The organism is Massilia sp. CF038 (assembly GCF_900129765.1).
Classification (GTDB): Bacteria; Pseudomonadota; Gammaproteobacteria; order Burkholderiales; family Burkholderiaceae_D; genus Telluria_A.
Window position 1 is genome coordinate 1,193,434 of record NZ_FQWU01000001.1, and the last position, 55,981, is coordinate 1,249,414.

At 62.0% G+C, this 55,981-nt stretch carries 55 protein-coding genes (2 of these 55 running past the window's edge); 18 read left to right on the top strand and 37 right to left on the bottom strand.

Features of this window, described 5'->3' with window-relative positions:
- The 3 genes in view from BUC24_RS05560 to ompR are tightly spaced (at most 20 nt apart) and all read right to left on the bottom strand, a layout consistent with a single transcriptional unit that may run on beyond the window.
- On the bottom strand, nucleotides 1–557 hold the 5' portion of the coding sequence (locus BUC24_RS05560) for a threo-3-hydroxy-L-aspartate ammonia-lyase (RefSeq protein WP_073213101.1). Its footprint begins 394 nt before the window's first position; only the first 557 of its 951 coding nucleotides appear in the window; it begins with the start codon at nucleotides 555–557; its stop codon lies beyond the left edge, outside the window.
- A 20-nt stretch (nucleotides 558–577) separates the two neighbouring features.
- Nucleotides 578–1,936 (bottom strand): sensor histidine kinase, encoded by a 1,359-nt coding sequence (locus tag BUC24_RS05565; protein ID WP_073214826.1) that lies wholly within the window; start codon nucleotides 1,934–1,936, stop codon nucleotides 578–580.
- A 17-nt stretch (nucleotides 1,937–1,953) separates the two neighbouring features.
- Nucleotides 1,954–2,655 (bottom strand): osmolarity response regulator transcription factor OmpR, encoded by a 702-nt coding sequence (ompR, locus tag BUC24_RS05570; RefSeq protein WP_229423363.1) that lies wholly within the window; start codon nucleotides 2,653–2,655, stop codon nucleotides 1,954–1,956.
- A 270-nt stretch (nucleotides 2,656–2,925) separates the two neighbouring features.
- On the opposite strand from ompR, the gene BUC24_RS05575 reads away from it, so the two are divergent.
- On the top strand, nucleotides 2,926–3,294 hold the full coding sequence (locus tag BUC24_RS05575) for a hypothetical protein (protein ID WP_143167394.1): 369 nt from the start codon (nucleotides 2,926–2,928) through the stop codon (nucleotides 3,292–3,294).
- Nucleotides 3,295–3,579: 285 nt separating this feature from the next.
- Nucleotides 3,580–5,403 carry a flagellar assembly protein A gene (locus BUC24_RS05580; RefSeq protein ID WP_073213103.1) on the top strand — a complete coding sequence of 608 codons (1,824 nt, stop codon included), beginning with the start codon at nucleotides 3,580–3,582 and terminating at the stop codon, nucleotides 5,401–5,403.
- A 12-nt stretch (nucleotides 5,404–5,415) separates the two neighbouring features.
- Here the strand turns inward: BUC24_RS05580 and arfB are convergent, their stop codons facing one another.
- Entirely contained in the window at nucleotides 5,416–5,814 is a 399-nt protein-coding gene (gene arfB / locus BUC24_RS05585; RefSeq protein ID WP_073213104.1) for an alternative ribosome rescue aminoacyl-tRNA hydrolase ArfB, read from the bottom strand.
- Nucleotides 5,811–6,890, bottom strand: coding sequence for an HDOD domain-containing protein (locus BUC24_RS05590; RefSeq protein ID WP_229448046.1), 1,080 nt, complete (start codon nucleotides 6,888–6,890; stop codon nucleotides 5,811–5,813). The genes arfB and BUC24_RS05590 overlap by 4 nt, the downstream gene beginning before the upstream one ends.
- Before the next feature lie 166 nt (nucleotides 6,891–7,056).
- On the opposite strand from BUC24_RS05590, the gene BUC24_RS05595 reads away from it, so the two are divergent.
- On the top strand, nucleotides 7,057–7,539 hold the full coding sequence (locus BUC24_RS05595) for a chemotaxis protein CheW (protein ID WP_073213106.1): 483 nt from the start codon (nucleotides 7,057–7,059) through the stop codon (nucleotides 7,537–7,539).
- Nucleotides 7,540–7,545: 6 nt separating this feature from the next.
- On the opposite strand, the gene BUC24_RS05600 is transcribed toward BUC24_RS05595, so the two are convergent.
- The 6 genes from BUC24_RS05600 to BUC24_RS05625 form a co-directional block, all read right to left on the bottom strand.
- The gene (locus BUC24_RS05600; protein WP_073213107.1) at nucleotides 7,546–7,818 is read right to left on the bottom strand and encodes a hypothetical protein; all 273 of its coding nucleotides are present in this window, start codon (nucleotides 7,816–7,818) and stop codon (nucleotides 7,546–7,548) included.
- Nucleotides 7,815–8,477 carry a S1 domain-containing protein gene (locus BUC24_RS05605; RefSeq protein WP_073213108.1) on the bottom strand — a complete coding sequence of 221 codons (663 nt, stop codon included), beginning with the start codon at nucleotides 8,475–8,477 and terminating at the stop codon, nucleotides 7,815–7,817. Before BUC24_RS05605 ends, BUC24_RS05600 begins: the two co-directional genes overlap by 4 nt.
- Before the next feature lie 67 nt (nucleotides 8,478–8,544).
- Nucleotides 8,545–10,545, bottom strand: coding sequence for an ATP-binding cassette domain-containing protein (locus BUC24_RS05610; protein WP_073213109.1), 2,001 nt, complete (start codon nucleotides 10,543–10,545; stop codon nucleotides 8,545–8,547).
- Between the two features lie 153 nt (nucleotides 10,546–10,698).
- Nucleotides 10,699–11,589: a 50S ribosomal protein L3 N(5)-glutamine methyltransferase gene (gene prmB, locus BUC24_RS05615; protein ID WP_073213110.1), complete on the bottom strand. Its 891-nt coding sequence runs from the start codon at nucleotides 11,587–11,589 to the stop codon at nucleotides 10,699–10,701.
- A 30-nt stretch (nucleotides 11,590–11,619) separates the two neighbouring features.
- The gene (gene dapE / locus BUC24_RS05620) at nucleotides 11,620–12,753 is read right to left on the bottom strand and encodes a succinyl-diaminopimelate desuccinylase (protein WP_073213111.1); all 1,134 of its coding nucleotides are present in this window, start codon (nucleotides 12,751–12,753) and stop codon (nucleotides 11,620–11,622) included.
- Nucleotides 12,750–13,100: an ArsC family reductase gene (locus tag BUC24_RS05625; RefSeq protein WP_073213112.1), complete on the bottom strand. Its 351-nt coding sequence runs from the start codon at nucleotides 13,098–13,100 to the stop codon at nucleotides 12,750–12,752. The genes dapE and BUC24_RS05625 overlap by 4 nt, the downstream gene beginning before the upstream one ends.
- A gap of 249 nt (nucleotides 13,101–13,349) precedes the next feature.
- On the opposite strand from BUC24_RS05625, the gene BUC24_RS05630 reads away from it, so the two are divergent.
- From BUC24_RS05630 to BUC24_RS05640, 3 genes are all read left to right on the top strand, one after another.
- Nucleotides 13,350–14,108, top strand: coding sequence for a hypothetical protein (locus tag BUC24_RS05630; protein WP_143167395.1), 759 nt, complete (start codon nucleotides 13,350–13,352; stop codon nucleotides 14,106–14,108).
- Nucleotides 14,109–14,294: 186 nt separating this feature from the next.
- Nucleotides 14,295–14,624, top strand: coding sequence for a hypothetical protein (locus tag BUC24_RS05635; RefSeq protein ID WP_143167396.1), 330 nt, complete (start codon nucleotides 14,295–14,297; stop codon nucleotides 14,622–14,624).
- 105 nt (nucleotides 14,625–14,729) lie between these two features.
- Entirely contained in the window at nucleotides 14,730–15,503 is a 774-nt protein-coding gene (locus tag BUC24_RS05640; protein ID WP_073213115.1) for a hypothetical protein, read from the top strand.
- Here the strand turns inward: BUC24_RS05640 and BUC24_RS05645 are convergent.
- From BUC24_RS05645 to BUC24_RS05665, 6 genes are all read right to left on the bottom strand, one after another.
- A complete protein-coding gene (locus tag BUC24_RS05645) occupies nucleotides 15,478–16,683 on the bottom strand; it encodes a sensor domain-containing diguanylate cyclase (RefSeq protein ID WP_073213116.1) in 1,206 nt (401 codons plus the stop codon). The genes BUC24_RS05640 and BUC24_RS05645 overlap by 26 nt on opposite strands.
- 83 nt (nucleotides 16,684–16,766) lie before the next feature.
- Complete coding sequence (locus tag BUC24_RS27445; RefSeq protein ID WP_267873468.1) at nucleotides 16,767–16,892, bottom strand: hypothetical protein; 126 nt, start codon at nucleotides 16,890–16,892, stop codon at nucleotides 16,767–16,769.
- A 137-nt stretch (nucleotides 16,893–17,029) separates the two neighbouring features.
- The gene (locus BUC24_RS05650) at nucleotides 17,030–18,175 is read right to left on the bottom strand and encodes a PilT/PilU family type 4a pilus ATPase (RefSeq protein WP_073213117.1); all 1,146 of its coding nucleotides are present in this window, start codon (nucleotides 18,173–18,175) and stop codon (nucleotides 17,030–17,032) included.
- Nucleotides 18,176–18,204: 29 nt separating this feature from the next.
- Nucleotides 18,205–19,032: a 2,3,4,5-tetrahydropyridine-2,6-dicarboxylate N-succinyltransferase gene (dapD, locus tag BUC24_RS05655; protein WP_073213118.1), complete on the bottom strand. Its 828-nt coding sequence runs from the start codon at nucleotides 19,030–19,032 to the stop codon at nucleotides 18,205–18,207.
- Between the two features lie 26 nt (nucleotides 19,033–19,058).
- Nucleotides 19,059–20,279 carry a succinyldiaminopimelate transaminase gene (dapC, locus tag BUC24_RS05660; RefSeq protein ID WP_073213119.1) on the bottom strand — a complete coding sequence of 407 codons (1,221 nt, stop codon included), beginning with the start codon at nucleotides 20,277–20,279 and terminating at the stop codon, nucleotides 19,059–19,061.
- Nucleotides 20,280–20,317: 38 nt separating this feature from the next.
- Nucleotides 20,318–21,346 carry an AraC family transcriptional regulator gene (locus tag BUC24_RS05665; protein ID WP_073213120.1) on the bottom strand — a complete coding sequence of 343 codons (1,029 nt, stop codon included), beginning with the start codon at nucleotides 21,344–21,346 and terminating at the stop codon, nucleotides 20,318–20,320.
- A gap of 99 nt (nucleotides 21,347–21,445) precedes the next feature.
- On the opposite strand from BUC24_RS05665, the gene BUC24_RS05670 reads away from it, so the two are divergent.
- Genes BUC24_RS05670 through BUC24_RS05680 form a run of 3 tightly spaced genes read left to right on the top strand, consistent with a single transcriptional unit; the run spans nucleotide 21,446 to nucleotide 26,165 of the window.
- Nucleotides 21,446–23,041, top strand: coding sequence for an FAD-binding oxidoreductase (locus tag BUC24_RS05670; RefSeq protein ID WP_073213121.1), 1,596 nt, complete (start codon nucleotides 21,446–21,448; stop codon nucleotides 23,039–23,041).
- A complete protein-coding gene (locus BUC24_RS05675; RefSeq protein ID WP_073213122.1) occupies nucleotides 23,038–24,612 on the top strand; it encodes a glycerol-3-phosphate dehydrogenase/oxidase in 1,575 nt (524 codons plus the stop codon). Before BUC24_RS05670 ends, BUC24_RS05675 begins: the two co-directional genes overlap by 4 nt.
- A complete protein-coding gene (locus BUC24_RS05680) occupies nucleotides 24,609–26,165 on the top strand; it encodes an FGGY-family carbohydrate kinase (RefSeq protein ID WP_073213123.1) in 1,557 nt (518 codons plus the stop codon). The genes BUC24_RS05675 and BUC24_RS05680 overlap by 4 nt, the downstream gene beginning before the upstream one ends.
- A 6-nt stretch (nucleotides 26,166–26,171) precedes the next feature.
- Here the strand turns inward: BUC24_RS05680 and BUC24_RS05685 are convergent, their stop codons facing one another.
- The 13 genes from BUC24_RS05685 to BUC24_RS05745 all read right to left on the bottom strand — a co-directional run bounded on the left by BUC24_RS05685 (nucleotide 26,172) and on the right by BUC24_RS05745 (nucleotide 39,576).
- The gene (locus BUC24_RS05685; protein WP_143167397.1) at nucleotides 26,172–26,762 is read right to left on the bottom strand and encodes a hypothetical protein; all 591 of its coding nucleotides are present in this window, start codon (nucleotides 26,760–26,762) and stop codon (nucleotides 26,172–26,174) included.
- Between the two features lie 3 nt (nucleotides 26,763–26,765).
- Nucleotides 26,766–30,455 (bottom strand): pilus assembly protein, encoded by a 3,690-nt coding sequence (locus BUC24_RS05690; protein ID WP_083598722.1) that lies wholly within the window; start codon nucleotides 30,453–30,455, stop codon nucleotides 26,766–26,768.
- A 59-nt stretch (nucleotides 30,456–30,514) separates the two neighbouring features.
- The gene (locus tag BUC24_RS05695) at nucleotides 30,515–31,177 is read right to left on the bottom strand and encodes a hypothetical protein (RefSeq protein WP_073213126.1); all 663 of its coding nucleotides are present in this window, start codon (nucleotides 31,175–31,177) and stop codon (nucleotides 30,515–30,517) included.
- The gene (locus tag BUC24_RS05700) at nucleotides 31,174–32,298 is read right to left on the bottom strand and encodes a PilW family protein (protein WP_178372479.1); all 1,125 of its coding nucleotides are present in this window, start codon (nucleotides 32,296–32,298) and stop codon (nucleotides 31,174–31,176) included. Before BUC24_RS05700 ends, BUC24_RS05695 begins: the two co-directional genes overlap by 4 nt.
- Before the next feature lie 10 nt (nucleotides 32,299–32,308).
- Nucleotides 32,309–32,683, bottom strand: a complete 375-nt coding sequence (locus BUC24_RS05705) for a type IV pilus modification PilV family protein (RefSeq protein WP_073213128.1) — start codon at nucleotides 32,681–32,683, stop codon at nucleotides 32,309–32,311.
- An 11-nt stretch (nucleotides 32,684–32,694) separates the two neighbouring features.
- The gene (locus BUC24_RS05710) at nucleotides 32,695–33,285 is read right to left on the bottom strand and encodes a GspH/FimT family pseudopilin (RefSeq protein WP_073213129.1); all 591 of its coding nucleotides are present in this window, start codon (nucleotides 33,283–33,285) and stop codon (nucleotides 32,695–32,697) included.
- Nucleotides 33,279–33,734: a type IV pilin protein gene (locus BUC24_RS05715; RefSeq protein WP_073213130.1), complete on the bottom strand. Its 456-nt coding sequence runs from the start codon at nucleotides 33,732–33,734 to the stop codon at nucleotides 33,279–33,281. Before BUC24_RS05715 ends, BUC24_RS05710 begins: the two co-directional genes overlap by 7 nt.
- Before the next feature lie 210 nt (nucleotides 33,735–33,944).
- The gene (locus BUC24_RS05720; RefSeq protein ID WP_073213131.1) at nucleotides 33,945–35,315 is read right to left on the bottom strand and encodes a diguanylate cyclase; all 1,371 of its coding nucleotides are present in this window, start codon (nucleotides 35,313–35,315) and stop codon (nucleotides 33,945–33,947) included.
- A 112-nt stretch (nucleotides 35,316–35,427) separates the two neighbouring features.
- Entirely contained in the window at nucleotides 35,428–36,621 is a 1,194-nt protein-coding gene (locus BUC24_RS05725; RefSeq protein WP_073213132.1) for an aminotransferase-like domain-containing protein, read from the bottom strand.
- 107 nt (nucleotides 36,622–36,728) lie between these two features.
- Nucleotides 36,729–37,193 (bottom strand): RidA family protein, encoded by a 465-nt coding sequence (locus BUC24_RS05730; protein WP_073213133.1) that lies wholly within the window; start codon nucleotides 37,191–37,193, stop codon nucleotides 36,729–36,731.
- Nucleotides 37,194–37,280: 87 nt separating this feature from the next.
- A complete protein-coding gene (locus BUC24_RS05735) occupies nucleotides 37,281–37,598 on the bottom strand; it encodes a hypothetical protein (RefSeq protein WP_073213134.1) in 318 nt (105 codons plus the stop codon).
- 90 nt (nucleotides 37,599–37,688) lie between these two features.
- Entirely contained in the window at nucleotides 37,689–38,606 is a 918-nt protein-coding gene (locus BUC24_RS05740) for a DMT family transporter (protein WP_073213135.1), read from the bottom strand.
- 1 nt (nucleotide 38,607) lies between these two features.
- The gene (locus tag BUC24_RS05745; RefSeq protein WP_073213136.1) at nucleotides 38,608–39,576 is read right to left on the bottom strand and encodes a threonine dehydratase; all 969 of its coding nucleotides are present in this window, start codon (nucleotides 39,574–39,576) and stop codon (nucleotides 38,608–38,610) included.
- Nucleotides 39,577–39,685: 109 nt separating this feature from the next.
- Here BUC24_RS05745 and BUC24_RS05750 point away from each other — a divergent pair, with 109 nt between their 5' ends.
- Together BUC24_RS05750 and htpG are read left to right on the top strand one after the other, a co-directional pair.
- Nucleotides 39,686–41,146 (top strand): aminotransferase-like domain-containing protein, encoded by a 1,461-nt coding sequence (locus BUC24_RS05750; protein WP_073213137.1) that lies wholly within the window; start codon nucleotides 39,686–39,688, stop codon nucleotides 41,144–41,146.
- 174 nt (nucleotides 41,147–41,320) lie between these two features.
- Nucleotides 41,321–43,243 (top strand): molecular chaperone HtpG, encoded by a 1,923-nt coding sequence (gene htpG / locus BUC24_RS05755; RefSeq protein WP_073213138.1) that lies wholly within the window; start codon nucleotides 41,321–41,323, stop codon nucleotides 43,241–43,243.
- A 312-nt stretch (nucleotides 43,244–43,555) separates the two neighbouring features.
- Here htpG and BUC24_RS05760 read toward each other — a convergent pair whose 3' ends face one another.
- From BUC24_RS05760 to kynU, 7 genes are all read right to left on the bottom strand, one after another.
- The gene (locus tag BUC24_RS05760) at nucleotides 43,556–44,107 is read right to left on the bottom strand and encodes an RBBP9/YdeN family alpha/beta hydrolase (RefSeq protein ID WP_073213139.1); all 552 of its coding nucleotides are present in this window, start codon (nucleotides 44,105–44,107) and stop codon (nucleotides 43,556–43,558) included.
- A 37-nt stretch (nucleotides 44,108–44,144) separates the two neighbouring features.
- Entirely contained in the window at nucleotides 44,145–44,639 is a 495-nt protein-coding gene (locus BUC24_RS05765; protein ID WP_073213140.1) for a hypothetical protein, read from the bottom strand.
- A complete protein-coding gene (locus BUC24_RS05770; RefSeq protein ID WP_073213141.1) occupies nucleotides 44,636–44,926 on the bottom strand; it encodes a hypothetical protein in 291 nt (96 codons plus the stop codon). The genes BUC24_RS05765 and BUC24_RS05770 overlap by 4 nt, the downstream gene beginning before the upstream one ends.
- Entirely contained in the window at nucleotides 44,926–46,101 is a 1,176-nt protein-coding gene (locus tag BUC24_RS05775; protein WP_073213142.1) for a sterol desaturase family protein, read from the bottom strand. Before BUC24_RS05775 ends, BUC24_RS05770 begins: the two co-directional genes overlap by 1 nt.
- 254 nt (nucleotides 46,102–46,355) lie before the next feature.
- Nucleotides 46,356–48,539: a patatin-like phospholipase family protein gene (locus tag BUC24_RS05780; RefSeq protein ID WP_178372480.1), complete on the bottom strand. Its 2,184-nt coding sequence runs from the start codon at nucleotides 48,537–48,539 to the stop codon at nucleotides 46,356–46,358.
- 207 nt (nucleotides 48,540–48,746) lie between these two features.
- A complete protein-coding gene (kynA, locus tag BUC24_RS05785) occupies nucleotides 48,747–49,592 on the bottom strand; it encodes a tryptophan 2,3-dioxygenase (protein ID WP_073213143.1) in 846 nt (281 codons plus the stop codon).
- A 13-nt stretch (nucleotides 49,593–49,605) separates the two neighbouring features.
- Complete coding sequence (kynU, locus tag BUC24_RS05790; RefSeq protein WP_073213144.1) at nucleotides 49,606–50,850, bottom strand: kynureninase; 1,245 nt, start codon at nucleotides 50,848–50,850, stop codon at nucleotides 49,606–49,608.
- 552 nt (nucleotides 50,851–51,402) lie between these two features.
- On the opposite strand from kynU, the gene flhD reads away from it, so the two are divergent.
- The 7 genes from flhD to BUC24_RS05825 all read left to right on the top strand — a co-directional run.
- Complete coding sequence (gene flhD / locus BUC24_RS05795; protein WP_073214833.1) at nucleotides 51,403–51,720, top strand: flagellar transcriptional regulator FlhD; 318 nt, start codon at nucleotides 51,403–51,405, stop codon at nucleotides 51,718–51,720.
- A gap of 24 nt (nucleotides 51,721–51,744) precedes the next feature.
- A complete protein-coding gene (flhC, locus tag BUC24_RS05800; protein ID WP_073213145.1) occupies nucleotides 51,745–52,296 on the top strand; it encodes a flagellar transcriptional regulator FlhC in 552 nt (183 codons plus the stop codon).
- 83 nt (nucleotides 52,297–52,379) lie between these two features.
- Nucleotides 52,380–53,102 (top strand): class I SAM-dependent methyltransferase, encoded by a 723-nt coding sequence (locus BUC24_RS05805; RefSeq protein ID WP_229448047.1) that lies wholly within the window; start codon nucleotides 52,380–52,382, stop codon nucleotides 53,100–53,102.
- A 155-nt stretch (nucleotides 53,103–53,257) separates the two neighbouring features.
- The gene (motA, locus tag BUC24_RS05810) at nucleotides 53,258–54,118 is read left to right on the top strand and encodes a flagellar motor stator protein MotA (protein ID WP_073213147.1); all 861 of its coding nucleotides are present in this window, start codon (nucleotides 53,258–53,260) and stop codon (nucleotides 54,116–54,118) included.
- A 32-nt stretch (nucleotides 54,119–54,150) separates the two neighbouring features.
- Entirely contained in the window at nucleotides 54,151–55,092 is a 942-nt protein-coding gene (gene motB, locus BUC24_RS05815) for a flagellar motor protein MotB (protein WP_073213148.1), read from the top strand.
- A 28-nt stretch (nucleotides 55,093–55,120) separates the two neighbouring features.
- Complete coding sequence (locus BUC24_RS05820) at nucleotides 55,121–55,669, top strand: chemotaxis protein (protein WP_073213149.1); 549 nt, start codon at nucleotides 55,121–55,123, stop codon at nucleotides 55,667–55,669.
- 63 nt (nucleotides 55,670–55,732) lie between these two features.
- Nucleotides 55,733–55,981: the 5' portion of a response regulator gene (locus BUC24_RS05825; RefSeq protein ID WP_073213150.1), read on the top strand. The gene runs 117 nt beyond the window's last position; only the first 249 of its 366 coding nucleotides appear in the window; its start codon is at nucleotides 55,733–55,735; its stop codon lies beyond the right edge, outside the window.

Here is a 55,981-nt window from a genome sequence, read left to right on the forward strand (position 1 = left end):
GCGCTGCCGGCCAGCAGACCGCCACCACCCAGGCACACCAGCAGCACATCGAGTTCGCCGGTCTCTTCGAACAACTCCTTTGCCGCCGTGCCCTGGCCGGCAATCACGTCCGGATGGTCATACGGCGGAATCAAGGTCATGCCGCGCTCGCGCGCCAGGCGCCGCCCGATCTCTTCGCGGTCTTCGGTGTAGCGGTCGTAAAAAATCACTTCGCCGCCATAGCCCCTGGTGGCGGCCACTTTCAGGGCAGGGGCATCGTGCGGCATGATGATGGCCGACTTGATGCCGACCAGGCTGGCTGACAGGGCGATTGCCTGTGCGTGGTTGCCGGACGAGTAGGTGAGCACGCCGGCATCGCGCTGCGCGGCGTCAAAGCGGGCAATGGCGTTATAGGCGCCGCGGAACTTGAATGCGCCCATGCGCTGAAAATTTTCGCATTTGAAGAACAGCTGCGCGCCGCTTTGCGCGTCCGCCGTGCGCGAGGACAGCACCGGGGTGCGGTGGGCCACGCCCGCAATGCGGCCAGCGGCCGCTTCAATGTCGCGATAGTCGCTCATGCTTTGTTCCTTGAAACGGGTTAGTGTTCGGCCAGCGGCATCGCAATCTGGATCCGCATGCCGCCGCCATCGCGGTTGTTGACCAACAGCTCGGCATTGTGGCGCGTGACCACGCGCTGCACGATGGCCAGGCCCAGGCCGGCGCCATTGGCCTGGCCGCGCGCCGTGTCAAGCCGGGTGAAGGGCTTGAGCAGCTGTTCAATCATCTCTTCCGGCACGCCCACGCCGTGGTCCTGCATTTCAATCAGGGCGCGCTTGCCCTGGCCGCGCATGCGCACCTTGCAGGCGATGTCGATGTGGGTGATGCCTTCGCCCGGCGTTTTGCCATATCGGCGCGCGTTTTCAATCACGTTGTTGAAGACGCGCCGCAGGTCGGTGATGTTGCCCATCACCTGAATGTCGGGCGCCACATCGCAGCTGACGCGCACATCGGCAATTCGTTCGGCTTCGCGCGCGCAATCGAGCAGCAGTCCGCTCAGGTCAATCGGCACAAAAGTGGCCGCTTCCGTTGGTTTGGCGTAGTCGAGGAACTGGCCGATGATGGCATCCATCTGGCCGATATCGGACTGCATGCCTTCGCGCGCTTCGGTACTGAGCTTGGCCATTTCCAGTTCCAGCTGCATGCGTGCCAGCGGGGTACGCAAGTCATGCGAAATGCCGGCCAAAATGACGGCGCGGTCCGATTCAACCCGCTGCAGATCGTCCACCATCTGGTTGAAACTGCGGTTCGCTTCCAGGATCTCCTTTGGCCCTTTTTCAGGCAGGGGATCGGGACGCTTGCCCTGCGCGATGGCACGCGCGGCCGCGGCCAGGCGCGCCAGCGGCTGATTGACCAGGCTCGAAATCAGCGCTGCCCCCAGCAGCGACAACACGCCCACCACGCTGCTCCAGCCCAGCCACTGCACGCCCGACAAGCCTTCCAGACGCTCGCGCTCGAGCATCAGCCAGTATTTGTCGTCATCGATGTTAAAGCTGATCCAGAATCCGGCCGAGCCGTTCACGCGGCCGGCGAAGCGGGTGTCCTTGCCCAGCCTGTCCTTGACGATCTTTTCGATGTCATTCATCAGCGGGTTGTCGGGCGGCGGGTCGACCACGTCGTTGTCTTCCAGCGTGAAGATGCGGATCCCTTCATTGCTGAACAATTCGAACAACAGTTCGCTGCGCAGTTCCGGTGCCGAATTGGTCAGCGCGGTTTTGGTGATGGTGACCACCGAGATCACCAGTTCGGCCGTCTGCTGGACCTGGGGACCACGCTGGACGGCACTGATCATGCCGACCCAGGAACCCATCGACACCATCGTCAGGAAGCCCAGCAGCAAAAAGGTGCGCCAGAACAGCCCGCTCCTGAGCCAGGTCAGGCGGGGGCCCCGCGCAGACATCAGTTCATGCGAAAACACTAGCGGGGCTGGCCTTCCGGAATGAAGACATAACCGAGGCCCCAGACGGTCTGAATGTACAGGGGCGAGGAGGGATCAGGCTCGATCAGCTTGCGCAGACGGGAAATCTGCACGTCCAGGCTGCGGTCGAACACTTCGTATTCGCGTCCGCGCGCCAGCTCCATGAGCTTTTCGCGCGACAGCGGCTGGCGCGCATGGCGCGCAAACACTTTCAGCACCGAGAATTCGCCGGTCGTCAGCGGTACCGTTTCGCCATTTTTCTTCAGCGTGCGGGTACCCAGGTCCAGCACGAACTGGCCGAATTCGAATGATTGCGGGGTTTCGGAGGGCGCGCCCGGTATTTCATCGGGCCCTTTGCGGCGCAGCACCGCGCCGATGCGCGCCACCAGTTCGCGCGGGTTGAACGGTTTGGGCAGGTAATCGTCAGCGCCCATTTCCAGGCCGACGATACGGTCCACATCTTCGCCTTTGGCAGTCAGCATGATGATCGGGGTCTGGTCGCCGGCGCCGCGCAGACGGCGGCAGATCGACAAGCCATCTTCACCCGGCAGCATCAGGTCCAGCACCAGCAGATCGTAGCGCTCGCGCAGCCACAGCTTATTCATGGCAGGCGCGCTTTCGGCCGTCACGACCGAGAAACCCTGTTCCGTCAGGTAGCGGCGCAGCAGGTCGCGCAGGCGGACGTCGTCGTCGACCACCATGATCTTGGCGCTGTGGCCGTTGGTGTTGCCGGGGGTGGCGCCATTGCCTGGAGTCGGTGTCGTTTGTGAATTCATGTCGCTGTCAAATTTGTCAGATTGATGTTGCTATGGTAACGTCTTAACGCCTCGCGTTACGTGTTGCATACTGGTCATTACACAATGTTACAAACTTTACCCAATTCGTCTTATCCCCAAAAGTGTTTGGTCATACACTGGGGTCAAGTGGAATCCAGCTTATCTGGTTTCCAGGCATCACGGAAGAGGAACACCATGAATATCGCGCACACCAAAATTGAAGCGGCAGCAGGTGCAAAGTTTTGCGGGTATTCGCTCGTTCGCCGTATCGCTGCAGGCAGCTTGCTGGGCCTGGCCGTGATGACGGCGGCAACGGCCGGCCCGGCTGAACGTGACCGTGAAGCGCAAGCCCAGGCCCGTGCCCAGCAAGCCCAGATCCGCCAGAACGAGGTACGCGAATTCGAAGCGCGCGCCCAGGAACAGCGCCGCGATCTGCAGCAGGACCAGAACCGCGATGGCGATGGCCGCCGCGGCGGGCGCCTGACGCCTGACGAGCGGCGCGACCTGCGGCGCCAGATCAACGAGGCCGGCAACGACATCTACCCCAACGGGCGCCGGCGCTAGCCGTCCCACCCACCCAACCGGGCGCCGCGAGCGCCCGGTTTGCATTAAAAGTGTGTAATTCGCGTAGCAGAGACGCATTTCATGGCAGAAATTGTTAATTTTCCCTGATTGCCGCTTCATCTGGCTGCCGCATCATGTTACGCTAGAAAAACCTTACTAAACGCAAAACACAGTTGGCGTTTAATTAAGCTTTTTTAACGCGCACGGAGCCCGCCAGTGTCGATCGATTCGTCTCTTCCTCCTACATCTGCAGCGCCAGCGGCCAGCGACGCCGTGGCGGGGGGAATGGACCATTGCATCGTCAAGCGGCGCGATGGTGTTTACGCGGACCCCAGCGTCCTGAGCACCACCTTTGCCGCGGCCATCGATGGCATCTTCGCCAATCAAAATTACTTCGTGGGCCTGGACTACCAGGTGATCACGCGCATCATCTACGATGTCGGCCCGCCGCTGCCGCGCGCCGCGCCCGGCGACATGATGGTGCGCTTCGCTTCCGACATCGACGCCTTCGATCCGCGCCGTCGCCAGCTGTACAAATCGGTCAAAATCAGCGATGGCAAGGCCGAGTACTTTTTCGAACCGGTCGTCCTCACCGACCCGGCCGACCCCGACGGGCCGGGCGTGGTGGCGCGCCTGAACAGCGACGAATTCGTGGCCGATATCTGGAGCAAGGGCGTGCGCTTCGGGATCGACATCGCGGCCGTCGAGGCGGCCATTGACGGCGGCAAGGCCGAACGCGTGATCGTGGCGCGCCGGCTCGAGCCGGTGCCCGGGATTGACGCCCACATCATTGAAGTCTCGTCCGACCTGCATCGCAGCGACGCGCCGCGCCAGCTGGCCAACGGCAAGCTGGACCTGATGGCCTTCCAGAACCGCTTCCCGCAAATTCAGAAGGGCGTGCGCCTGCTCAAGAAGGTGCCGCGCAAGGATGGTGAACGGGGCTTCGAGCTGTCCGGCCAGCCGGTCCAGCCGCCGCTGCCCAAGGACGTTGACCTGAGCAAGATGGCCGGCGCCGGCACCGTGCTGGAAACCAGCGGCCAGGGCGAATACCTGGTGTCGCTGCAGGCCGGTTTTCTCAATGTCGACAGCAAGACCCACCAGGTGTCGGTGGGCGACAAGATCATCAGCCGCGACGGCGTCAGTTCGCGCACCACCGGCAACCTGCAGCTGACGGGCGACTACGAAGAATTTGGCGAAGTCCAGGAAAAGCGCGTCATCGAAGGCGAGGGCATCACCATCCATGCAGACGTGTTCGGCAACATCGTCTCGCGCGGCGGCACCATTCTGCTCAATAGCAACCTGGTGGGCGGCTCGGCCCACAATGCGCGCGGCGATATCCGCGTCAAGGGCGTGGCCTCGGGCTCGGTCCTGCAAACCGTCAGCGGCGAGGTCCATATCCAGCGCGCCGAAAGCTGCATCATTTCCGGCACCCGGGTGGTGATCGAGCAGGCGGCCAATTGCGAAATCATGGCCGATGAAATCGTCATTGGCGTGGCCGAAGGCTGCGCCCTGGCCGCGCGCAAACTCACGCTGGAAGCGGCCGGGCCGCGCAAGCAGGCCGAAATGCAGCTGTTCGTGTTCACCCCCGACAGTGCCCGCATCGACGAAGCCATCGCCAGCATGCAGCAAAAGGCCGGCGATTTCGGCCAGCGCGCAGCGCAGCGCAAGGCGGAACTGGACAGCATGACCAACCAGCCCGAGGTGCGCAAGTACGTCATGCTCGCGTCCAAGATCCGCAAAAAGGAATTGACCCTCACGGCTGAACAACTGCCCCAGTTTCAGAAGATGGCCACGGCGGTCGGGCCCGCGCTCAAGGCCATTGCCAAGCTGTCGCTGGAGGTCAAGGCCGCCGAAGTCGAACAGCAGGCCGCGGCCGACCTGGTGCTGCAGCTGCAGCGCCAGCGCGTGGACAATGCCGGCGCCAGCGCCGTTCAGGTCAAGGCGGTCACCGGCGAAGTCACACTGCGCACACTGATCTTCAATCCCGACGGCAGTTCGCTCTACGATGTGCCAGCCAAGGACATCAAACCGCGCCTGCGCGCCAATTCCAACGGGGTCGAGCCGATTCTCAGTCTTGACGACGGCCCGATCGACTGGCGCAGCGAGTGAGGCCGCGCCGGCTTAGTCGCTGACCTTGCCGCGTAAAGCCTTTTGCAAGCCGCTGCGTGTTTTGGTATCGAGCCGCTTGCGCTGCGAGCTGCGCGTGGGCCGGGTGGCGCGCCGGACGGTGGGCAGCACCGCCACACTGTCGACCAGTTCCTGCAGGCGGCGCAGGGCGTCTTCCTTGTTCTGTTCCAGGCTGCGCGACTGCTGCGCCTTGAGCACCACCACCCCGGCGCGGTTGATGCGCTGGTCCGACAGGGCCAGCAGGCGGGTGCGGATGTCCTCCGGCAGCGACGAGGCGCCAATATCGAAACGCAAATGCACCGCGCACGAGACCTTGTTGACATTCTGCCCGCCCGGTCCCTGGGCGCGGATGGCCGTGAATTCGACTTCGTCGGGATTGATCTGCGCGTTCACGTCGCCAGCACGGGCGCGCCGTCGGGCTGCGGCGTGTCGTCGGCGATCTTGTCGAGCGCGCGGTAGCAGGCCAGGGCGCTCGGCGCCAGACCCTTGAACAGGGCCGGCTCGGCCGGATCGGCGTGGCCCGCTTCGGCCAGTATTCGCACCTTGCTCAGGTAGTCCGATTGCGCCAGCAGGCGCCCCATGGCTGACAGTTGCACCCCCTTGCGCGCGCCGGCCTGTTCGCTGATGGCCGTGACCACGCTGTCCGGGAAATGCCACTCGCGCCCGATGCTGCAGCTGAGCGCACGGGCATCGCGCAACAGGCTGGCGCAGAACATTTCGGAACCGAGCTGCGTGCCATGTTTGTCGCTCTGGTCCATGATGCGCAGGGTGACGATCAAGCCCACGTACTGCACCAGGCCGGCCAGGAACGCCTCGAAGGGATCGACCCCCATTTCCTCGGCCAGCAAGCGGTTGGCCAGGGCGCTGCGCTCGGACTGGTCCCAGATGCGCGGCGCCAGCGAGCGCGTGTAATGGCCCGAATTCATGTCAATGATGGGGCGGAAGGCGACGCTGGTGATCAGGTGGCGCAAGCCTTCCGAGCCGAGCAGCATGATGGCATGCTCGACGCTGGTGATCTGGGTCCCGTTCGCCACGCGTGCATTGTTGGCCATGCGCAGCACCGCCGCCACCAGCACCACATCGCTCGAAATGGTGCGTGACAGGTGGACGGCCGAAAAATTATCGCTGCGCAGACTTTGCAGCAGCTGTGGAATCAGCCCCGGCAGACGCCGCACCAGCGCCGCGCCGGACTGGTGTGACGACAGAATCTGGGACAGTGCGGCCAGCACCTGGTTTTCCGCTTCCGTGGTCTCCAGCTCCGAGCTGCCGCCCGTGCCAAACAGCCAGTGATAGTAAGCCGCATTGATGTTGTCACGCTGCTCGAACGAGGGCCCGCTCTGGGGCGCGCCAGGGGCGGCCGGGCGCACTGCTGCAGGCGGCACTGCTGGTGCGCGCGGCGCAGGCGCCGCGGGCGGCGGGGAAGCGGCGGCCGGGGCCGAAAAGAGTTTTTGCAGCCATTGAAACATCATGGTTCCTCTCGTTTTGCAATGTTACCCACGTAGCATCGACGACCCATTGTAAAGCCTTCCATTCCGTTTGCAAGCCATTCTGTTCCTCGGGAAATGTTGACTCCACTCAACGATGGCTGCGCCGGGGCAGCCTACGATGGGACTTCTTCGATAGCAGGGGAGCACCATGGACAGAACCGACGCGCACGCTGCCCTGCGGGGCAAGATGGACTTCCTGACGTTTCAGCTGGGCGGCAACGATTACGGAGTCGAGTTCCGAAAGGTCAAAGAGCTCAGAACGCTCAAGTCGCTCGAGCGGTTTGCCGCCGACGGCAGCATCATTAGCGGCGTGGCAGTCTCGCGCGGGGTGATCATGCCGATTGTCGACATGCGCGTCGCCTTCGACAAGTGCGCCGCCGCGGCCGGCCCCCTGACCGACGTCATCATCCTGCAGCTGGAAAGCTGCGTGCTCGGCATGGTGGTCGATGGGGTGACCGATGTGGTGGGCATGTATCCCGAGCAGATCACGCCCATTCCCGGTGCTGATGGCGAAGGCGAGTGTGACTACTTGCTGGGGCTGGGCGAAGTGGGCGGCAAGCGCCTGATCCTGGTCGACATCGACAAGCTGATGTCGATCAAGCGCGAGCGCACGCAGCAGCGCGTGGCGTGAAGCCGCTCAAGTGCCAGCGTCGCCCAGCAGGAACATCGCCACGAAGCACACTGCCGCCAGCGCGAGCAGGACGCCCACCCCTTTCAGGCTGACCCGGAACTCACGGTAGGGGTCGCGCATGGCGTCCAGGGGATCGTCCGGCAGCGATGGCGGCGGCTGCAGCGTGTCATTGTCGCCAACGCCGCCTTCACGCGCGCGCGCCGCCTTCATGGCCTGCACACGGCGGCGCGCCGCGTTCATGGGGCGCGGCGTAAACAGGGCGCGCATGCCGCCACTCATTTACGGCACTTCTGAATGGCCTTGTCCAGCACCGAGTCGTACATCAGATAGGCGGCCATATGCAAGCAGCCGCCGCCCACATTGTCGCCGCAGCGGTGCATCTCGCACGCTTCGATGAAGGCGCCCTGGTGGGCCTGGCTGAAGCGCTTGGCGCACGCGCGCTCGTCGCTGGTGAGGGTCTTGTACTGGGCCTGGAACGCGGCCGACGCCGGCGCCGGGAACTTGGGCACGTAGCGCGGATCCCTGGCCAGCGTGGCGTCCATGGCCTGACTGCACAGCTGGCGCTTCTGCTTGGCTGCAGCCAGCGTCTTTTGCTGTTCCTTGTCTTCCTCGCTGTTGTTCTGGCGGTCGGCATCGCATTCCGCATCGACTGGCGCGCACGCACGGATGGCCAGCAGCCGGTTGATGCTGGCCCCGCTATCGGCCGCGACCGCATTGAAGACGGCGCGCACTTCCTGGCCGCGCTTGACCCGTTCAAGCAGGCGCATGGTGTCCTTGTCGCTGACAAAGCCGATGTGCATGACCGAGCTGGCCAGATCGAGTTCGATGCGGCTCTTCGACACATTCAGCACTTTGCCGACGTACACGCTCTCGCCGTCGGCTGCCTGGGCAGCCACGTGCAGGAACATCAACAGGGCCAGTGGTAGGAATCGGATCATGGTGGCTTGGTCTGCAAGGGGGCGCGGCGTTCCCGCGCACGCGGGAACGCCGGCACCGCCAGCTCACTTAGGCGGCCAGCGCTTCGAGCTGCTCCTGCAGCTCGAGCCATTGACCTTCCAGTTCGGCCAGATCCTTCTTGTAGAACGACTGGTCCGCCAGCAGCTGCTTGAGCTTGGCCTTGTTGGCCGCATCGTAGATGGTCGGCTCGCCCAGCTTGCCGTCCACGTCGGCCTTTTGCTCGTTGCGCTTGGCGATCTGCTCTTCCAGGCGTTTGAGCTTGTTTTCGATCGGCTTCTTGAGGGCCGCGAGCTTCTGCCGCGTTTCCGCGTCCTGGCGTTTTTGCTCCTTCTTGTCGACCACGGGCGCGGCCGCTGGCGGCGCGACGGCCGACACGGCCGGGTAGGCGGTCTTGTTGTCCTTGCCCGCTGCCGGCAGCACCGTGGTGCCTTTACCGAGCTTGGTCTGGAACAGCCAGTCCTTGTAGTCGTCCAGGTCGCCGTCGAAAGGCTGCAGCTTGCCATCAGCGACGATGATGAACTGGTCCGTGGTGGCGCGCAGCAGGTGACGATCGTGGGAGACCACCACCAGCGTGCCTTCGAACTGCGCCAGCGCCATGGTCAGCGCTTCGCGCGTTTCCAGATCCAGGTGGTTGGTCGGTTCATCGAGCAGCAGCAGGTTGGGGCGCTGCCAGACAATCAGGGCCAGTGCCAGACGCGCTTTTTCGCCGCCCGAGAAGGGACGGATCGGGCTGGTCACCATGGTGCCGGGGAAGTTGAAGCCGCCCAGGAAGTTGCGCAGTTCCTGTTCGCGCACGGTCGGGGCGATCTTGGCCAGGTGCCACAGGGGCGACTCGTCATGGCGCAGCATTTCCACCTGGTGCTGGGCGAAATAACCGATCGACAGACCCTTGCCCAGGGTGGCGTCGCCCGTCAGCGGCGCGATTTCACCGGCGATGGTTTTGATCAGCGTCGATTTGCCGGCGCCGTTCACACCCAGCAGGCCGATACGCTGGCCGATCTGCAGCGAAAACTTGATGTTCGAGACAATCGTCTTGTCGCCCACCCGGTCGCCATGCTCGTCGAGGATATGGTAACCGGCGTTGACGTCTTCCATCACCAGCAGCGGATTGGGCGCCGAGAGTGGCTCGCGGAATTCGAACGAGAATTCGGCCGCGGCGCGCAGCGGCGCCAGTTCTTCCATCTTGGCCAGCGCCTTCATCCGGCTTTGCGCCTGGCGCGCTTTGGAGGCCTGGGCCTTGAAGCGGTTGACGAACGATTCGAGGTGGGCGCGCTGGCGCATCTGCTTTTCCAGCGCGCCGGCGGCCAGGATCATCTGCGCTGCGCGCTGACGTTCAAAGCCCGAGTAGTTGCCCGAATAGCGTTTCAGCTTGCGCTCGTCGATGTGCACGATGACGTTCACGATTTCATCGAGGAAGTCGCGATCGTGCGAAATGATGATCAGCGTGCCCGGGTATTTTTTCAGCCAGTCTTCGAGCCAGATGATCGCGTCCAGATCCAGGTGATTGGTCGGTTCATCGAGCAGCAGCAGTTCGGAAGGGCACATCAGCGCTTGCGCCAGATTCAGGCGCATGCGCCAGCCACCGGAGAAGCTGGCCACGGGCTGTTTCATCTGGTCGAGCGTGAAGCCCAGGCCCAGCAAGAGCTGTTCGCCGCGCGACTGCACGGTGTAAGCATCGGCGTCGGCCAGGGCCGAGTAGATCTCGCCGATGGCGATGCCGTTGTCGGTCGATTCCGGTTCCGCTTCCAGGCGCGCCAGTTCCGCTTCGAGCTTGCGCAGGGTGACGTCGCCGTCAATGGCGTAGTCCAGCGCGGCGCGGTCGAGCGGCGGGGTTTCCTGGGCCACGTACGCCATGCGCCATTTGGCCGGGAAGTCGATTTCGCCCTGGTCCGGGTGCAGCTCGTTGCGCAGCATGGCGAACAGGCTCGATTTGCCGGCGCCATTGGCGCCGATCAGGCCGATTTTATCGCCCGGGTTCAGGGTAAGGTCGACGCTCTCAAGCAAAGGCTTGGTACCGCGCATGAGGCTGACGTTGATGAAACGGATCATTGAGGACTTCTTTTATAGGTAAATACGATTTTTTGCAAAAGCGATGGTACGCCGCACATCGTCCTCGCGAAGGCGGGGACCTATTCCACGCTACCGAATTCGGCGGCGTGGAATTGGGGGCTCGCATGCGAGCCCGCCTTCGCGAGGGCGATGTTAGATATGTTGCAGCTGTTCCGCGGTCAGCAGGAACACCATGTCGTCGCCTGCGCTGGTGGTCAGCCAGGTCAGGCCCAGGTGGCCAAACGCGGCCTCGGCGTACTCGCGCTCATTGCCGATTTCAACCATCAGGATGCCATCCGGCGTCAGACGCTCGGCTGCACCGGCGACAATCTTGCGCACCAAATCCATGCCGTCGCTGCCGCCATCGAGAGCGATTTGCGGCTCCTTCAGGTATTCGACCGGCAGCTTGCTCATCGAATCCGAATTCACATACGGCGGATTGGTGATGATCATGTCGTACTTTTTAAACGGCACATTCTGGTACAGGTCCGACTGGATCGGATTGACCCGGCCCTCGAGCGAATAGCCGCGGATATTCATTTCAGCGACCGCCAGCGCATCGGCCGAAATATCGACGGCGTCGACCACCGCGTTGGGGAAGGCATCGGCCATCATGATCGCCAGGCAGCCGGACCCGGTGCACAGTTCCAGCACATTGTCGACCGCATACGGATCTGCCACCCAGGGGCTGAACTGCTGCGGGACCAGTTCGGCGATGAAGGAACGCGGCACAATCACGCGCTCGTCGACATAGAAGGCATAGGTGCCGAGCCAGGCTTCATTGGTGATGTAGGCGGCTGGCACGCGCTCGGTGGCGCGCCGCTCGATCACGGCCAGTACCTGTACCACTTCATCGGGCAGCAGGCGCGCGTCGAGGAAGGGGTCGAGCTTATCCAGCGGCAGCTTGAGCGTGTGCAGAATCAGGTAGGCCGCTTCGTCGAGCGCTTCGGCACTGCCATGACCGAAAAACAGCTTGGCGCCGTTAAAGCGGGTGACAGCGTAGCGCAGCAAGTCGCGCGGGGTGGTAAATAATGTGGTGGTCATGGCAGGTCTCGGTTGGCTGCAATTGGCTGACTAGGCCAGCAGGTTTTCCAGGGTGCGGCGGTAGATATTCTTGAGCGGATCAATGAAGCGCACTTCGATGTGCTCGTCGATCTTGTGGATGCTGGCATTCGGCGGCCCGAATTCTATCACTTGAGGGCAGATGCGGGCGATAAAGCGCCCGTCCGAGGTGCCCCCGGTGGTCGACAATTCGGTGTGCACCCCGGTTTCAGCATGAATGGCGCCAGCCAGCGCGTCCGACAGCGTGCCTCTTGGTGTCAGGAAAGGCAGGCCGGACAGGGTCCAGGTCAGCTCGTACGTCAAGTTGTGCCTGTCCAAAATCGCGTGCACGCGCGCTTCCAGGCCATCGGCCGTGCTGGCGGTCGAGAAGCGGAAATTGAAATCAATCGTCAGTTCGCCCGGAATCACGTTATTGGCGCCCGTGCCAGCGTGGATGTTCGACATTTGCCAGGACGTGGGCAGGTAGTACTCGTTGCCGGCATCCCACTGCTCGGCTGCCAGATCGGCCAGCGCCTGCGCTGCTTCATGAATGGGATTGCGTGCCAGCTGGGGGTAGGCAATGTGGCCCTGAATCCCCTTGATGACCAGGTGGCCCGAGAGTGAGCCGCGGCGCCCGTTCTTGATCATGTCGCCCAGAACATGGGCCGAAGTCGGTTCGCCGACCAGGCAGTAATCAATCGTTTCGCCGCGCTCGACCAGCTTGTCGCACACCACCACAGTGCCGTCGGTGGCCGGGCCCTCTTCATCGCTGGTGATCAGGAAGGCGATCGAGCCTTTGTGGTCGGGGTGGGCGGCGGTAAATTCCTGGCACGCCACGACCATGGCGGCAATCGAGGTTTTCATGTCGGCCGCGCCGCGGCCATACAGCTTGCCGTCGCGCTGGGTCGGCACGAAGGGCTTCGACTCCCATTGGTCCACCGGGCCGGTTGGCACCACGTCGGTGTGGCCGGCAAACACGAACAGCGGCGCGCTTGTGCCCTTGCGCGCCCACAGATTGGTCACGCCATTCGATTCAATGGTCTCGCACACGAAGCCCAGCGGTGCCAGCAGATCGATCAAATGCTGCTGGCAGCCCTTGTCGTCTGGCGTGATGGAGGACAGGGCGATCAGCTTTTCGGTCAGCGCCAGGGTTGGCGAAGCGCTCATTGGAACAGGTCCTGGTATTGCGCGGCCGAAAAGCCCACACTGAACTTGCCGCCGCGATCCAGCACCGGGCGCTTGATGACGGAAGGGGTTTCGAGCATCAGATCGAGTGCCGAGTCATTGTCGGTCACCGCGGCCTTGCGCTCGTCGGGCAGGTTGCGCCAGGTCGTGCCTTTGCGGTTGACCAGGGTCTGCCAGTCAATCTGGGTCAGCCATTGCGCGGCGGTGGCGCGCTCGAGGCCCTGCTTTTTAAAGTCGTGGAACGTGAATTCGATGTCTTGCTCTGCCAGCCAGGTGCGGGCTTTTTTGACAGTGTCGCAGTTGGGAATGCCGTACAGAGTTTTTTTCATGGTGCGTGTTTAGGTGGCGACAGATGACCCGCGGCCGGCGCGTGGCGCAGTCATCACTGTTATTGCAGGGCAGGGGAAGACGAGAGGATACCACAGGCGCGCCCGGCGGCCTTGTGTGGGCTGGCGCAGCGTCATAGGGAAAACCCCCTAATAAAAAGTCCTGTTTGTTGCTGGAAGCTATTTTTTTCTGCGCTAAATCATGATAGTCTGAAATCATTGTTGCACAATATCAATTCGGAAAGCATTTTGATGAACAAACTGATTCCTGCCCTGCTCCTTGCGACGGGACTGGCAGCGGCGCCGGCGCAGGCGGCCGAGACCATTTTCACCTGGCAAGCGACCGCGCTCGACGCGCGCAGCGGTGCGCCAATCGAAGGCGTGCAATTTAACTGGACCTTCGTCGACAAAACCATCACCAAGACCTCGACCGATACCTGCACCTCGAACAATCTGGGCATCTGCTCGGTCAGGCTGTCGGCCAAAAAAGGGCCGGCTGGTGCCAGCGTGTTTGGCCAGGCCACCGCAGCCATGGACGGCTACGAGCCGGAAATCGATTATCAATGGCGTGAAGACGGCAACCTGAAATTCCTGGTGGCGAAATTGACCCCAGCCGCCGCCCGGCCTGCCGCAGGGGCGGGCGACAGCGCCGATCTGAAAACCTTGCGCTCGCAACTGTCCGCAGCGATTGACCGCTCGGGCATCCAGTGCATGAGCAAAGTGCAGTGCGACCTGATGTTCACGCTGGCGGAAACCTATGTCGCCAAGTCGGCTGACATGAAGGTCGAGTCGGTCACGCCCACGACGATCTCCACCTTCAGCCCAAATCGGCCCGGTGCAATTGGCATGACGATCTTGCGTATGCGCGGCCAGGGCGATACCTCGGTCATTTCCGTCAGTACCAGCTGCGATGACGACGGCGACAGCGTCAGTAAAGCCTGCCTGCAGCGGCAATTGCGTATCGTGAAAGGCTTTAAGGGCTTTATGGAATCGGCTCTGATGAAGACTTGATGGAACGGGGCAGCTTGTATAGTCGACTTATTGTTGAAAGCGGCGAATAAAAAACCACAGTTGTTACCTTCCGTTACTTTTTCCAGGCAGAATCATGTTAGGCTGAAATTTATTCTCGCATAACTTTGATTCATGGAAAGCAAGTTGATGAAAAAACTGATCTGGGCTGTCCTCCTCAGTAGTGGGATGATAACGCTACCTTCGCACGCTGGCGAAGCCCAATTCCTGTACCAGGCCACCGCCACCAACAGCGATTCGGGCGCGCCGATCGAAGGCGTGCTGTTCAACTGGACCTTTATCGACAAAGTCAGCAACGTCACGTCGATCAATACCTGCGTGACCAATGTGGATGGCACCTGCGAAGTGAAGCTCATTGCGCAGACCGGCACTTTCTCTGGCCCGAACGTGATTGGCCAGGCGGTCGCCACCAAGGACGGCTACGACAAGGAAGTTGAATACCAGTGGCAGCAATACGGCAATCAGCGCTTCCTCATGGCCAGGTTGAAAGCAAAGTAATCTTTCTTTTTCTTTTTAGTTGTTACTTTCTGCTACTTTTTGCCATATAGAAACATGTTAACCTGCGACTATTGTTGGTTAACAGTGTTTCTCTAAAGGCAAAAAATGAACAAATTGATGTCGTTCGTGCTGCTGGCCGCAGCAATGGGCACCGGTGGTGCGCACGCAGCCGAATCCGTCTTCACATGGAAATCGCAGGCGCTCGACAAGCAGCTCGGCACCCCTGTCGAAGGCGTTAAGTTCAGCTGGACCTTCACCGACCAGATCGGTGGCAAAACGTCGACCGCGTCTTGCCTGTCCAATAGCGAGGGCGTCTGTGAAGTCAAGGTCACTGCCGACAAGGGCTTTTTCTCAGGTTCGAAACTGATCGGCGTCGTCACCTACACCAAAGAAGGATTTGATCCGATTGGTGTATCGCAGTGGCTGCCCACGAGCGACCCGCTCAACAAATCCATGCTCGTCAAACTCACCAATCTGGCCGAAGTCAAGCGCCAGGAAGCGGTGCTGGCTGCAGGGCGGGCGGAAGTGGAAGACCTGCGTATCCAGCTGGCCGTGGCCGAAGACGGCTCGGGCGTCGAGTGCGCCAACAAGGCCCAGTGCGACAAGCTGTTCGCGCTGACCGAAATCTACATCAACAAAGCGTCGGACATGAAAATCCAGACCGCTACCGCGACCACCATCGAAACTTTTAATCCCCTGCAGTTGTACGCCATTGGCATGAGCGCTTACCGCATGCCTGGCAAGGGCGATAGCTCGGTCGTCTCAGTCAAGACCCACTGCAAGGAAGACGGCGACCTGCGCAGCAAGGCTTGCCTGGAACGTCAGGTCAGAATCGTCAACATGTTCAAACCGTTTATTGATTCTTCTCTGAAAAAATAAGATCTGGTTCTGCCTTGCGCGGCATCTGCAGGTTGGTACGGCAGCGCACCACCCGGTTACGCCCCTCGGCCTTGGCGCGGTAAAGCGCTACATCGGCGCAGCGTGTCAGCTCGGACAGGGAGTCGCCGTCGTCCGGGAAAAAGGCAAGACCGATCGATAAGGTCGCCTGGATCGTGCCTTGCTCGGACGGAGTGGCCAGCGCGGCAAAGCGGGCGCGCCACTGCTCGGCGCGTTCCATGGCCACGCCTGGCGCCATGTTGGGCAACAGCAGCAGAAATTCCTCGCCGCCGAAGCGGCAAGCCACATCCGACGCGCGGATCTGATCGCTCAGCAAGGCCGCCAGCGCCTGCAACACCGCGTCCCCGCCCTGATGGCCATGGGTGTCGTTGACCAGCTTGAAATGATCGATGTCGATCATCATCAGGCACAAGGGCAGGGACTCGCGTGTGCAGCGTGCCAGTTCGTGGGGCACGATCGTGTCCAGATAGCGCCGGTTGAACAAGCCCGTGAGCGGGTCCTTCAGCGCCTGCACTTTCAGCTGCGCCTGCAGCGCTTCAATTTCAACCAGCTTTTCTTCCAGCGAGCGGTTCGCCGCGTGCAAGGTCTGCTCGCCGTGGCGCAGCGTTTCGCGGGTGGCGCGTACCTGGCCATTGCGCACATACGCTGCGTGGCCGATGGCAATGACATACCCGGCGATCCCGATCGACATGACCAGGGTGGTGAACCAGCCACTGTCGGGACGCAAGTGAAACCCCGTCAGCGCCACGCCGAGCCCGATGCCGGCGCCGAGTACCAGCACCGCGGCGCCCAGCGCGCGCATGCCGCGCGTGATGGTCATGTTCAGCGAACTGGCCAGCGCCAGGGTGAAGCTGGGCCAGATCGGAAAGCCGAGCGCGGCAATCCAGATGCCGATCAGGAAGGAGTCGAGAAACAGATGCTGGAACTCAGTCTGTTGCTGATCTTGCGCGCCACGCGCACGCCAGAACAGCAGGTGCGGATACACGAGAAACTGCAGCACCATCAACGTCCAGGTGAGCGAGCTCGTGGCGCTTGCCCACAGGTCTGCCGCCAGACCAATGAAGACAAGCAGGAACGCGACCGCGCGCAGCCGGTAATTGTTCATGACCAGCCAGTGCGGGCGCCGTTCGGTTGGCGTTGGGGTTGCTTGTTCTGGGCCCATGGGCCACTCTAGCACGGCACGCCGATCGGCAGCGCAAGCAATTGGCGGGGAGCGGGGAGGGTGCGCTGGCGCAGACCAGGCATTTAGTCGGCGGCGTCGGCGGGCTGGTGCGAAGCGGCGTCAGGATACAAAGCGGCGCTGGCGGCCGCTTCGGGCAAGCAAGCGGCTGGCATGGCCTTGCTGGCAATCAGGATCAGCAAGCCCATCACGCCCAGCCCCAGCGAGCCGTACAGGGCTTGCAGGCCGAACAGGGAGGCCAGCGGCTAGCACGCCAGTGCTTGCAGCGCCAGGATCAATCCCAGCCAGACCTGCCGCCGCACTGGCTGTGATGGCACTGCCGGCACCATCAGGTATTGAGCGTAAACTCGGTGAAGTTGGCGCCGTCTTCTTCGGCCTTGTCGTCAACCGCATCTTTCTGCGCATTCACGCTGTCCGGACCATTATTGAGCAGCCACAGCAAGTTAGTGGCCGAGTCGGCATTGGCCAGGGCTTCTTCCTGCGTGACCAGCCCGGTTTTCACCAGGTTGTACAGGGCCGATTCGAATGACTGCGAACCAGGTGAGAGCGATTTTTCCATCGCTTCCTTGATCTGGCCGATTTCGCCCTTTTCAATCAGGTCGGACACGTAGCGCGTGTTGACCATGATTTCCACGGCAGCCTGGCGGGTGCCGCCTGCGGCCGAGCGCACCAGGCGCTGCGAAACAATGGCTTTGACGGCCGACGACAAATCCTGCAGCAGGGCCGCGCGGTTTTCAATCGGATAGAAACTGATGATCCGGTTCAGCGCGTTGTAGCTGTTATTGGCGTGCAAGGTGGCCAGCACCAGGTGGCCCGACTGGGCGTAGGCCAGCGACGCGGCCATGGTTTCCTTGTCGCGAATCTCGCCGATCAGGATGCAATCGGGCGCCTGGCGCATCGAGTTGCGCAGCGCCGTGTAGAAGTTGAGCGTGTCGGCACCGATTTCGCGCTGATTGACGATCGATTTCTTGTTCTTGAACAGGTATTCGATCGGGTCTTCCAGCGTCAGGATGTGACCGGCGCGCAATTCGTTGCGGTGGTCCAGCATGGACGCAATGGTGGTCGACTTGCCCGAACCGGTGGCGCCCACCAGCAGCAGCAAACCGCGCTTTTCCATGATCAGGTCGGCCAGCACTGGCGGCAGGCCCAGGTCGTCCAGCGCTGGAATGACGGCCGGCACGAAACGGAACACCGCCGAAATCGAGCCGCGCTGGCGGAAGGCCGACAAACGGAAGCGGCCCAGGTTGGGTACCGAAATACCCATGTTCAGCTCGTTTTCACGGCGCAGCTCGGCCAATTGTTCGGCACTGCAAATTTCCGACAGCAGCGCGTCGATATTTTCCGGGTCCAGCTTTTGCTGATTGATGGGAATCAGATTGCCGTTGATCTTGATCTGTACGGGTGAGTTCACCGCAAAGAACATATCCGACGCATGTTTTTCTTTCATCAGCTGGAACAAACGGTCCATGGCCATGATGGTCTCCTTATCGTCGATTCTTGCTATTAAATGCCACGCAGCAGCTCATTGATCCCGGTCTTGGCGCGGGTCTTGGCATCCACACGCTTGACGATCACGGCGCAATACAGGCTGTACTTTCCGTCCTCCGATGGCAGATTGCCCGACACAACGACCGATCCGGCCGGAATACGGCCGTAGCTGACCTCGCCAGTGGCGCGGTCATAGATCTTGGTCGACTGGCCGATATACACGCCCATCGAAATAACGGAGTTCTCTTCAACAATAACACCTTCGACCACTTCCGAGCGAGCGCCGATAAAGCAATTGTCTTCGATGATGGTGGGATTGGCCTGCATCGGCTCCAGAACGCCACCAATGCCCACCCCGCCGGACAGGTGCACGTTCTTGCCGATCTGGGCGCAGGAACCGACCGTGGCCCAGGTGTCAATCATGGCGCCTTCATCGACGTAAGCGCCGATATTGACGTAAGAAGGCATCAGGACGACGTTTTTGGCGATAAAACTGCCGCGCCGCGCCACGGCCGGCGGCACCACCCGGAAGCCGCCACGGGCAAAATCGTCGGCCGTGTAGTTGGCAAACTTGGTCGGCACCTTGTCGTAAAACTGCATCGTGCCATCCGAGGTCATCACACTGTTGTTTTCCAGTCGGAAAGACAACAATACGGCTTTCTTGATCCATTGGTTGACCACCCAGTCGGCACCGGTTTTCTGGGCCACACGCATGCTGCCGTCATCGAGCCCCGCAATCACATGGGCCACAGCCTCGCGCAGCTCGGCGCTGCCGTTGGACGGATTGATGTCGGCGCGCTGTTCCCAGGCGGTATCGATGATGTTCTGGAGTTGTTGGGTCATGGTCGTGTGGTGGTGGGTGGTTCAAATTATTGTTGTTTCAGGGCCTGGCAAAACTGGACGATCCGGGTCGCGGCTTCAACCCCTTCGTCGACCTCGGCAACCAGCGCCATGCGAATCCGGTTCTGGCCGGGATTGATCCCGTGCGCTTCGCGCGCCAAGTAGCTGCCAGGCAACACTGTCACATTATATTCGGCATACAGGCGGCGTGCGAATTCCGTGTCGGTCAGGCCGCTGCGGCGCACATCGGCCCACAGGTAGAAGCCGGCATCGGGCAATTCCACGTCCATCACCTGCTTGAGCATTGGCGTGACCAGGTGGAACTTTTCGCGGTACTTGTTGCGGTTCTCCTGGACGTGGGTTTCATCGTTCCAGGCCGCAATCGAGGCCGCCTGCACCGGCGGCGACATGGCGCCGCCGCAATAGGTACGGTACAGCAGGAACTTCTTGATGACGGCAGGGTCGCCTGCGACGAAGCCGGAGCGCATGCCCGGCACGTTGGAGCGCTTCGACAGACTGGAAAACACGATCAGATTGGCATACGGGCGCTCGCCGCCACTGCGCCCGAGCTGGTGCGCCGCTTCCAGCGCGCCCAGCGGGGCGGCACTGCCATGGTAAATCTCGGAATAGCACTCGTCGGCGGCAATCACAAAGCCATGCCGGTCGGCCAGGGCAAACAGCTGCTGCCAGTCGTCCAGGCTGAGCGTGGCGCCCGTGGGATTGCCTGGCGAGCACAGGTACAGCAATTGCACGCGCGGCCAGATAGCGTCGGGCACGCTGGTGTAATCGCAGGCGAAATTGCGGCCCGGCTCGGAATTGACGAAGTAGGGTTCAGCGCCGGCCAGAAACGCCGCGCCTTCATAAATTTGGTAAAACGGGTTGGGCGACATCACCAGCGGGCCCGGCTGGGCCGCATCGACCACGCAATGGGCAATGCCAAACAGTGCTTCACGCGAGCCATTGACGGGCAGTACCTGGGTGGCGGGATTAAGCGCGGGAATGCCGTAACGCCGCTCCAGCCAGCCGGCGATGGCGCCGCGCAAGGCATCGCTGCCGGCCGTGGTCGGATAATTGGCCAGGCCCTGCACCGCGTGCGACAGCGCCTTTTGAATAAACGCGGGGGTTGGATGCTTGGGTTCGCCAATGCCAAGGCTGATGGGCGCAAACGCTGGATTCGGGGTCACCCCGACAAACAATTGACGCAGTTTTTCAAACGGGTAGGGGTGCAACTTGTCGAGATGTGGGTTCACGGCGGTACCAGGTTATCTAGGACGAAACAGCGTCATTATTATAGGCGACATTGTGCGCCTTCGCGCCATGCGCCCGGATTGACGCCGGACCATTCCTTGAAGGCGTGGGTGAACGCACTTTGTTCCTGGTAACCGAGCAAAAACGCGATATCGACCAGCGACAGGCTGTCCTGCCGCAAATAATCGGTGGCCAGCGCAAAGCGGGCCTGGTCCAGCACCTGCTGGAAGCTGGCGCCCGCCTCATTGAGCTTGCGCTGCAGGGTGCGCGGCGACAGGTTCAGCTGTTCGGCAATCGACGACAGCCGCACCCGGTCATGCGCCAGATTGCGGATGATGGCCGCATGCACCTGGGCCGCGATGCCTTGCTCGCTGCGGTTGCGTTCCTTGAGCAGGGTTTCGGCGTGCTGCTGCAGCACGGGGTACAGGCTGGCATCGGCGTTCGGCACCGGCCAGGCCAGCAGCTGGGCCGGGAAGTGGGCCGCATTCACGCTGGCGCCAAACTCGGGCATGGCCCCGAAGATGCGCACGTACTCGGCGCCATCGGCTTGCTGGCCATGCACGAACTGCATTTTGGGCGAGGGCAGCGTCATGCCCGCCAACCATGTGCTGAACACGCGGATCCCGGCAAACACGCTTTCCACCAGATGGCGGTTGGCGCTCGGGTAGTTGCTTAGCCATTGGTACTGGGCCAGCTCGCCGTCGCGCGCCAGCGCCGAGCGCCCCAGATCGTGCGCCAGCTGTTCGTAGCGCATGGTCTGCTCGAACACCTGGCCGAAGTCGCGGCAAGCCAGCAGAATCAGGCCATACACGCTGTAAGTGCCCAGCTTGACTCGTTCCCCCACGTGCAAACCGAAGTGCGGATCGTTGGCCAGGTGGGCGCCCACCGCCAGCAAGTGCACATAGTCGGCCGCTGCCAGCGAATCGGGAATGGGCTGCAGGGCGTCCGGCGCCAGGCCGGCGGCCACGGCCAGTGCGCGCGCATCCACGCCACGCGCTTCGGCTGCTTCGAGCAGGGGCTGCAAATACGAACCCGTGACGCGCCGCGCGTCAGGTTGTGCTGCTGGCATGTTTGAGCAAGGAGGTTGTCATAAAAGCGCAATACGAAAGTAACGGGCGGCGTTACTCTGCCAGCTAGATAAACAGGGCAAGTATAACGGGAAAAACGCATGAAACGGTGGAACGGATGGGGCGACGACGCCATTGAATTTGCGCTGGGCGACGCGGCGCTGGCATTTTTGCAGGCGCGCCTGGGCAGCGGCGTGCGCACTGACGACGCCAGTTTCGACGCCACCTGCGCCCAGCTCAAGCGTTCACGCCTGCCGTGGCACCCGCTGGTCGAGACCGCGCCCTCGGTGCGCCTGGCCAATGCCTTGGGCCAGAGCCTGCCGGACTGGCTGCGCCTGCGCCACGGCCGCATCGATACCGCGCCCGACGGCGTGGCCTTTCCCGAAAGCGCGGACCAGGTGCGCGAACTGCTCGACTTTGCCGCCAGCTGCGGCGCCCTGGTGATCCCCTGCGGCGGCGCCACCAGCGTGGCCGGCCACCTGACCGTGCCCGACAGCGCGGCGCCGGTGCTGACGGTGAACATGGCGCGCATGCGGGCGCTGCGCAACCTCGATCCGGACGCACTGCTGGCCACCTTCGAGGCCGGCGTGTTCGGCCCCGACCTGGAAGCGCAGCTGCGCGCGCACGGCTACACGCTGGGCCATTTTCCGCAATCGTTTGAATACTCCACGCTGGGCGGCTGGATCGTCACGCGTTCATCGGGACAGCAATCGCTGCGTTACGGACGCATCGAGCAGCTGTTCGCAGGCGGCCGCGTCGAGACCCCGGCCGGCCGCCTCGATTTGCCCACCTTCCCGGCCTCGGCTGCCGGCACCGATCTGCGCGAAATGGTGCTCGGTTCCGAAGGGCGGCTGGGCATTCTGACCGAAGCGGCCGTGCGCATCACGCCCTTGCCGCCGTTTGAAGCCTTCCACGCCGTGTTCTTCCCGGACTGGGACAGCGCGGCCCTGGCCACGCGCCAGATCGCCCAGGCAAAGCTGCCCTTGTCGATGCTGCGCCTGTCCAACCCGCTCGAAACCGTGACCATGCTGACCCTGGCCGGGCACAAGCGCCTGGTGGGTGCGCTCGAGACTTATCTGCGCTGGCGCGGCTGCGCCGACGGCAAATGCATGCTGATGATCGGCGTGAGCGGCGCCAAAGGCCCGGCCAGCAGCGCGCTGGGGGCGGCGCTGGCGCTGGCGCGCAAGCAGGGCGGCGTCCACGTGGGCCGCAAGATGGGCGACAAATGGAAGCAGAACCGCTTCCGCAATGTCTACCTGCGCAACACCGCCTGGCAGCATGGTTATGCCATCGACACCGTGGAAACCGCGGTCGACTGGCCGGGCGTGACGGGCATGATGCAGGCGGTCGAGCAAGCCGCAACGGACGCCATGGCCGCGCGCGGTGAACGGGTGCACGCCTACACCCACCTGTCGCACATGTATGCGCAGGGCGCCAGCGTGTACACCACGTTCGTGTACCGCCTGTCGGGCAGCTACGAAGGCGATCTGGCGCGCTGGCGTGCGCTCAAGGGCGCCGTCTCGCAAGCCATTGTCGACAATGGCGGCACCATCAGTCACCAGCACGGCGTGGGCTCCGACCACGCGCCTTATCTGGCGGCCGAGAAGGGCGAACTGGGCATCGGCGCCATGCAAGCGCTGTTCCGCCACTTCGATCCGGCTGGCTGCATGAACCCGGGCAAACTGGTGGCTGCGTGAGCGGCCCCTGGCAAACGGGCTGGCGCGCGTCGCTGCCAGCCCTGGCCGCGCGCGAGTGGGATGTGCTGATCATTGGCGGCGGTATCACCGGGGCCGGCATTTTGCTGGAAGCGGCGCGCCGCGGCCTGAAAGCGTTGCTGGTGGAGCAGCGCGATTTCGCCTGGGGCACCTCGAGCCGCTCGTCCAAGCTGGTGCACGGTGGCCTGCGCTATCTGAAGGAAGGCAAATTCGGCCTGACGCGCGAATCGGTGCAGGAACGCGATGGTCTGCTGCGCGACGCGCGCGGCCTGGTCGAGCCGCAAAGTTTTGCCTTTGGCGACTACGCGGGCGGCAAGCCAGGTCGCAAGACCTTCCTGCTGGGGCTGGCCATTTATGATCTGCTGTCCGGCCGCCGCGAACGGCATGCCATCGGCCACAGCGAATTTCTGATGATGGCGCCCAACATCGCGCGCAGCGCCCTGCAGGGCGGCATGTGCTACACCGATGCCAAAACCGACGACGCGCGCCTGGTGCTGCGCGTGCTGCAACAAGCCCAGGCCCATGGCGGCGTGGCTGTCAATTACATGGCTGCCGACAGCTTGCTGCGCTCGGGCAGCACCGTGATTGGCGCGCGCCTGGTTGACGGCGTGGACGGCAGCGCTCACGAAGTGCGGGCGCGCCTGGTCATCAATGCCACTGGCGCCTGGGCCGACCAGCTGCGCGGCCAGACCGGCGCCCCCGCCAAAATCCGCCCGCTGCGCGGCAGCCACCTGATTTTCCCGGCCTGGCGCCTGCCGCTGGCGCAGGCCGTCAGTCTGATGCACCCGCACGACGGCCGCCCCGTGTTTGCCTATCCCTGGGAAGGGGTGACGCTGGTGGGCACCACCGATGTCGATCATGGCGCCAGTCTGAAGGCCGAAGCAGCCATCACGCGCCCCGAGCTGGACTACCTGATGCAGGCCTTGCAGCACGCCTTTCCCGATCTGCCGCTGGCCGAGGGCGACATTCTGGCCACCTACGCCGGCGTGCGGCCGGTGATCGACAGCGGCCAGCTGGACCCATCGAAGGAAGGACGCGAGCACGCGGTCTGGATCGACGACGGCCTGATGACCGTCACCGGCGGCAAGCTGACCACCTTCCGCGTGATCGCCCTCGACGCGCTCAGGCGCGCCATGCCGCTGCTGCCGGGCTGGGACGATGCGCTCGAGCCGCACCCGATTTTCATGCCGCCGGCGCCGGCCCGCCTGCGCTTGCGTGGCAGCCAGCGCGCCCGCCTGGAAGGGCGCTACGGCGATGCGGCTGGCGCACTGGTGGCGGCGGCCCGCCCCGGCGAAATGGAACTGATTCCCGGCACCCAGACCTTCTGGGCCGAGCTGCGCTGGGCCGCGCGTGCTGAAGCCGTGCTGCACCTGGAAGACTTGCTGCTGCGGCGCACCCGCCTGGGTCTGCAGCTGCGCGGCGGCGGCACCGGCCACATGGCGCGCATTCGCGCCATCTGCCAGGACGAGTTGGGCTGGGACGACGCGCACTGGACCGCGTCCGAAGCGGCCTATCTGGCATTATGGAAGTCCCACTACAGTTTGCCAACATGAAGACCATTCTCGCCATCGACAACGGGACCCAGAGCGTGCGGGCGATCCTGTTCGACTTGCACGGCAATATCGTGGCCAAGTCCCAGGTGCACCTGGAGCCGTATTTCTCGGCCCAACCGGGCTGGGCCGAGCATTGCGCCAATGGCTACTGGGACGCCGTGTGCCAGGCCTGCCAGGGCCTGTGGACGCAGGACGGGGTCGACAAGACGGCAGTGCAGGGCGTGGCCGTGACCACCCAGCGCGGCACCATTGTCACGCTGGACCGCGACGGCCAGCCGCTGCGTCCGGCCATCACCTGGCTCGACCAGCGCCGTACCGAGACCGTGCCGCCGATTGGCAAGTGGTGGGACCTGGCGTTCCGGCTGGCACGGGTCAAGGACACGGTCGACTTTTTCCGCGGCGAGGCCGAAGTCAACTGGATCAAGGCGCACGAACCGGCCATCTGGGCAAAAACCGACAAGGTGCTGCTGCTGTCGGGCTTTTTGAACTACAAGCTCAGTGGCACCTTTGCCGACTCCACCGGCTCCCAGGTGGCCTACCTGCCATTCGACTACAAGCGCCAGCGCTGGGCCAAGCCGGGCGACTGGAAGTGGCAGGCACTGGCGGTGCAGCCGCACATGCTCAATGCCCTGGTAGCGCCGGGCACCCGGATTGGCGCCATCACGCCGGCTGCCGCTGCCGCCAGCGGCATTCCGGCCGGCTTGCCACTGCTGGCGGCCGCCGCCGACAAGGCCTGCGAAGTGATTGGCGCGGGCTGCCAGGCGCCCCACATCGGCTGCCTGAGCTACGGCACCACCGCCACCATCAACACCACCAGCCCCACCTATGTGGAAGTGACGCCCTTCATTCCGCCGTACCCGGCCGCCATTGCGCACGCCTACAGTACCGAAGTGCAGATCTTTCGCGGCTACTGGATGGTCAACTGGTTCAAGGAGCAGTTCGGGCACCTCGAGCGCGCGCGCGCGCTGGCCGAAGACATCGCGCCCGAGCAATTGTTCGACGAACTGGTCAATGCGGTGCCGGCCGGTTCCATGGGCTTGATGCTGCAACCGTACTGGACGCCCGGCATCAAGGTGCCGGGACCGGAAGCGAAGGGCGCCATTATCGGCTTTGGCGATGTGCATACCCGTGCTCACGTGTACCGCGCCATTCTGGAAGGCCTGGCCTACGCCCTGCGCGAAGGCAAGGAACGGATCGAACGGCGCAGCGGCGTGCCCATTACCGAACTGCGCGTCTCCGGCGGCGGCTCGCAGAGCGACGCGGCCATGCAGCTCACGGCGGACATTTTCGGCTTGCCCACGGCGCGCCCGCATGTCTACGAAACCTCCGGCCTGGGCGCGGCCATTGATGCAGCCGTGGGTCTGGGCCTGTATCCGGATTTCGCCACGGCGATTGCCGCCATGACGCGGGTGGGGCGCGTGTTCGAGCCGATTGCCGCCAACCAGGCCATCTACGAGCGCCTGTACCGGCGCGTCTACAAGAAAATGTACGAGCGGCTGCAACCCATGTATGCCGACATTGCCGCCATCACCGGGTACCCGACCCCGCGCTGAGGGTGCTTACAGCCGGATTTCGCTATCGAGCAGAAAGTCGCGCGTGACTTCGCTGTGTACGGCGATGCGCCCGATCTTGCCCGGGGCAAAATGCAAGCCCTGCAAGGCAGCCAGCACGAGCGCGCGTTCAGCCTCGTTCAATTCATCTTTCTCGAACCGCACTGCCGTCACATTGCCCATCACATCGATGGATAGTGTCACCGTGGCCGCCTGCGGCGCCACGCCTGGCACGATCAACAAGGTGTCGCCCACGAGCTGATCGACCAGCACCGGTTCCTGGGTCAATTCGCGTGCAGTGAAATAGCGTACGGGAGCAGGCTCGTGCTGCGCCGTTGGTGTGGCAGGGGAAGGGGAGAGCTGCGCGGCAGGCGCCGTGTTGGCCGCTGCGGCAGTCGGTACGGCTTGGACAGCAGGCGCCGCGCTGGCGCGCTGTGCCGGGACCAGGCGCAGCGCCAGAGGAGGCGCCGCGCGCGGCCCGGACGGCAGGGCGCCGTCCGGAGTGGTGTTGCTGGTCAAGAAGAACAGGGCGGCACCGCCATGGGCCGCCACAGACAACAACAAGGCAACTGCAACGCGATACTGTTTGTTCAATGCCACTTTTTAATCAAACAGTTCACGCCACATGACGCGGTTCACTTTCAACGTGCTCGGGGTGTTCGGGTCGCCACCATCGCCCAGCTGCACTTCCTTCGGCGTTGGGGTCTTGCCGTCCGCCGTCACCGAATAGATGACCGAGGTGCCGTTAGGCAGCGTGGCAACAGTCAGACCAACGATTGGCGACGTGATCTTGTTGCCCGCTGGTACGTCCGTCTTCAAGTCGTTACCGGTCAGGCCACCGAGCTGATACAGCCAGCTGTAGCCGCCAGGCTGGCAGGCCGACGCCGTTGGCACGGTGGTCGAGAAGATGACCGTGGTGCCAAACAGTTGCGGATCGATCGTGACGCGCTCGCCCGCATCGGCCAGCTTCGAGTACCAGCCAAACTTGGTGGTCCAGTCAATCGCGTTGTCGCTAAAGGTGCGCGAGGTGGCGGTGGTGGCCACCGTCTGTTCCACCAGTTTGGTCATGTCGGTCAGCGTGGTGCTCGCATCGTCCTTGATTGCGAACAGGCTCTGCGGACGCACGTCGGTCAGGTCGCTGTCACCAAGATAACGGCCACTACCGAAATAGACCACGTACTTGGCTTTCGATCCGCTTGGCGCAGGGCCGATTTCAGGCGCAACCATGATGGGCTTGGTCGAACCGAAGGACACCAGCTTGGTCAGGGCGCCCGTGGTCAGGTTGATGCGCCACATATTGCCGTACAGATCGCCGCCGTAGGCGCCAATCGACAAGTTCTCTTCAACGAAGTTCTCCACGACCACGTTCAATTTTGCCAGACCGCTTGGATCGCTGGCCGTGCCTTCATTCGTGGTGATGGTGCGGATCGGTTTGCCGGTGGCCAGGTCCAGCACAAACACATAACCCTTGCCGTCCGCGCCACTGTACTTGCCACCTTCGGGCACGTTGTTGTAACCGGAGCTCAGCACCGCGACCCAGGTTTTGTTCGCGTCGTTGAGTTTGGTCATGTAGGCGGTGCCGTAGCTGTAGCCCATGTTCTGGTTTTCTTCAGCCGTGTAGTTCCACAGCAGCTTCGGGGTGCCAGGATCGGTCACATCCATGGCGTAGTAACCGCGGCCACCCTTGCCCAGACCGCCGATGAGGATGGTGCGCCATTCGCCATTGATCTGTACGTCGCTCATCGACAGCGGACCGTCCAGGTAGTAGCGGTGATTGTTTTCGTAGTTGGTGTCGAGCAGGCGCCACATATCCTTCATGATCACCGGTGGCACATACGCCCAGCGTTCGGTGCCGGTCTTGCCATCAAATGCATGCAGCATGCCATCGTTGGATTGCACATACAGGGTTGGATCACGCGCTTCCTTCAATTTCTTGAAGGTGGCATACGTCGGATCGACGAAGCCGAACGGCGGCGCCTTCACATAGATCGGCTGCGAGTGCACGATATCGCCCAGAACTTTTTCGCGATCGCGGTACAGGCGCTGGTAGGCGCCGAAGCTGGCATCGCGGTCCTGGTCTTCGTAACGGTCCTGGCCACGCAGAGCCTTGATCATCAGCGCTGGGGTGGCAGCACTCTTCTGGGCCGCATTCCAGTCGGCATACTGGCTCAGCTTGGTGTTATCGAAATAGGCCAGCAGCGTGGCAGGCAGCTCGGTTGCGGTGAAGTTGACCAGCTTGCTGCCATCGTGCGTATAAATGACGCGGGTATCGGCGTCGCCGCCAGCGACAATCTTCGCCCGCAGCAGCGCTTCGCTTTGCCATACCGCGGTGGCGCCGATCGCGCCGGTATTCAGATCGATCGGATAGGCGCTCAGTTCGCCATCCCACTTCTGGGTACGGTACGTTGCAATGAAGATCGAATTGTCGCCAGCAACCGGCTGCAAGTTCGAGGTTGCCGCAGCGGCGCCGCTACCGGTGGTGCGTTCAATACTGTTGAGGGCGCGTTTCATGCCCGCTTCCAGCGCGTTCGGATCCTGGGTACTGAAGTAGGTACCGCGGCCATTGACTGCGGCGTGCCACAAGTCATCAATCGTCTCTTGCGAGTTGGACGTCACTTTTGGCCACGATTTCGACCCTTGCTTGATGTCGAAATAGTCGCCCGAGGTGCTGGTCTTGTAGGCATCGTCGTAGTTCAAGGTGCCGTCCAGGCCCAGCGACACGGTAAACGTCGTCATGTGCTGGTGCTGGGCGACGTCATCGACGTCCACATTGGCGCCCGATGGCGGCACATTGTTGGTGCACAAGTCCGGCGTGGTGCAGTTGGTGCGCAAGTCGGTGTGGTAGTAGTAATACGCAATGTCAGCCAGGGTGTCCGGGGTTTTCAGATCATCGCGCGATGGGCGCGACACCGTGGCTGCGCCATCGATGTCGTCGACAGCCGGATTGTAGTTGTCGTTCCAGTAACCGTCAGTGGCCAGAATGGTGAAATTGCGCTGGCACGAATACTGGATCGGATCGCCGTAGGCAGCCGTATTGGTGCCAGAATACATTTTGCCCAAGGAGTCGAGCGAGGTACGCAAGGGCGTACCGCCGCTTGGTACGCTGGCATACAAATTGTTGTAGAACGCGGTCTTTTGCGCAGCATCAAAGTTGGCGATCTTGACGATGGCCGGGTTGTTGATGGTGGTCATCCCGACACGGGCGTGCAGGAAGTTTTCATCGGCTGGATCGAGCGCCAGTGCCGCCCCGGTTTTCGGGGTGCCGCGCACATCGCGGAACGACAGGCCGATCGCGCTCTTGGTCATTTGCATGCGGGTACGATACCAGGTGTACCAGGTTGCAAAATTGGTCATCTCTTCCGCATAGGTACAAGCGGCGCCAGCGCAGTCGGTGCGCGAAATGGCTTTGGTCGGGAACACAGTACCGGGCTTGATGTCCACGCGCGACCAGTTAAAGAAGCGCACATACTTGTACGTGGCATCCTTCTTGGCCTGGCAGGTACCGGCCCTGCCGTAGTTTTGCTGGGGCGAGACGTCCGCCGCGCTGCACCATTCGACATTCACGTTGTAGTAGTAGGGCGCGCCGTACTGCACCTTCATGACCTTGTAGGTGCCGTTCGGGTACAGATACTTGTTGCCTTCCAGGGCTGATTTGCAGTTGGCCGACGGTGGCGTGTCGTTGCTGCTCAGGCACCAGACGCGCTCTGGATAGCTGGTCACCAGATTGGTGACCGAATTCGCATTGAGCACGGGGCAATTGCCGCCTGCCGCATTCGGCGTACAGGCACTCGTGCCTGGCGCCTGGGTGGCGGTGCTGTCCACGCGCTGGATGCCGTAACCGTCACTGGCAGCGGCGGTCCAGCTCAACGGGTTGGCATACGAAATGGCGGTGGCCACACCCAGTGCCGGGCGCGGGTTGCCGTCGGCATTGACGGGCCAGCTATAGCGCACTTCCGGGTTGTAATACAAGCCGTTGAAGCCGGAGGCGAAATACGGCGGATCGCCTTGTTCGCACAGCAGCAGGGAATTGGTCGACGTCACGCCGCGGCACCAGGGGACAAACGCGCCCGGCGAGGTGTAGCGCACAAAGTCGGGCATGTAATCCCAGCTCATGCTGCCCGAGTTGTCGAGGTCGAACATAATGTTCGGCAGAATGGCCGTGGTGGTGGCATTTGCCAGCGGGGCGTCCGCCAGGTCGGTCGTGGCGGCAGCGGCGTGAGGCGAAACCACGCTCATGCATACCCCGAACGACAGCAAGCCGGTGCGGACAAATCGGTTCAATTGGGAGGACATAGTGTTCCTTTCGTTTCATCTCGCGCAGACTGCCAGCGGCAACCTGCGCAGAAGGGGATTCAAAGTGCCTTGGTTGACACGATCGCTTGCACGTAGCTCACGTTGTTCTTGGGGCCGGCAATGCGCATGGTGATGCGGAAGTAGCCACTCGGGTTTTTCAGTGGGCCGGTACCATTGATGTCGTATTGCAGCGTTGGCAAACTAATACCGAAGCTGCCGATGGCTGCCTTGCCCGAGGTAATGTCGACTGAGCAGGTCGACGCATTCAGCGGGCCGGTGGTATTGCACATGCGGTTGATGCGATACGAAACGATATTCCCGGCGGCATCCTTGGGCAAACTCACCACGCCCGCGCCGTTCCAGTCCAGGTCGTCGGTTTTCAGACCGGGCGTCTTGTTGCCCGTGATGTCAAGCGCGTCCTGGTTGGTGGCGTAGTAGCCGGCGCCCGGGTTGTCCTGTTCCGTGTTTTGTTTCGGCACGGTCAGATAGGCGCCGGCAGTGTCGATGGCGATATCGGCACTGTTGGTGGCGCTTTGTTTGAAGGCCACATTGCCGGCAATCGCCGTCGTGGTGTCAACCGAGTTCAGCATCGCCAGGCTGGCCAGCGTCATGGCGGCCAGAATGATCAGTGTAACGATCAGGATAATGCCGCGCTGGGCATGCACCGGCGCGACCGTCCATGCGGGCCGGCCCGCGCGTCGGGAAAGAGGCGTTGCGATCATAAGTTACTCCAAATAACGTTGCGCAATGGGATCACGGTTTCAAATGATTTGTGCTGGTAGCAATTCCAATCGGCCGGATACGATGCCGTGGTGAACTTTGCCCAGGTCGACCATTTGGCCGCCATGGCTGCCGTCGTGCTCAGACAGGCTTCGCCCTTGGCCGGCTTTTCGTACTGCGCACTGCGGGCGACGATGGCAACCCGGATGGCCTTGATGCGTTTTGCGTCCACCGGCGAGGGATTGGCCCAAGTGCCCGTCGGGTCGACCCAGGTATCAACGGTTTGCGAATTGACAGGGGCAATCCCGTACTGGGTTTGCATGTCGATAATTTCAGGGGTGACCACGTCATTGACCAGGGGCGGGGTGGTCGAATTGTCCGAGCGCTGCAATATGCGCTGGGTGCTGTTGACGCTGTACTGGCGCTGGAAGAAGGCAGCCGTGCTTGGCTTTTTGATGCAGGCCACGGTCGAATTGACCGAGTGCTTTTGCCAGTTTGCCGCGATTTGCTCGGTCTGCGGCGGATTGAACGGACTGGCGGTATCGTGCGTAATCTTCAGCGTGGCCGGGGTGATCGTGGTGGCCTGAACCAGGCTGCATTGTCCGACGGCGCCGTTGTCGGGCTCCTGGATCAGCAGCAAGTCGCCAGCGGCGCAGCCGGTCACGCTCGAGACGGTCAATTCATCGGCTGCCGTGTTCATCGTGTTTTTGAGCAAGCCGATTGCTGGCACGCGGTAGGTATCGAGCGCTGGGTTCGAATAATATTGCACCGTGATGGTATCGGCCTTGGTGCCGCCGTCCAGCAATTGCACACTGGCGAAGGTGAAATTGGCGATGGGGCCGGCCGCACCGCCGCAACTGGCGTTGCCGTTGCAATAGGTCTTGGTGGTGGTGCAGCGTTTGTAGGCGTTGGTATCGAGCCCCCAGCCTGCCATTTTCAAATCGCGTTCAATCATCATGAAGGCGATAGCGCCGTTCGCCTGCGCATCACTGCCGCCGGTGGTCGCCCGTTTGCGCGATTCAGACAAGTTGAAAACCTGCATGATGACAACCATGGCGATCAAGCCGATGACCATCGCCACCATGATTTCAACCAGGGTGAAGCCTTTGTTTGCGTTTCTCATTACCATTCCTCTATGAACCGTTGATACGGGTAACGGTGGTGTACTTGTGCGCCGCCGGTTCCCCGTTCAATTTCCACGTGATTGTGATGGTGACGTCCATGCCATTCACGGCAACCGAGCGGGTGGCATTGGGCAGGCCGGTGATCGCGGTATTGGTTTCCTGGAAGGAACCGAGCTGGTCTTTTTTGATCCACATTTCGCCAATCATCTGGTTGGCCAAAAAGCTGGCATCCAGGCGATTCTTGGCGTCGGCGGTGGCGCGCATTGTGCTCGCCTGCATCCCGATGATGGCCAGAATGCCGAGCGAGAAAATCACGATGGCGATCATCGCTTCAATCAGCAGGGAGCCACCCTGCGACTTTGCTGGCCGTGTTGGTTTGTTCATCTGCATTCTCCTTATCTGCAGCCTTGCGGCGTGACCGACAGCTTGACTGACGGGTCGCACATCCGCACCTGGCCGGTATTGCTGACGGTGACGACGAAACGCTTGCCGCCCTGGTCAGCCGTCACGTCAATGCGGGTGATGTCAGCGCCAGCGTTTGTGGTGGGCACGCGTCCGAGGCCATTGAAGGTCACGCCAGCGGGCAATTCAGTGGTGTACGCAATCGCGGCGGCAAAGGGGTCAGGCGCGGGCGCGGCGGGAACCACGATTTTGCTGACACCCACGCGCGCATTGCCAGAACTGACATAGGTGCGGATCGGGGTCGCGGTCGGGCAACTTGGCATGTCGTTCACGCAAGTGACCTTCCAGTCTGCAACGCCATTGGCATTGGTCAAGTCAAAGCGCACCAGCGCATTGCGGCCCACCGCTTCACTGCGCGCCATCTGCAAGCCATTGGCAATCGACTCGGCGGCACGGCGATTTTGCGAATCCTGCATCCATTGCTGCAGAGTGGGAATGCCCAGGCCGAGAACCAGCGCGATGATCGCAATGCCGATCATCAGCTCCAGAAGGGTGAACCCAAGCTGGCGGCGCGGCTTTAGCATACGCCACCTTTACGGGTCACCCAGCAGTTGATGGTGGCAGTACCCCATTTGCCATCGGCTGGCAGACCGGTGGTCAGGCGGTTGTTTTCCTGGTCGATGGAGTAGACAAAGTCTTTCACTTTGGCAGTACCAGTGGCCACCACCTTGAATTCGGTTGCGGTCAGAGTAGGGCAGGTGTAGACAAAGTCGTCGGCCGCAGGCAGGGGCGCCACGGTACCGGCGGCGCAGGCGCCCACATAGGTTTTATTGTCCAGGAAGTACTGCTCGAGCTTCACGCGCTGAATGGCCAGGGTGGCGGCGGCAGCTGGCAGGCGGCTACGGGTGATGTAATCCTTGTAGCCTGGCAAAGCCAGGCCGGCCAGAATGGCAATGATGGCCAGCGAAATCATCAATTCGATCAGGGTGAAGCCGCTCGAACGGGCTGCTTTCAGGGTGACTCGGTTTTTCATAATGGATTTCCTTTGAAGGGTTGGACCGCCGCCCGCAAGACGGACCTGGGTTCAGGCTATGTTGCTTAGTATAAATACCTTACCTGTCGATAAGCTGACTGCAAGCTGACAAAATGCTGACGAATGCACGCCCAGAAATATTTTCTGTGTTTATTTTGATGCAAGGAAATAAAAGGATAGGCCAAAAATTGCCAAAAGGCAATTCTGTCATTAGTGCCGTGACATCAGCTTGACCGCTTCCCAGCTGTCCGGGCCAGCGTGCACGGCAACAATCCGGTTGCGGCCGGCGTCCTTGGCAGCGTACATGGCGCGGTCGGCTGCCTGCACGCTGTCGGCCAGCAGGTCGAGCTGGGAAGGAATGATGGTGATCACGCCCACGCTGGCCGTGAGCCAGGCGCTGCTGGGCGAGCGGGGATGGGGCAGTTGCAGCGCTTCGATGGCGCTGCGGATCGACTCGGCCATGGTGCAGGCGGCATTGGCGTCGGTCTCGCCAAACAACAGGGCAAATTCTTCGCCGCCATAGCGCGCGGCCAGATCGGTGGCGCGCGGGGCGTGCGCGGCCAGCACGGCGGCCACGGCGCGCAGCGCGCTGTCGCCGGCCGCGTGGCCCAGTTCGTCGTTGTAGAGCTTGAAATGGTCGACATCGAGCATGATCAGCGATAGCGGCTGGCCGCTGCGCACCGCGCGCTGCCATTCAAGCTCGACCACGTTGTCGAAATGGCGCCGGTTGGCAATGCGGGTCAGGGGATCGGCCAGGGCGGCCCGCTCGAGCGCCACTTGCTGCTGCTTGCGGTGTGAAATGTCGTGCAGCTGGCCAATGAACAAGGCTTGCCCGTCCACCTGCATGGGTGTCAGGGTCAGATCCATTTCCCGCTCCACGCCGTCGCGATGATGGATCGCCACTTCGCGCGTGCCGTGGCTGTCACTGCGGGCCGGGTCGGCCGCGCAACTGGAAAAATACTGCAGATAGTCAGCTGCCACCGGGGCGTGCAGCAGTTCCGTGATCGAATGGCCGGCCAGTTCGCCCGCGCCATAGCCGAGGTAACTGTCGCAGGCGGGATTGGTGTAGTCGATCTGACCGTTGCCCTGCACGATCATCAAGCCTTCGGCCATGGTGTCGATCATGGTGCGCAGGCGGCGCGATTGTTCCCATTGTTCCGATGCTTGGGGCTGGGCAGTGCGTGGCGCGGCGCCGGGCAGGCGCGCGCGTACCCGGGCGCACACTTCCGCCATGCGCAGCGGCTTGCCGATATAGTCCACCGCGCCGCGTTCGAAGCCGGCCACCACATCATGCGCTTCATTGCGCGCGCTCATGAAAATGACGGGGATATGTTCGGTGTCGGGATGCAGCTTGAGCTGACGGCAGGTTTCCAGGCCGTCCATGCCCGGCATCATCACGTCGAGCAGAATCAGGTCCGGGTGGACCTGCTTGGCCAGGCCCAGCGCGCGCTCGCCCGAATTGGCGACAAAGGTGCGGTAACCCTGGCGCGCCATGGTCGTGCGCAAGGTGTCAAGGTGGGCGGGCGCGTCGTCGACAATCAGGATGGCCGATTCGCGCCACGCGGTAGCGGCGCTGTTCATGGGCCAATAATACGCCCGGGAACGGCAGAGTGAAAGTTACTTACTGGAATTAGTCGTTAATTTGCAACCATGACCAGGAGCGCCGGGGCGGGCGCCCCGGCGCAAGCTGCCCTTACAGCTGGGCGGCAATCAATTTCGCCAGAATCGCTACGCCTTCGCGGATGCGCTCGGGCGGCACCGTGACAAACGACAGGCGCAAGGTGTTGGTTTCCGCTTCGTTGGCATAGAACGGTGCGCCGGGCACGAAGGCCACTTTGGCGGCAATGGCCTGGTCCAGCAGCTTCATCGCGTCGATCTGCTTGGGCAGCGTGACCCAGATGAACATGCCGCCTTCCGGCTTGGTCCAGGTGACGCCTTCAGGGAAGGTCGCTTCCATCGCATCGAGCATGACCTGGCACTGGTTGGCGTACAGGGCGCGGATGGTCGGAATGTGCTGCTCGAGGAAGCCATCCTTGACGACCTCGTACACCACCATCTGGGTCAGCTGGGCAGTGTGCAGGTCGGCTGCCTGCTTGGCCAGTTCGAGGCGGCGCACCAGCGGCAGCGGCGCGACCACATAGCCCAGGCGGATGCCCGGGGTCAGGACCTTGGAGAACGAGCCCATGTAGATGACGCCGTCCGGGTTCATGTTCAACATTTTTGGATACGGCTCGCCCTTGTAGCTGAGGGCGCCGTACGGATCGTCCTCGATCAGGGGGATGCCGTGGCGGGCGCAGGTTTCCACCAGTTCCTGGCGGCGTTCGATGGACAGGCTGCGGCCGGTCGGGTTCTGGAAGTTCGGCAGCGCGTACAACATGCGCGCGCCTTCCGCGACGGCATCGATGGACGAAGGCACCAGGCCATGTTCGTCGGTGGCGACCGACTTGAATTCAGGGCGATACACCGAGAACGCTTGCAGCGCGCCCAGGTAGCTCGGGGTTTCCACCAGCACGCGTGAACCCTCGTCGATCAGCACCTTGCCCAGCAAGTCGAGCGCCTGCTGCGAGCCGGACGTCATCAACACTTGTTCCGGCAAAATCTTGCAGGTGGCCGTGGACAGGGAATTGGCAATCCATTCGCGCAGCAGCGGGTAGCCGTCGGTCGGACCGTATTGCAGGGCCACTTTGCCGTTCGACGACAGCACCTTGTCGAAGGCCGCTTTCATGTGCTCGACCGGGAAGGTGGCAGGCGAAGGCAGACCGCCGGCAAAGGAAATGATTTCCGGGCGCTGGGTGATCTTCAGGATTTCGCGGATGAAGGAGCTTTGCAGCTGCTGCGCGCGCTCCGAGAAACGCCATTCGATCGGGTTGGGATTTTCAATTTTCATGCTGGTCTCACAGGGAAAAGGGGCCGCGTCGGTACATGGCCATTATAGAGCACGCTTGGTAAGCGCACTGGAAAGGAGGGCGCCGGGTAGGCCCCCTCCGCATCGGATTAGTCCGCGATTTCGGCGATCATTTCGATCTCGACGCAGGCACCCAGGGGAATCTGGGCCACGCCGAAGGCCGAGCGGGCATGCTTGCCGGCGTCGCCAAATACCTCGCCCAGCAGGGTCGAGCAACCGTTGGTCACCAGGTGATGCTCGGTGAAGTCGGGGCTGGAATTGACCAGGCTCATCACCTTGACGATGCGCTTGACGCGGTTCAGGTCGCCGCCACAGGCTTGCTGGAGCGTGCCCATCAGGTCGATGGCAATGTTGCGCGCCGCGGCCTGGCCCTGTTCGGTACTGGTATCTTTGCCCAGCTGGCCGACGATCACGCTGCCATCGGCATGCTTGGCCAGGTGGCCCGACAGGAACACCAGGTTACCGGTTTGAACGTACATGACATAGGCGGCGGCCGGGGCGGCTGGCGCCTTGAGGGTGATATCGAGGGCGCTGAGTTTTTCGTAGACGGACATGGCGATTCCTGGTGCGTTAATTGAGAGACAAGGCGGTATTGTACGTCGCGCGACCTGGCATTCCCATCGGAATTGCGACGCAGAATATCATTTGCGGACAAAGATCAGTGCATGGCCCTGTTCGGATAATTTTAGTCGGCCATCGGGCAAAATATCGAATGCTGTGCCGGTCGGGGCCGCCTCGACCAGGAGTACGCGCCCGTCGACCTTGTAGGGCAGGGCGCGCGGCAAGGGCGGCAGTCCGGGGCGCGGCGCCTTGTAGTCGCTGCCGTCCGGGTTGGCGCGGTAATACTTGCCGTGGCTGAGGCGAAAGGCCGGCTCACCCTGCTCGGTGCGGTAGCTGCCTTCCAGGTTGGGGGCGCAAGCGGTTAGGCAGAAGGGAAGAAAGAGCACCGCAGTTTTCATGAGCTTTCCTTTGGTCTAAGTCTCTATAGGTCCCCGCCTTCGCGAGGACGATGTGCCGTCGTCCTCGCGAAGGCGGGGACCTATTCCACCTCAGCTCCGCCGCACCGCCATGCGCCGCCCGGTGCCCACGACCGCAATCACCGCCACCGCAAAACCCAGATTGGCCCAGGTCAGCGGCTCACTTAGCACCAGCCACGCCCCACCCAGCGTAAAGAAAGGCTGCATCAGCTGCACCTGCCCCACCCGCGCAATACCGCCGCGCACCATCCCGCCATACCAGAACAGAAATCCCACATACATCGAAAACACGCTCACATAGCCAAACCCCAGCCAGGCCTTGACGCCAGCGGCGCCGATCGCGTTCATCTGGGGATAAGACAGCCACAGCAGTACAGGCGCGAGCAGCGGCGCGGCCAGCACCAGCGCCCAGCTGATCACTTGCTGGCCACCCATGCTGCGTGCCAGGCGCGCCCCTTCGGCGTAGCCCAGCGCCGCCAGCAGCACCGCCGCCAGCATCAGCGCGTCAGCCCGATGCAGACTGCCCCCGCTCTGCTGCAGCGCGAAGGCAATCACCAGCGCCGACCCGGCCAGTGCCATGCCCCAGAAGCCGCGCGATGGCTTCTCGTTGCCGCGCAGCGCGGACACGGCAGCCGTGGCCAGCGGCAAAATCCCGACCAGCACCGCGCCGTGCGAGGCCGGCACGGTCTTGAGCGCGATCGAGGTCAGCCACGGAAAGCCGATCACGCAGCCGCCTGCCACCACGGCCAGCGGCAGCAGCGCCGCGCGGGGCGGGAACGGCAGCCGCTTGTAGAGCAGCCAGCAGGCAGCAAGCAGGGCCGCCGCCACAGCCCGCCCCAAAGCGACAAAGTCGGGCGGCAGGTCGGCCACGGCCAGGCGGGTGGCCGGAAAGGTCATGCCGAACATGGCCACGCCGATCAAGCCCAGCAGCATGCCGGCACTGTCGTCGGACCAGCGGGCTGCGTGAGCAAGGTGCAAGCTGCGCGCCATCTCAAGGCCCCTGCAGCACGTGACGAAACAGGTCCGCATCCACATTGCCGCCCGTGAGGGGCAGTCCGAGTTTACGGCCCTTGAGCGCGCCGCTGGCGTGCATCTGCATGGCAGCGGCCAGCGGCGCCGCGCCGGCTCCCTCGGCCAGATTGTGGGTGGCGCGGTAGTACAGGCGCATGGCATGGGCCACCTCGTCATCGGTCACGGCAATGATATCGTCGGCATATTCCAGAATCGCGCCCAGCGAAGCCTGGTCCGGCTGGCGGCAAGCCAGGCCGTCCGCCAGTACGGTGGACACAGGCGCGCTGATGCTGCGTCCGGCGCGAAACGACAGCTGATAGGCCGGCGCGTGGCTCGACACCACGCCTACCACGCGCGTCTTCGAGCCCAGCGCATTGCGCGCCGCAATGGCAGCGCAGATGCCCGAACCCTGGCCGATCGGTACCAGCACCAGGTCCAGGTCGGGCTGGGCGCGCAGCAGTTCGAGCCAGCCAGTGGCGACACCGGCCACCAGATCTTCGTGCCATGACGGCACCATGTGCAAGTGCTCCTCGCGCGCCACTTGCTGCGCATGTTCGCGGCAAGCCTGAAAATCGCTGCCCACTTCGATCAGCTGTGCGCCCAGCGCGCGCATGGCGGCGTTCTTTTCCACGCTGTTCCCGAATGGGACGTAGATGCGCACCGCCACGCCGTGGCGCGCCGCCGCATACGCCACCGACTGGCCATGGTTGCCGCGCGTGGCCGCCATTACCGTGGTCAGATGCGGTTCGCGCCGCGTCAGCGCGTCCATGTAGACCAGGCCGCCGCGCACCTTGAAAGCGCCCAGCGGACTGTGGTTTTCATGCTTGACCCAGGTTTCGGCGCCCAGGGCCTGGTTCAACTGCGGCCAGCTGTACTGCGGCGTGGGCGGCATGGCGCGGTAGACCACGGCAGCGGCAGCATCGAGTTGGGCGAGAGTCGGTTTGTACATGGCAGCTTTCAGTGCTTGGAACAGAGAGGCGATGGGTGTATCCTAGACTTAAAAACCAGTACAGTGCCAGTACACTTATCCATATAATTTTGCATACTGTGACGGTAAGATGACCAATACACGCCTTGCGGAAGCACCAGCACCGTTCGAGACCATGCTGACCCGTGGCACGGGCGAATCGCTGATAGACCAGATCGTGCGCTCGGTGGCCGCGCGCATTGACGACAAAGTCTTGCGCAGCGGCGCGCGCATGCCCTCGATCCGCCAGTTCGCCGCCACCCATGGCGTATCGGCCTTCACCGTGGTTGCCAGTTACGACAAGCTGGTGGCCAAGGGCTATGTCGAGTCGCGCCGCGGCGCCGGCTTCTTTGTGCGCGAGCGCTCGCCGCTCAATCTGGGTGAACGTTCGGCGGCCGTGCCGCAGGCCAGCGAAGCCATCGAGCACAAGCCGCTGGACGTGGTCTGGCTGATTCGAAACATGTTCCGCCAGGCCCCGCACCAGCAAGTACCGGGGTCGGGTTTGCTGCCATCGGACTGGCTCGATGGCCCGCTGGTGTCGAATGCACTGCGCGACGTTGGTCGCCAGGGCGGCAGCGCGCTGCTCAATTACGGCGCGCCACAGGGCTTTCTGCCCTTGCGCCAGCAGCTTCAGCTCAAACTGGCCGAGCTGGAAATCGAGGCCGCGCCCGAGCAGCTGGTCACCACGGTTGGCATCACCCAGGCGCTCGACCTGGTGGCGCGTGAATTTACCCGGCCTGGCGACACCATTCTGGTGGACGATCCGGCCTGGTTTTTGATGTTTGGTTCATTTGCGGCGCTGGGGGCCAAGGTGGTGGGGGTGCCGCGTCTGGCAGACGGTCCCGATATCGCCCAGCTGGCCGCCATGGCGGCGCTGCACAAGCCCAAGCTGTACGTGATCAACTCAGTGCTGCACAACCCCACCTCGACCTCGCTCTCGGCGGCGAAGGCCTTCCAGGTGCTGCGCCTGGCCGAAGAACACGGCTTTACCATTGTCGAAGACGATATCTACTGCGACCTGCATCCGGGCAGCGCGGTGCAGCCGGCCACCCGTCTTGCCGCGCTGGACCAGCTGCGGCGCGTGATTTACCTGGGCGGCTTTTCCAAGTCGATGTCGGCCAATTTGCGGGTCGGCTTCATCGCCACCTCGCACGAATGGGCCCAGCGCCTGTGCGACCGCAAGATGCTGGCCACGCTCACCACCAGCGACATTGGCGAGCGGGTGGTGTACAAGATTTTGTCCGAGGGGCTGTACCGCAAGCATGTGGATCGGGTACGCACCCGCCTTGACAGTGTGCGCGCCAAGACCGTGCGCCAGATGGAAAAAGCCGGTCTGCGGGTCGATGTGGCGCCGCCGGCGGGCATGTTCGTGTGGGTCGACGCCGGTTGCGACACCAATGTCTTGACCGAACGCGCCATGGCCGATGGCTTGCTGCTGGCGCCCGGCAGCCTGTTTTCGCCCAGTCAGTTGCCTTCAACCAAGATGCGCCTGAACGTGGCCACCGTTCAGGAACCGACCCTGTGGTCCTTCCTAGAGCGCCAGCTGCGCTGATACATCGCCCTCGCGAAGGCGGGGGCCTATTCCGCGCCACCGGATTCGGCTACGTGGAATGGGGGGCTCGCATGCGAGCCCGCCTTCGCGAGGGCGATGAAAAGGTCTTGAAATAAGGCCAAGCACCCCCATCTCGCTCCAATCCGTTCAACCTGTCTCAACGAGGACTAAAAAATGGCTGTTGCCGAAAAAGAAACCCTTGGTTTTCAAGCAGAAGTAAAGCAGTTGCTGCAACTGATGATCCACTCCCTGTACTCGAACAAGGAAATCTTCCTGCGCGAGTTGATTTCGAACGCCTCCGACGCGGCCGACAAGCTGCGCTTTGAAGCAATCAACAATGACGCCCTGTACGGCAACGACCATGAACTGAAAATCAAGGTCAGCTTCGACAAGGAAGCAAAAACCATCACCATTTCCGACAACGGCATCGGGATGAACCGGGACGAAGTCATTTCGCATCTGGGCACCATCGCCAAGTCGGGCACCAAGGAATTCTTCGGCAAGCTGTCGGGCGACCAGCAGGCCGACGCGGCCCTGATCGGCCAGTTCGGCGTCGGCTTCTACTCCGGCTTCATCGTGGCCGACAAGATCACGGTTGAAACGCGCCGTGCAGGCGTCGATGGTGCCGAGGGCGTGCGCTGGGAGTCCGGCGGCGAAGGCGACTACAGCGTCGAGACCATCAACAAGACCAACCGCGGCACCGATGTCATTTTGCATCTGCGCGACGGCGAAGAAGAACTGCTCTCGGCCTGGAAGCTCAAATCGATCATCCGCAAGTACTCGGACCACATCTCGCTGCCGATCGTGATGCAGAAAGACGAATGGGACGCCGAGAAAAAAGAAACTGTCGTCACCGACGAACTGGAAACCGTCAACCAGGCCAGCGCCCTGTGGGCACGCAGCAAGTCCGACATCACGCCGGAGCAGTACGACGAATTCTACAAACACGTTTCGCACGACTTCCAGGCACCGCTGACCCATACGCACAACCGGGTTGAAGGCCGCAGCGAATACACCCAGCTGCTGTACGTGCCAAGCCACGCCCCCTTCGACCTGTGGGACCGCAACAAGCGCGGCGGCATCAAGCTGTACGTCAAGCGCGTGTTCATCATGGACGATGCCGAGCAGCTGATGCCGGCCTACCTGCGCTTCATCAAAGGCGTGATCGATTCGAACGATCTGCCGCTGAACGTCTCGCGCGAAATCCTGCAGGAGTCGCGCGATGTGAAAGTCATCCGCGAAGGCTCGACCAAGCGCGTGCTGGGCATGCTGGAAGAACTGGCCAACGCCGACGAGCAGGAAAAAAAGGACAAGTACACCACCTTCTGGAAAGAGTTTGGCCAGGTGCTGAAAGAAGGCATCGGCGAAGACGCTGCCAACAAGGACCGCATCGCCAAGCTGCTGCGCTTTGCCAGTACCGCCAATGACAACGCCGAGCAGACCGTGTCGCTGGCCGAGTACATTGCGCGCGCCAAGGAAGGCCAGGAAAAGATTTACTACGTCGCCGGAGACAACTACGTCGCCGCCAAGAACAGCCCGCACCTCGAGATCTTCCGTAAAAAGGGTGTCGAAGTGCTGCTCATGACCGACCGCGTCGATGAATGGATGCTGTCCTTCCTGACCGAGTTCGAAGGCAAGGAACTGGTATCGGTGGCCAAGGGCGGGCTGGATCTGGGCGGCCTGGAAGACGAAGCCGAGAAGAAGGAGCACGAAGAGACCGAATCGTCGTACAAGGAACTGACCGAGCGCATGAAGACCGCGCTGGGCGACAAGGCCAAGGATGTGCGCGTGACGTTCCGCCTGACCGATTCGCCGGCCTGCCTGGTGGCGGACGAAAACGAGTTGTCGGGTAACCTGCTGCGCATGCTCAAGGCAGCGGGCCAGAACGCGCCAGATTCAAAGCCTATCCTCGAAATCAACCCGAACCACCCGCTGGTGACGCGCCTGAAGTACGAAAGTGCCGAGAGCAGCCAGTTTGGCGACTGGGCGCACATCCTGTTCGACCAGGCCTTGCTGGCCGAAGGCGGCTCGCTGAGCGACCCGGCCACGTTCGTGAAGCGTCTGAACGAGATGCTGCTGGCATCGAGCGCGAAGTAAATCGTCTTTGAGGGAAATCAGCCCGGCCGCGCAAGCGCCCGGGCTTTTTTAACGCGCTTCACACCTGGGTCGGCGCACATCCACCACATCGTCCTCGCGCAGGCGGGGACCCATATTGAGTCGGCGCACATCCACCACATCGTCCTCGCGAAGGCGGGGACCCATAGCGCGCTGAACGACTTCGGGGAGGTGGAATGGGTCCCCGCCTTCGCGAGGACGATGTGTGGCTTGGCACATTGCCATAAAAACAGCCCGGCCGCGCTAGCGTCAGGGCTGTTTTTTCGTCTTCACCGTGCGGGCAGATGACCTTATTTATGCATCGTGAGGCACCTGCGCACACAACTGCGCAAGCAGCGTCGCGCCCACAGGCCAATCCCCCAGATTGCTGTCGCCATTAATGTGCCCCAGATTCCCCACCTCCACAAACTGGCTGCCCCATGCATCGGCAAACTGACGCGCGCGCGCAGGCGAAACAAAGGGATCGTTACCGCTGGCCGCCACAATGGTGGGGAAGGGCAGCTTGTCGAGCGGGACCGGCGCAAAACCGTTGGCCGGCACTGGATACGACGGCGCTTCCGTGTCACTTGGCGCCACCAGCAGCGCACCGGCGATTTTCAGATCGGACTGCGAGCGCGCCCACTGCACCACCAGCTGCACACCCAGGCTATGCGCCACCAGGATCGGCGGACCGTCACTGGCCGCGATGGCGGCGTCAAGTTCTTCCACCCACTCGTCGCGCACCGGGTTGTTGTAATCGCGGTGTGGCACACGTACAAATTCAGGATGCTTGCGCTCCCAATGCGTTTGCCAGTGCTCCGGTCCCGAATTCCACAGACCCGACAGGGTCAGTACGTCACAATCCATTGCGCCTCCCAAGGTTGTTCAATCGTCACAATGGATTTTACGTCGATTCCGGGAAGTCCAGCGTCAGCGAGTCGTGGAAGGGCACAGATTTCCATTGCGTATCGAGTTCCAGCGCGCTGCGGAACAAGATGGCGCCCGCCTCCGGGGCCGTAAATGCGAATGTTGGCGTCTCGCGCATCAGACAGGCGGTACGCACGCCTTCAAGAAAGTCGGCCTCGCTGAACTGGCCGCTCCAGAGCTGGGTCTGAAGCGCCTCCACAATGGCTTCTACCTGGATCGCCTCGGCTTCCACCTCCTTGCCGATCGGGTCGTGGGTGGTCTCCATGGCAAAGCTGGCCGCGGCGCCGCGCGCCACCAGGCCGGTGAAGCCGTTCCTCACGCCCAGGCCAGTTTCAACCACATAATGGACCAGGTCGTGCGGCAGTATGCCCTGGCGTGGCATGGCCGTTTCGGTGCTGCTGCCGTCGCTGCGCAAGTAGCGCAAGTGATCGAGTTTGTCGGTCTTGCCGCGTTTTTCAGCAATCAGTTTCATGGTGTGATGATCGCCTGCGCATGCTGCACCAGTTCTTTCTCGGGCAGGAACGGGGCGCTGATGGTCAGGATCGAATACAGATTGTTTTGCAAGGTGGCGCTGTCAATCGGGCCATCGCGCAGCGCCGTTTGCAGCAGATGGAGTGCCATGTCGGCCAGCAGAATGCGCTGCTTGTCTGGCCACGAAGGCTGCCCTCTGGTGGCGGGGTGAGCGCCATAAGCTGCTTCGGTCAAGGCGTGCGCCTGCCGCCCCAGATCAAGAATCTGCGCTTGGGTCACCGCATCCATCACTTCTGTTTACGGAAGGGGAACATGAACTGCTTGGTGAAGCCGTCCGGCATGTAATCACCCTGCACGCCATACTTTTCCGGGAACCCGGTCTGGCCCTTGATCGCGGTGCCGAAGATACGGTCCAGGAAAGCGTAATGGGCCGCGTAGTTCTTGTCGATCGCCACATCATCGGACGAATGGTGCCAGTGATGGAAGTCGGGCGTGACGATGAAGTACTTGATCGGCCCCCATGGCAAATGCACATTGGCGTGATTGAACACGGCCTGAAAACCGACGATGACGATGTACGCATCCATCACCGACTTCTCAAAGCCCAGCACATACAAAATGCCCAGCACACCCACGCGCGTGACAATCAGCTCGAACATATGCTGGCGCGAGCCGGCCAGCCAGTCCATGGTCTTGGCCGAGTGATGCACGGCGTGGAAGCGCCACAGGAAGGGGATCTCATGGTACGAGCGGTGGGTCCAGTACTGCACGAAGTCGGCTGCCAGAATACACAGCAGCAGTTGCGGAATGAAGTGAATCGACTGCACCGCCGCATGCACGGCATCATTGGCCATCCAGCCGAACAGGCGGTGAATGGCAAAGTTGACCGTCAACAGCGCCAGACCAACGATGAAGTGGTTTACAGCGAAGTGGACCATGTCCGTCTGCCACTCCTTGCGAAACAGCAGCTGGCCTTTATACAGCGGGAACAGCTTTTCGATCGCCGCAAAAATCACGGTCGAGCCCAGCAGATCGAGAATGAACCAATCCATGCCGATGTATGGCGTGTTATCAGGGAAATCGGCGACGGGCACATGCGAGCCGCCCAGCGCCAGGGTCGCCAGCACCAGAGCGGCGGCGACACCATTCAAACCACGCTGGCGTTTGAACAGCACATTGAGCAGGCTGATCGAGCCAGCAATCACCAGCGCCCCGAACATGATGTGGCGAATGATGTCGGGATTGTATTTGTGGCGCAGCTCGGGCGTGGTCAGATACTGCGGGAAGTGAAACGCCAGCACGCCCAGAAAGCACAGAATGCCCAGGGTGAGGGCCACGACCCCGCTGGCGATGCCGATCCCCGGCGTCAGAGGACCGCTCTGTTTGAGCAGTTCGCCCGTTTCGCTGACGGCGCCGCCGACGTTCCCGATGACGGCCTTGGCCGGATCCACAATCTGTTTCATTCCTGCTTCCTTCTCTTTTTTCCAACCGGGGTCAGACCCCAATACTGAAACTGTTTTTTAATCGGGGTCAGACCTCAAAAATTGGTACTTTAGCGCTACAAATTCCAAAATAAGGCGCGCGCATTCGCCCACTAAGCCCAAAAAACCGTGTTCGCCAAGCCTGTGCCTACCAAAAAACGAGGTCTGACCCCGATTAAAAAACAATTTCAGTATTGAGGTCTGACCCCGGTTTAGAGCAAGATTTTATAACGCAATTAAGGTTTGCCGAAGAAAAGATAAAAGCTGTGGTTGCCGTCTTCGCCAATCCCCAGGCCCAGGGTGAATGGCCCCAGCCCGGTGTTGATGGCGCCAAATACGCTGGTCGAGAACTTGGTTCCCACTTGCTCGCCATTGAAACGGCGCGTCATCCGGCCTGCTTCCACGGTGCCGCCCAGGTAGATGTTTTTCAGGCCGAAAATTTCGGTCTGGCGGCTGTACATGGCGCGCGAGTAGGCGTAGCTGGCGCCGAGGAACTGGCGATCCGGGTACCCGGTCATGTTTAATACGCCCCCCAGCGAGAACAGTTCCGTCAGTGGGGCGTCATCGCCCCAGATCTTGCCGCCTCGCGCGGCCAGGCTGATGCGGTGCTGGCGGATGCCCCATACACCTTCCAGGCCAGCTTCCACGCGGCGATAGGTCTGGTCGGCGCCCAGCCCGGTACTCGACAGGCGCGCATTGGCGAAGGCAAAGGTGCCGGTGGTGGGGAAGACCCAGTCATCGAGCCGGTCCTGCAGGAATTCCATGCGGACCACGCCAATTTGCTCGGACTGGCTGGGGAAATCCGGCACGGCCACGCTGGGGCTGGCGCGCGAACTACCCCGTTCCAGGCCAAAGCGCAGCGTGGTAGTGTTGCCTATGTGGTGGCCCAGGTCCAGCCCCACCGTCTGCTGGCGGATCCGGTAAGTGGCCACGGGCCGCTCGTTGATGATCAGGTTGTCGCGCGTTTGCGACAGGCGCAGCACGGGCGCCACAAACCAATTTCCGGCCACGTCCAGCGGCTGATACAGCTGCGAATTGACCAGCATGACCTGGCCCAGCGAGACGTCGTTGCGCCATTCCAGCCCGGACGGGGTGAGCCAGGTCGAGCGGTGGTTGAGCAAAATCGAGAAGTCGCTTTGGCCGGCCAGGTCGGTTGACAGGCGGAAGCCGCCGCGCAGGTAGTTCGGTCCCCATTCCTTTTCCACCGGTTCGATCACCAGCGTGCGCCCGCCCGCATCCTGTTCGAAGCGGTGGTTCACGTTCTGGAAATTGCCGCTCGCGTAAAGGCTGTTCAGGTTCGCCTGCAGTTCGCTCATCTTGAGGGCGGTGCCGGGCTTGATGGTCAGCTTGGCCTGCACTGCGGCCACACTGACGTGACGCAGATAGAACGGGTCGATGCGCACGGCGGCGATGTTGCCCGCGTCCAGATGGCGGCTTCGGCGCGCGGCCATGTGTGCTTCCCATTCGGTGCTGTTCAGCGAGAGTGTAGCCAGCTGCGGCGCCACCGCGCGCGCCGCCGCTTCGCCTATCACGATAGTGCTGGTGGCGTTGTCGAAGTCGGCCGCGGAATAGTCACCCAGTGCCGGCGTGATGAGAATATCGCGTGGACCAAGCTGGCGCAGCGAGTTTTCCACGTTTTGCTCGGTCAGGATGTTGAGCATTTGCTGGCCGACGCCGAACACCGAAACGATCTGGTCGCGCTTGAGCAGGGCAGTGCCCAGGTTGACGGCGATGACGATGTCGGCCCCCATCGAGCGCGCCACGTCCACCGGCAGGTTGCGTACCAGGCCGCCGTCGAGCAGGGCGCGGCCATCGATCTCCACGGGCGCGAATACGCCCGGTACCGACATACTGGCGCGCATGGCACGCGCAATGGCGCCGCGGTCGAGCACCACCATCTTGCCGTTTTCAATATCGGTGGCCACCGCGCGAAACGGGATGTCGAGCTGGTCGAAGTGGTCAATGTCGCCCGTGCGAGCAGCGAGGGTATTGAAGAAGAACTCGATCTGCTGGCCGTAGTTCAGACCGCGCGGGAATTGCAGTTCTGCGTCGCGAAAGCCCAGTTCGCGGCTGCTGATGCTGTTGCGCTCATTGTTCTTGGTGTAGGGCGTGCGTTCGAGGCGTGGCGGGTTGTCGTCCAGGACTTCGTTCCAGCGCACCTGTTGCAGGCGTGCGGCCAGGTCCTTGGGATCGTTGCCCATGGCGTAGGCGCCGGCGACGATGGAGCCCATACTGGTGCCGACCACGTAGTCGACCGGGATGTGCATTTCTTCCAGCACCTTGAGGACGCCAATGTGGGCCACCCCGCGTGCGCCGCCGCCCGATAGCACCAGCCCGACTTTGGGGCGGGCCAGGGCAGGAGAGGCGAGCAGAATCAGCAGCGCGGTGGCAGCGCCAAGGGTACGAAACAGGGTGGGCATGGGGTAGGCGTCGACAGTCAAGTTGCTTGAATGCCAAAACTTACCATAGATGGCGCCACCAGACCACATCGAGCTGGGTTAGCACATCGCCCTCGCGAAGGCGGGGGCCTATTCTATGTAACCGGATTCGGTGGTGTGCTATGGGCCCCCGCCTTCGCGAGGGCGATGTAGCTAGAGATTCACTTTCTGCCTTATTTACGCGCGCCGTTACAACGCCGTCCGCAGCGCGAACAATTCCGGGAACAGCACCACGTCCAGCATCTTGCGCAGATAACTTACCCCGGCCGTACCGCCAGTGCCGGTCTTGAAGCCGATGATGCGTTCGACCGTGGTCACGTGACGGAAGCGCCAGAAGCGGAAGGCAGTCTCCAGGTCCACCAGCTTTTCGGCCAGCTCATACAGCGCCCAGTGCTGCGTCGGATCCTGATACACACCCAGCCACGCTGCCTTGACCGATTCGTCATGCGTGGTTGGCTTGGTCCAGTCGGCATGAAGCCGTTCCGGTGCAATGGCAAAGCCGCTGCGTGCCAGCAGCATCACCGCTTCGTCGTAGACTGAAGGCGCATGCAGCTCGCGGTCGAGAATCGTGTGCGCGTCGGTGGCGGTTTCGTGCACGGCCAGCAGGGCCGCGTTCTTGTTCCCGAGGATGAATTCAAGCTCGCGGTACTGGTAGGACTGAAAGCCCGAGGACGCGCCCAGATACGGCCGGATGGCGGTGTACTCGGGCGGCGTCATGGTGGCAAGTACGTCCCAGGCATGCACCAGCTGGTCCATGATGCGCGCCACCCGCGCCAGCATCTTGAAGGCGGGCGGCAGTTCGCCGGCGCGCAGGTGCACGCGCACCGCCTGCATTTCGTGCAGCATCAGCTTGAGCCACAATTCGCTGGTCTGATGCTGAATGATGAACAGCATCTCATTATGATTAGGCGAGCGCGGATGCTGGGCGTTGAGGATCTGTTCCAGACCCAGGTAGTCGCCATAGCTCATCGCTTCGCTGAAATCCATCTTGGCGCCGTGCCAGTTGGCCGGGCATTTTTGTTCGTCGTTGGACATGGTGTGGTTCCGGTCAGGTCACTGCGGTGCGGCGCGCCGCAAGGTCGTAGGCCTTGTCGTCGAGGATCTGGCGCAGGATCTCGACTGCGTCCCATACCTCGGCAAAGCTTGTATACAAAGGGGTAAAACCAAAACGCATGATGGCCGGCTCGCGGTAGTCGCCAATCACGCCACGCGCGATCAGCGCCTGCATCACCGCGTAGCCGTGCGGATGGGTGAAGCTGACCTGGCTGCCGCGCAGCGCATGCGCGCGCGGCGTCACCAGACCCAATGGATGGCTGGCGCAGCGCGCTTCGACCAGTTCGATGAACAAGTCAGTCAGGGCCAGCGATTTGGCGCGAATGGCGTGCATGTCGGTCTGCTCAAAGATCTCCAGGCCGCATTCGACCAGCGTGAGCGAGACGATCGGCTGGGTGCCACACAGGGCGCGCCCGATCCCTTCCGTCGGCACAAAGTGGGGCGCCATCGCGAACGGATTGGCATGCCCCCACCAGCCCGACAGCGGCTGGGTGAATGCAGCCTGGTGGCGCTGCGGTACCCAGATGAAGGCGGGCGCGCCCGGGCCGCCATTCAAGTACTTGTAGGTACAGCCCACGGCCAGGTCGGCGCCAGCGGCGTGCAGGTCGACCGGCACGGCACCGGCCGAATGGGCCAGGTCCCAGATCACCAGTGCGCCCTGGGCGTGGGCATGGGCCGTTAGGGCCGCCATGTCGTGCTGGTAGCCAGTGCGGTAGTTCACGTGCGTGAGCATCAGCACGGCGCAGTCGGCGTCAATCGCGTCCGGGATCTGGTCGACCGAATCGACCAGCCGCACTTCGTAGCCGCGCGCCAGCCAGCTGGCCAGGCCTTCCGCCATGTAAATATCGGTAGGGAAGTTGCTGCGCTCGGTGACGATCACGCGCCGGCCTGTGCCCGCGCCATGCTCCTGCATGTGCAGGGCAGCCGCCAGGGCCTTGAACAGGTTGAGCGAGGTGGTATCGTTGACGACAACTTCGCCGGGCGCCGCGCCAATCAGCTTGCCCAGACGGTCGCCCAGGCGTTTGGGTAGGTCGAACCAGCCAGCCGTATTCCAGCTGCGGATCAGGTCCATGCCCCATTCGCGCGCGACCACGTCCTGCGCCCGCGCCAGAGCGGCAGCAGGGCGGGCGCCCAGCGAGTTGCCGTCCAGGTAGATCACGTCAGCGGGCAGGGCGAACTGTTGGCGCAGCCCGGCCAGTGGGTCGGCCGCGTCACAGTCCAGGCAATCTTGTCGATTCATACAGATACCCCAAAAAATACTTTAAGCCTAAATTACTTGGGCGAAGCTGCGCAGTTTACCAAGAAATGGCATTTGAAACAGGTTGTAACGATGAAAAGTCTAGAATGTTTTTATGCTACTATTGCCCGCGATTCAATCTACGCACGATCTTTTCGCGACTTTTTCGACTTTTCTCAAAAATTTTTGAAAAAAGCCCTCAAGTTTCCAAAAGCGCTGCCGTAACCGGATCAGACAAGGGGAAATCGGTCTGAAAAATATTTTCAAACTGCCCTAAAGATTCGGAAAAATCCGACGTTACTAGGACAACGAGACGAAATATTTTTTGTCCGGTAGCACCAGGTTCAGCAGTAAATCACCTTCATTCCGCCCCTGTTATCATAGGGGCGCGACAATGATCCGCCAGGGTTTGTCAGACAAACTCCTACGGATCTATCTCGCCATTCACCGACGCAAAATACAGCCAACGGCCTATTCCTGAATAATTCTCTTCGGGTCAAAATGTATCTCACTGGCAATAACACTTAGCCAGGCAACGGATTGAAGGAGATGGAAATGACTGCGAACGACATGATGGCGGAAATTCGTGATGCGAACCTGAGCTACCTGATGCTGGCCCAGCAGATGATCCGCGCTGACAAGGTGACCGCGATCTTCCGTCTCGGCATCGCAGCTGACATCGCTGACCTGATCGAAGGCATGAGCAACGCCCAGATTCTGAAGCTGGCTGGCGGCAACATGATGCTGGCGCGCTTCCGCTTCGATGATGGTGCTATTCTGTCCATGCTGACCAATTACAATAAAGACCGCGGACTGGCCCAGTCGCACGCTGCCATCCTGATGGCTGGCCAGGCTGTCGAAGAAATCGCTTAAGCTCGTTGTCAACGGAGGCGCGCCATGTCCAAGAAAAGCGTAGTGACGGAGGCCCAGGAAATCCAGCTGGCTATCGAACTGATCCAGCTTGGCGCGCGCCTGCAACTGCTTGAAACCGAAGTCTCGCTGTCGCGCGAGCGCCTGCTCAAGCTGTACAAAGAACTCAAGGGCGTGTCGCCGCCCAAGGGCATGCTGCCGTTTTCGACCGACTGGTTCCTGACCTGGCAGCCGAACATCCATTCTTCGCTGTTCATCAACATCCATAAATTCCTGGTTGACCATGCCGGTGCCACTGGCATCGAAGCCGTCATGAAGGCCTACAAGCTGTACCTCGAACAAATGCCGCCCGAAGCTGGTGAAGAGCCGCTGCTGTCGCTCACGCGCGCCTGGACCCTGGTGCGTTTCTTCCAAAGCAATATGCTGGCGCTGGCGCCTTGCCAGAAATGCCAGGGCAAGTTCGTGGTCAATTGCATGGACTTGAATCAGCATTATCTGTGCGGCCTGTGCCACATGCCTTCGCGCGCTGGCAAGACCAAAAAATCCCGGGACGCCGCCGCGGCGCTGCTGAACGCGTGACGCGGCCACGCGCAGCCACACAGCAAGGGCAGGGCGCGAGCCTTGCCCTTTTTCGCTTATGGCGCGCACCCGCCGTACAGGCCTTGCTGCTGCAGTGCGCCGCGTTTCCCCTGACCCTGATGGCGGTGTATGTGCTGGCGCGTGCCGGTATGGCGCCCGGCTACGCAGGTGCAGCGCTGATCCAGGGCGGCTTTGCGGCGCTACTGGCGCACTTGCGCAAACTGGCTGTGTGGTGGCTGGCGATTCAATTGGTGTTCCCGCTGGCGCTGCTCGAGTCGCGCCAGTTGGGCATCGCACCTGGCCTGTTCCTGGCCGGGTTTCTGTTTTTGCTGATGCTGTACTGGTCGACCTTCCGCACCCAGGTGCCGTACTACCCGTCGGGCAAGCGTGTGTGGGATGAAGTGGCGCGCTTGCTGCCGCCGGACCGGCCCGTGTGCGCGATCGATATTGGCAGTGGCCTTGGTGGCCTGGTGCTGGACCTGGCGGCGCGCCGGCCCGAGTCGACCTTTGTCGGCATCGAGCTCGCGCCCTTGCCATGGATGGTGTCGTGGCTGCGTGCACGCGTGAGCGGTTCGGGTGCCCGTTTTGTGCGCGGCGACTATCACGATCTGGACTTCGGCAACTACGATGCGGTGTTCGCCTACCTGTCGCCAGCGGCCATGTCGGACCTGTGGCACAAGGCCGCGCGCGAGATGCGTTCTGGTGCCATTTTGCTCAGTTATGAATTTGTGATAACGGAAAAAGCGCCTGATCTTAGTATCTTGCCTACAGGGCGCGGACCCACCCTTTATATCTGGCACTTTTAGGCGACAAACTGGCCGTTTTCCCTTGCTCCAGCAGGCGTTCTCACGCTATTGTAGTTCCGTATGTAAATTAGTCGAGTCAGATGATTCATGCTCTTGCCAAGAACGCCACGGCTTGATTGCAACCTTGCTCGAATCACCATGGGGAGTGTGCGCACTTGTTAGTCATAATCGGATACATCGTCGTTTGCGCATCGGTGTTCGGTGGCTTTGCAGCCAGCGGCGGCCACCTCGCCTCGCTGTTCCAGCCACTCGAACTGGTGATGATCGGCGGCGCCGCGCTCGGCGCTTTTTTTGTCGGTAACAACGGCAAGTCGATCAAAGCCACCATGAAGGCGCTGCCCTCGCTGTTCAAGGGTTCGCGCTACACCAAAGACCTGTACATGGAGATGATGTCGCTGCTGTTCGACGTCCTGTCCAAGGTGCGCAAGGAAGGCTTGATGTCGATTGAAGGCGACATCGACAAGCCCGAAGAGAGCCCGCTCTTTTCCAAGTATCCGGGGGTCCTGTCGGACCACCACATCGTCGAATTCATGACCGATTATCTGCGCCTGATGGTGTCCGGGAACATGGACGCCTTCCAGATCGAAAACCTGATGGACAACGAGATCGAGACCCACCACCACGAAGGTGCGGTGCCGGCCCACGTGATCGCCAAACTGGGCGACGGCTTGCCGGCTTTCGGTATTGTCGCTGCCGTGATGGGCGTGGTGCACACCATGGAATCGGTGGGCATTCCGCCGGCCGAACTGGGGATCCTGATTGCCAAGGCGCTGGTCGGTACCTTCCTCGGCATTTTGCTGGCCTACGGCTTCGTCGGTCCGCTTTCCAGCCTGCTCGAACAGAAGCTGGAAGAAGAAGCCAAGATGTTCCAGTGCGTGAAAGTGACGCTGCTGGCAAGCCTGAACGGCTATGCGCCGGCGCTGGCCGTGGAGTTTGGCCGCAAGGTGCTGTACTCGACCGAACGCCCGACCTTCAATGAGCTTGAAGATCACATCAAGAAGTCGAAGACCAAGTAAGCGCGCGATGCAGCACATGACACGGAGTTTCCATGGCCGATGAGGGCTTACGACCGATCATCGTCAAACGGATCAAGAAAACCGCGGGCGGCCATCATGGCGGCGCGTGGAAGATCGCGTACGCCGACTTCGTGACTGCCATGATGGCCTTCTTCCTGCTCATGTGGCTGCTGGGTTCAACCAGCAAGGGCGACTTGAACGGCATTGCCGAATTTTTCCAGACCCCGCTCAAGGTGGCCATGCAGGGCGGCTCCGGCAGCGGTGACAGTTCGTCCATCATTAAGGGTGGCGGCGCCGATCTGACGCGCCGCAACGGCCAGGTGAAAAAGGGCGACACGGCACCGGAAAAGAAAACCTACGACCTGAAGGCGGCCAAGGCGCTGCTGGCAGCCGAAGAAGCGGGGCGCCTGAAGTCGCTCAAGGCCAAAATTGAAGCGACCATCGAAGCCAATCCCCTGCTCAAGAAATACCAGAAGCAGCTGCTGATCGATATCACCAGCGAAGGCTTGCGGATCCAGATCGTCGATGAGCAGAACCGGCCCATGTTCGCCGTTGGCAGCGCCCAGGTGCAGCCTTACACGGCCGAGATTTTGCACGTGATCGGCATGGTCCTCAATGAAGTGCCAAACCGCATCAGCCTGTCGGGCCACACTGATTCGACGCCCTACATGACCGACGCCGGCTACAGCAACTGGGAACTGTCGGCCGACCGCGCCAACGCGTCGCGCCGCGAGCTGGTATTGGGTGGCATGAACGACGCCAAGATCATGCGCGTGGTCGGCCTGGCCTCGGCCATGCACCTGGACCGCAAGGACCCGTTTAATCCCATCAACCGCCGCATCAGTATTATCGTGATGAACAAGGCCACCGAAGAAGCGGTGATGCGTGATGGCGCAGCGCTGGAAGTGTCGGCTGACGCCAGTGCGGCGGAAGCGGCAGCAGCATTGAAGGCAGCAAAGGCGCCGGCGCCGTAAGCGCCGGTTTGCATCCTGGAGAAGTCGAATGACGAGAAAAAAAATACTCGGTTCCCACGTCAAGCGCTTGCTGTCGGGCGTGTCCGACCACGGCAAGCGCCATCTGACGGAAGTGGAGACGGACTTGATCCAGACCCAGCTCCTGCTGGAAGAAGCGATCGACAAACTTACCAGCAGTTTCATGGCCATTCACAGCGTGGTCGGTGCGCGCCAGGATTGCGTCAACCAGCTGCTGGACGGCGCCACCCTCAGCGAAGAGCAGCGTGCGCAGCTGGCGCAGCTGTCGGGCGAGGTGGGCGCGCATGTCAACGCGGCCATCACCAGCATGCAGTTCCAGGACATGACGAGCCAGCTGATCGACCGCACTCTCAAGCGGGTAACGGGCTTGCGCGAATTTCTGGGCACGCTGGGGGCGCACAGCGCCGACGTGCTGCCTGAACACGGCAGCGAAGAAATCGTGGACCTGCTCGGCAAGGTCAGCATGGCGCTCGCGATTCAGTCGCTTGAGCTGCGCAGCGTATTAAGAAAAGCAGTCAATCAGCAGCATCTGGAAAGTGGCGATATCGAGCTGTTCTGACGATAGCGCCACTCAACGATAAATGGGCACATGCCCGGGTTTTAAAAAATAGCAGGAGCAAAGATGGCTAAAACAATACTCGCAGTCGACGATTCCAGTTCATTGCGCCAGATGGTCGCCTTCAGCCTGAAGGCTGCGGGCTACCTCGTGGTGGAAGCGGTCGACGGCCAGGACGGCCTGGAAAAGGCAAAGCTGCAGGCGGTGGACCTGGTCCTGACCGACCAGAACATGCCACGCATGGATGGTCTGACGCTCATCAAGCTGCTGCGCGGCTTGCCGACCTATGAGAAGACGCCGATCCTGATGCTCACC

Excerpts from the sequence above, each read along its gene's own strand:
- BUC24_RS05565 (WP_073214826.1), bottom strand. The coding sequence starts at position 1,936 with ATGTCTGCGCGGGGCCCCCGCCTGACCTGGCTCAGGAGCGGGCTGTTC.
- ompR (WP_229423363.1), bottom strand. The coding sequence starts at position 2,655 with ATGGTGGTCGACGACGACGTCCGCCTGCGCGACCTGCTGCGCCGCTAC.
- BUC24_RS05575 (WP_143167394.1), top strand. The coding sequence starts at position 2,926 with ATGAATATCGCGCACACCAAAATTGAAGCGGCAGCAGGTGCAAAGTTT.
- BUC24_RS05580 (WP_073213103.1), top strand. The coding sequence starts at position 3,580 with ATGGACCATTGCATCGTCAAGCGGCGCGATGGTGTTTACGCGGACCCC.
- BUC24_RS05590 (WP_229448046.1), bottom strand. The coding sequence starts at position 6,890 with ATGATGTTTCAATGGCTGCAAAAACTCTTTTCGGCCCCGGCCGCCGCT.
- BUC24_RS05595 (WP_073213106.1), top strand. The coding sequence starts at position 7,057 with ATGGACAGAACCGACGCGCACGCTGCCCTGCGGGGCAAGATGGACTTC.
- BUC24_RS05600 (WP_073213107.1), bottom strand. The coding sequence starts at position 7,818 with ATGAGTGGCGGCATGCGCGCCCTGTTTACGCCGCGCCCCATGAACGCG.
- BUC24_RS05605 (WP_073213108.1), bottom strand. The coding sequence starts at position 8,477 with ATGATCCGATTCCTACCACTGGCCCTGTTGATGTTCCTGCACGTGGCT.
- BUC24_RS05610 (WP_073213109.1), bottom strand. The coding sequence starts at position 10,545 with ATGATCCGTTTCATCAACGTCAGCCTCATGCGCGGTACCAAGCCTTTG.
- prmB (WP_073213110.1), bottom strand. The coding sequence starts at position 11,589 with ATGACCACCACATTATTTACCACCCCGCGCGACTTGCTGCGCTACGCT.
- dapE (WP_073213111.1), bottom strand. The coding sequence starts at position 12,753 with ATGAGCGCTTCGCCAACCCTGGCGCTGACCGAAAAGCTGATCGCCCTG.
- BUC24_RS05625 (WP_073213112.1), bottom strand. The coding sequence starts at position 13,100 with ATGAAAAAAACTCTGTACGGCATTCCCAACTGCGACACTGTCAAAAAA.
- BUC24_RS05630 (WP_143167395.1), top strand. The coding sequence starts at position 13,350 with ATGAACAAACTGATTCCTGCCCTGCTCCTTGCGACGGGACTGGCAGCG.
- BUC24_RS05635 (WP_143167396.1), top strand. The coding sequence starts at position 14,295 with ATGATAACGCTACCTTCGCACGCTGGCGAAGCCCAATTCCTGTACCAG.
- BUC24_RS05640 (WP_073213115.1), top strand. The coding sequence starts at position 14,730 with ATGAACAAATTGATGTCGTTCGTGCTGCTGGCCGCAGCAATGGGCACC.
- BUC24_RS05645 (WP_073213116.1), bottom strand. The coding sequence starts at position 16,683 with ATGGGCCCAGAACAAGCAACCCCAACGCCAACCGAACGGCGCCCGCAC.
- BUC24_RS05650 (WP_073213117.1), bottom strand. The coding sequence starts at position 18,175 with ATGGCCATGGACCGTTTGTTCCAGCTGATGAAAGAAAAACATGCGTCG.
- dapD (WP_073213118.1), bottom strand. The coding sequence starts at position 19,032 with ATGACCCAACAACTCCAGAACATCATCGATACCGCCTGGGAACAGCGC.
- BUC24_RS05665 (WP_073213120.1), bottom strand. The coding sequence starts at position 21,346 with ATGCCAGCAGCACAACCTGACGCGCGGCGCGTCACGGGTTCGTATTTG.
- BUC24_RS05670 (WP_073213121.1), top strand. The coding sequence starts at position 21,446 with ATGAAACGGTGGAACGGATGGGGCGACGACGCCATTGAATTTGCGCTG.
- BUC24_RS05680 (WP_073213123.1), top strand. The coding sequence starts at position 24,609 with ATGAAGACCATTCTCGCCATCGACAACGGGACCCAGAGCGTGCGGGCG.
- BUC24_RS05690 (WP_083598722.1), bottom strand. The coding sequence starts at position 30,455 with ATGTCCTCCCAATTGAACCGATTTGTCCGCACCGGCTTGCTGTCGTTC.
- BUC24_RS05695 (WP_073213126.1), bottom strand. The coding sequence starts at position 31,177 with ATGATCGCAACGCCTCTTTCCCGACGCGCGGGCCGGCCCGCATGGACG.
- BUC24_RS05700 (WP_178372479.1), bottom strand. The coding sequence starts at position 32,298 with ATGAGAAACGCAAACAAAGGCTTCACCCTGGTTGAAATCATGGTGGCG.
- BUC24_RS05705 (WP_073213128.1), bottom strand. The coding sequence starts at position 32,683 with ATGAACAAACCAACACGGCCAGCAAAGTCGCAGGGTGGCTCCCTGCTG.
- BUC24_RS05710 (WP_073213129.1), bottom strand. The coding sequence starts at position 33,285 with ATGCTAAAGCCGCGCCGCCAGCTTGGGTTCACCCTTCTGGAGCTGATG.
- BUC24_RS05715 (WP_073213130.1), bottom strand. The coding sequence starts at position 33,734 with ATGAAAAACCGAGTCACCCTGAAAGCAGCCCGTTCGAGCGGCTTCACC.
- BUC24_RS05720 (WP_073213131.1), bottom strand. The coding sequence starts at position 35,315 with ATGAACAGCGCCGCTACCGCGTGGCGCGAATCGGCCATCCTGATTGTC.
- BUC24_RS05725 (WP_073213132.1), bottom strand. The coding sequence starts at position 36,621 with ATGAAAATTGAAAATCCCAACCCGATCGAATGGCGTTTCTCGGAGCGC.
- BUC24_RS05730 (WP_073213133.1), bottom strand. The coding sequence starts at position 37,193 with ATGTCCGTCTACGAAAAACTCAGCGCCCTCGATATCACCCTCAAGGCG.
- BUC24_RS05735 (WP_073213134.1), bottom strand. The coding sequence starts at position 37,598 with ATGAAAACTGCGGTGCTCTTTCTTCCCTTCTGCCTAACCGCTTGCGCC.
- BUC24_RS05740 (WP_073213135.1), bottom strand. The coding sequence starts at position 38,606 with ATGGCGCGCAGCTTGCACCTTGCTCACGCAGCCCGCTGGTCCGACGAC.
- BUC24_RS05745 (WP_073213136.1), bottom strand. The coding sequence starts at position 39,576 with ATGTACAAACCGACTCTCGCCCAACTCGATGCTGCCGCTGCCGTGGTC.
- BUC24_RS05750 (WP_073213137.1), top strand. The coding sequence starts at position 39,686 with ATGACCAATACACGCCTTGCGGAAGCACCAGCACCGTTCGAGACCATG.
- htpG (WP_073213138.1), top strand. The coding sequence starts at position 41,321 with ATGGCTGTTGCCGAAAAAGAAACCCTTGGTTTTCAAGCAGAAGTAAAG.
- BUC24_RS05760 (WP_073213139.1), bottom strand. The coding sequence starts at position 44,107 with ATGGATTGTGACGTACTGACCCTGTCGGGTCTGTGGAATTCGGGACCG.
- BUC24_RS05765 (WP_073213140.1), bottom strand. The coding sequence starts at position 44,639 with ATGAAACTGATTGCTGAAAAACGCGGCAAGACCGACAAACTCGATCAC.
- BUC24_RS05770 (WP_073213141.1), bottom strand. The coding sequence starts at position 44,926 with ATGGATGCGGTGACCCAAGCGCAGATTCTTGATCTGGGGCGGCAGGCG.
- BUC24_RS05775 (WP_073213142.1), bottom strand. The coding sequence starts at position 46,101 with ATGAAACAGATTGTGGATCCGGCCAAGGCCGTCATCGGGAACGTCGGC.
- BUC24_RS05780 (WP_178372480.1), bottom strand. The coding sequence starts at position 48,539 with ATGCCCACCCTGTTTCGTACCCTTGGCGCTGCCACCGCGCTGCTGATT.
- kynA (WP_073213143.1), bottom strand. The coding sequence starts at position 49,592 with ATGTCCAACGACGAACAAAAATGCCCGGCCAACTGGCACGGCGCCAAG.
- kynU (WP_073213144.1), bottom strand. The coding sequence starts at position 50,850 with ATGAATCGACAAGATTGCCTGGACTGTGACGCGGCCGACCCACTGGCC.
- flhD (WP_073214833.1), top strand. The coding sequence starts at position 51,403 with ATGACTGCGAACGACATGATGGCGGAAATTCGTGATGCGAACCTGAGC.
- flhC (WP_073213145.1), top strand. The coding sequence starts at position 51,745 with ATGTCCAAGAAAAGCGTAGTGACGGAGGCCCAGGAAATCCAGCTGGCT.
- motB (WP_073213148.1), top strand. The coding sequence starts at position 54,151 with ATGGCCGATGAGGGCTTACGACCGATCATCGTCAAACGGATCAAGAAA.
- BUC24_RS05820 (WP_073213149.1), top strand. The coding sequence starts at position 55,121 with ATGACGAGAAAAAAAATACTCGGTTCCCACGTCAAGCGCTTGCTGTCG.